Raw genomic sequence first — 57,671 nt, 5'->3', positions numbered from 1 at the left:
ACCTTGGTTACATTTAGACATAGCAGGAACTGCTTGGTTAGGTTCAGCAGTTGATTATTGTCCTAAAGGAGCAACAGGAGAAGGGGCTAGAATTCTTTACGAATTAGCTAAATTAAGATAAAAAAAGGAGTCAAAAGACTCCTTTTTTTCATTAAATGTTAAGCAATTTAATAAAAACATTTAAATCTATTAATTAAAATTATTGAATATAGGTCTTTGTTAAAAAAATACCATTATATCTTAGAGGTTAACCAATTTGAGTTTTAGTAGTATGCTTTAAGAATATATAAGATTGATTTATAATATAAGGAGTATTTAGTAGATTTTACTTTACCTCATAGCAAGAGCAATGAGAAATTTAAGTTATTTAGGATATGTGTCTGTTTTCCTCTAAATTAGAGAAAATTAAAATATTATAGACACTAGTCATTAGATAAAATTTAAAATAGGCGAGGTCTTAAAAATGATAAAAATTTTATTAGTTAGACATGGAGAAACTGAGTGGAATAAAGTTGGAAAGATGCAAGGCTGGGGAGATTCGCCCTTAAGCGAACTTGGTAGAAATCAAGCACAATGGTTAAATGAGAGATTAAAAGATGTAAAAATAGATAAAATATATAGTAGTCCTACAGGAAGAGCTTATGAAACATCACAGATAATAAGAGGTTATAGAGATATAGAAATAATTAAGCATAATGATTTGAGAGAAATTAATGTAGGAAAATGGGAAGGCTTAGATAAATGTATTGTAGAAAGTGATTATAAAGAACAAAACTATAATTTCTGGAATAAGCCTCATAAATATAAGGCAACTCATGGTGGAGAAGATTTTTTTGAGGTTAGAGAAAGAGTTTGTAATTTTATAAATAACATTATAGAAGATAAAAATAATGAAAATAAAACAATACTTTTAGTTTCTCATGCTATAACTATAAAAAGCTTTTTATGTAAACTTGAAGGTTATGAGATTGAAGATTTTTGGAGAGAACCTCTTATTGGACAAACTAGTTTAACAGAAATTGATTTTTCTAATGATGGATATAATATGATTATTAAAGGAGATACATCTCATTATAAATAAACTTATAACGAATCTATAGAAAAATTATTCGAAAGCTTTAGGACGGAGGATATATGCTAGATCGGTGGAAAAAGTTGTTTATAATACTTTTGATATTTCTTGAAATCTTAAGTTCAAATGTATTATTTACTTTAAATAAACCAAAGGAAAGCAATAGAATTAAGAATAAAGAGTTGTATATGAATTTTACACCAAGTAATTTTCAAAATGATATAGATAAGTTAAGTAATTCAAGTTATCAATACCAATATATAAAAAAGCTAAATAAAAATAGTAATAATAGAGGAGTTGTAATGGGAGAAGCCATTAATAATCAAGATTATGCCTTATTACTAACTACTTCTACAAAGGAAATAGAAAATTTAAAAGAGCTTTATATTAATACAGGAGATGTAACCTATGTTGCACAAATAAGTGATATATATTTTATTTTAGCTAATATATGTTGTAATTTTGGCTATTATTCTTTAGGAGAAGAATATTTTAATGCCGCTAGTACTTTGATAAAGAGATTTGGTATAGTCATTAATAGTTACAATGAAATATTAAATTCTCAGTATTATTTATTAAGGAAAAATTATAATAATTCAAAGAATGTTGCCATAGAGGCTGTAAATAAGGCTAAAGTAGATAATGATAAAAATGCATTTGTTTTATCTTTACTTAATCTTACTAATATTCAATTGATTACAGGAGATTTAGATGGAGCAAGTAGAAATTTAAAATTAGCATTTAAAAATATTCAATATTTAGATGATAAGTCTTCAGAAAGTCAATATTATTATTGTCTTGGAGAACTTTATTATAAAAAAAGTGATTATAAACAAGCTATAATCGATTTGAAAAAAACTATGAATTTACTTAAAGGCAAAGGGAACTATAGATTAAGTATGTTAACCTTAAATGACTTAGCTCAATCCTATGAAGCCATTGGAGAATATAAATTATCAACTCAATATTATCATGAATATATAGAGGAAAATTCAAAATATATAGGTACTTGTCGAAATATAAATTCAGCTATATTAAATTACATTCAAGGAACTAATCCAAATTACGTTTTAAATGAGATATTATTATCAAAAGCTAAGGAGTTTCTAATAGCGATATTATCTTTTGCTATTTTAACATCTATCATATTAGTAATACTTGTGAAAAAGTATAAGCAAAAAAGGAAAAAGGTAGCGTGTCTTAACAAGGCTTTATATAAAGATGAATTAACAGGAGCCTATAATAGAGCCTATTTAAATAAAAAAATAGAAAAATATAAAAATGAGGATAATGAAATTATTGTAGCAATGTTAGATATAGATGATTATAAACAAGTTAATGATAAGTATGGTCATTTATTTGGAGATACTGTTTTAAAAGATGTTGTATCAGTAATGAAAAAAAACTTAGATGATAATTTTATAATTGGTAGATATGGGGGAGAAGAGTTTTTGATTATAGCTAAAAATATTAAATTTGAAGAATTTATTGAAAAGTTAGAAGAACTAAGGATTAATATCGGTGAATTAGTTTGGGAAAATGGACACAGAATAACCATTAGTGGTGGAGTTGCTTATTGTAAGAATAGTATAGATATAGAAAGAAAAATTGAAGAAGCAGACAAGTTTCTTTACAAATCAAAAGAGACAGGAAAAAATAAAATAGAATATGAAAAAGGGGAGCTTTAATAGCTCCTCTTTTTTTCTTAGAAATCACATTGTCCTGTAGTTCTTGGGAATGGTATTACGTCTCTTATGTTTGACATACCAGTAATGTACATTATTAATCTTTCAAATCCTAATCCAAAACCAGCATGCTTAGTTTCTCCGTATTTTCTAAGCTCTAAGTACCACCAGTAATCTTCTTCTTTAAGGTTAAGTTCAGCCATTCTAGCTTTAAGAACATCTAATCTTTCTTCTCTTTGGCTTCCACCTATGATTTCTCCTATACCAGGAACTAAGCAGTCTGCAGCAGCAACTGTTTTTCCATCTTCATTTAATCTCATATAGAATGCTTTAATATCCTTTGGATAGTCAGTAACAAATACAGGTTTTTTAAATATTTGTTCAGTTAAATATCTTTCATGTTCAGTTTGAAGATCTATTCCCCATTCAACAGGATATTCGAATTCTTTTCCTGATTTTAATAGTAAATCAACTGCTTCTGTGTAAGAAACTCTTCCAAAGTCAGAAGAAATAATTCCTTGAAGCCTTTCGATTAATCCTTTATCTACAAATTGGTTAAAGAAAGCCATTTCTTCAGGACATTCAGTCATAACATATTCTATAACATACTTAAGCATATCTTCAGCTAAATCCATATCATCTTGAAGGTCAGCAAAAGCTATTTCAGGTTCTATCATCCAGAACTCAGCAGCGTGTCTTGCTGTATTTGAATTTTCAGCTCTGAAAGTAGGTCCAAATGTATAAACATTTCTAAAAGCTAAAGCATAACACTCAGCATTTAATTGACCTGAAACTGTAAGATTTGTTTCTTTTCCAAAGAAATCTTGGTTATAATCAACTGCACCAGTATCAGTTAATGGAGCGTTAAGTGGGTCAAGAGTTGTTACTCTGAACATTTCTCCAGCACCTTCAGCATCAGAACCAGTTAAAATTGGTGTATGAGTATAAACAAATCCTTTTTCTTGGAAGAATTTGTGTATAGCATAAGCTGCAACACTTCTTACTCTAAAAGTTGCTGAGAATGCGTTACTTCTAGGTCTTAAGTGTGCTATTGTTCTTAAGTATTCAAATGTATGTCTTTTCTTTTGTAGTGGGTAATCTGAGTTTGACATACCTTCAACAATAATTTCTTCTGCTTGAATTTCAAATGGCTGTTTTGAATCTGGGGTTAAAATTAATTTACCTACTACAGATATTGATGAACTAATAGGTAATTTTGAAACATCTTTATAGTTTTGTATTTTATCAGCATCAAAAACAACTTGAACGTTCTTAAAGAAAGAACCATCATTAACCTCTATGAACCCAAAAGCATTTGAAGCTCTTAGAGTTCTAATCCAACCTGAAATTTTAACCGATTTGTCTGCATATTCATCAGTGTTTCTATAAAGACTTTTTACTAATATTACATCTTTCATGAAAAATCCTCGCTTTCTTTTTGTAGTTAATTGGAGTAAAGATTCAGGTAAGCTGAATCAAGATCTATTATATATATTAGAGAAGTTTTAGTAATTTTGGGAATAAAAAAAACCCTCATCCACTAATGGGACGAAAGTATATCCGCGGTACCACCCAAATTGCTACAAAGATTATGTAGCCAACTCATAATCAACACTAAATAATGCTGTCCAAAGAATAACGGTTTGGCTCCGTCTAAGCCTACTAAACTAAAAGTTTTTCAGTTAGATACTCAGAGATGTTCTTGGGTTAAGGCATTACTGTGAGACTTTCACCATAACTCACTCGCTAAAAGTAAAATCCAAAACTTACTCTTCTCGTCATAGTATATAAATAATTTAATTAATTTTAATTCTACAATAAGTTATTAACAAAATCAATATGATTAGCATAAAATATATTGATAGAAGATTTATGTAAATAAATAGATTGGCTAGATTTTTAAAATAAATATTAAAAATAAGGGTTTGTGGGAGATAAGGAGTATATGAAAGATAGAGAAGTAATTTTTTTTTATGCTTCATAATAGGTTTAGTTATAGGAATAATAATTGATAAAATTACTATTGGGATTTTTTTAGGATTAATTATAGGATTTTTATTGGATTTTTTAGATATATTTTAATTTATTAAATTAAGTTATTTTATGTCTAGTGTCTAGAATATAAGTGAAAAATAAATAGACATACATTCTTATGTAATTTTAGATAAAGCTTTAATTATATAAGGATTAGGTTTTAACTATAGATGTAATAAATAAAAAGTGAGTAAAGTTCAATCTTTACCCACTTTTTTATATTATGCTTTTCCAGTTTTATAAGATGAAATAAGCATAGTAGGGAACTTTTTCATTTCCATATCTTTTATTATTTTATTATATTCATATTCTACTGTTTTAAATTTAACCTTTGGATTAGTATCATTATGAACATCTAATATTGCATAAGTAGCATGAGGTGTTCCATTTTTAGGTTTACCAACACTTCCATCATTTATTATTATTTTATTTTTTATTTGCTTTCCATAAGGTAAATGAGTATGAGCACATACTAAAATGTCTTCTTCAATATTACCTAATATTTCTGGAATATCTGGATTATCTTCAGTAAGATATTCATTTATTTTTCTTGGACTACCATGAACAAATTTGATTTTCTTTCCACAAACATCTAAAGTTAGGGTACTTGGAAGATTGTCCAAATAATACTTATTTGAAGTTCTTAATTCTTCTACAGTCCAAGGTAGTGAGAAAGCATTAATGTTATCGTTTCTTATGTAATTAAATTCATTAGCTACAACAGCTGCATCGTAATTTCCTTTAAGAGATATTATATTTTTTCTTTTTATTAAAGCTATAACTTCGTTTGGGTGAGGTCCATAACCAACTAAATCTCCAAGACAAATTATATTATCTACACTCTCGCTATCTATATCTTCTAAAACTTTTATTAAGGCATATAAATTTGCATGTATATCTGAAATAATTGCTAGTTTCATTAAATTATCCTCCAAAATTTAAATATATAATATACCATTAATTATTATATATTTTTTTAAAAGAAAAATATATTATTTTAAGATGAATTACATTTTAATTTTTAATATATTTATTTTCTTAAAATTTAACATATTTAACATTTTGGAATATAATATATTTATTCTTTTAAATTTGTTATAATTTTAGCATATAACTAGTGCTTGTAATGCTCTTATATTTTATAGGATAGAGGCCATTAGATACAGGTATTTAGAGAACCTCGATTAAAATTCAGATGGAGTATTAACTCTCTATGAATTAAATCTCATTTTATATAATAATTATTTTGGGAAGTGATAAAATGAATAATGAAAGAATAAACAAGGTTTTAGAATCAATGAAAAAGAGAGGAGTAGAACAAATATTAGTAAGTTCAACTTCTTCTTTATTTTATTTAACAGGACAAGAAATTCATTCGGGAGAAAGAATGGTATGTTTATATCTTAATACTAATGGAAAGCATAAATTTGTTATAAATAAGCTTTTTGTTGTAGAAGAAAATAAGGACATGGACTATGTTTGGTATGATGATATTGAAAATCCAGTAGAAGTATTAGGCAAAGTTATAGATCATAGTAAAGCTTTAGGAGTGGACAAGGATTGGAAAGCTCATTTTCTAATAGGTCTTATAGATAATAACGCTGCAAAATCTTATTTTAATGCATCTCCTATAATAGATGAATTAAGAATGGAGAAGGATGAATTAGAAAAAGAATTAATGAGAGAAGCTTCAAAAATTAATGATGAAGTTATGGCAGAAATAAAAGGACTTATCTCTGAAGAAAAAACAGAAAAAGAAATTGCCAGTATTATTACTGAAAAATATGAAGCAAAGGGAACAGAAGGGTGTTCATTCCCACCTATTGTAGCTTATGGAGGAAATGCTGCTGATCCACATTGTATGCCAGGGAACAATAAACTTAAAGTAGGGGATTGTATAGTTATAGACACAGGATGTAGAAATAAAAATTACTGTTCAGATATGACTAGAACATTTTTCTATAAAGAAGTTTCAGAAAAACATAGAGAAATATATGAAATAGTTTTAGAAGCTAATAAGAGAGCTATAAAAGCTGTTAAACCAGGGATTAAATTTTCAGATGTAGATAAAGCTGCTAGAGATTATATTATATCAAAGGGATACGGTGAGTACTTTACTCATAGAACTGGACATTGTATAGGAATAGAAGTTCATGATTTCGGTAATGTTAGTTCAGTTAACCATGATATATTAAAGCCAGGAATGATATTTTCTATAGAGCCAGGAATTTATCTTAAAGATGATATAGGGGTTAGAATAGAAGATTTAGTTATGGTAACAGAAGATGGTTGTGAAATTCTAAATAAATATAATAAAGAATTAACTATAATAAAATAATTTTAATCACAAGTTAAAAATAAAAAAGTTATCCACAATTGAAAAAATAAAAAGTTATCCACAAAAAAAGAACCCTATTAAATAGAGCTCTCAAAGGAAATAGTTTTATCAATGAAATTAATCTCTGAAAATTTATCAATACAAATTAAGCAATACATTTTGTGATAAATTATGTTTTAATAATAAAACTTTATTGAGAACTTGTAAAATAGTTTTAGATTTCGATAATATAAATTACAGATATTATTTTTATGATAAAAATAGAAATATATTATATAAATTTATGAAATCTATTTCATAAAAGCTTTTAAATTTAAAAAATAATAATATTAATAATGATTTATAAAAAAAAATGTAGAGAAGATAGTAATATTAAGATAAATTTAAAAGTTGGTATTTTAATATAAAAGCAAAAAAAGAACCTATAGAAATTTTATTTATTCTATAGGTTCTTTTATTATAATTTAATTAAGCACCGAACAATACACCTGCAATTGATGCAGTTAAGAAGGTAGCCATTGCACCACCAAGAAGTGCTTTGAAACCTAATTTTGCAATTGTTCCTTTTCTTTCTGGAGCAAGTCCACCGATACCAGCTATTTGTATAGCTATAGAGCTAAGATTTGCAAATCCACAAAGAGCGTAGCTTAAAATTAATATTGTTTTTGGTTGTAGAGTACCTAAAGCAACTTGATTAGCTAAATCTGAGTAAGCTACAAATTCATTTATAGCTATTTTTTGTCCTAAAAGAGTACCAGCAGCTCCTATATCTTGAGCAGGAACTCCTAATAACCATGCAATAGGAGCAAATAATTTACCAAGAATCCAGTCTAAGCTAAGGTAATCCATATGTACAAATCCACCAATAAATCCAAGTAAAGCGTTAATAAGAGCTATTAATGCTATGAAAGCTAAAAGCATAGCTCCAACGTTAAGAGCAAGACCAAGTCCTTCTGAAGCACCATTTGCAGCAGCTTCTATTATACTAGAACTACTTTTTTCAAGTTCTATAGTAGCACCACCAGCAGTTTCAGGTGTTTCTGTTTCAGGTACTAGCATTTTAGCTAAAAGTAATCCTGCTGGAGCAGCCATTATTGATGCAGCCATTAAGTCACCAGCATTAATTCCCATTGAAACGTAACCAGCCATAACACCACCAGCAACTGTAGCCATTCCACCAACCATGATTGCACAAAGTTCTGATCTAGTCATTTTCTTTACATAAGGTTTTACTAGTAAAGGAGCTTCTGTTTGCCCTAAGAATATATTACCAACAGCACTTAAAGTTTCAGCTCCACTTGTTCCTAAAAGTTTACATAATCCTTTAGATACAAGACCAATAACAAATTGCATTATTCCTAAATGATATAAAACACTCATAAGAGATGCAAAGAAAATCATTGTAGGCAATACATTTAATGCAAATACTGAACCTGCAGGTAACGGTCCAGAACCATTAGTTAAAGGTCCGAATAAGAAGTTAGTACCTTCTTGTGTAAAGTTTAACAAGCTAGTTATAACATAATTAAATTTTGAGAAAATGAATTGTCCTATATGTGTTTTTAAGACAAAAAATGCGAAAAATACTTGTAATAATAATCCAGTTCCTACTAATTTCCAATTAATTTTTTTCTTATTTTCAGAGCATAGGTATGCAACCCCTAAAATAGTTATAATTCCTAGTATTCCAGTGAATCTACTCATTATATGTCCCCCTTTACTGATGTCTAATTTTATAAAAAAATAGCTACCCGAGGGCAGCTATGATTTCATCAGAATAAGATTGCTAAATTCTTTCCCCCAAAAGAATAAAACAATTTTTAATTTATTTAATTTAATTGTGGTTAGAATTTAGCATGTATCGTAGCGAATTTTATTAAATTTGTTCTATAACTTTTGTCATTAAAGTTATGAAGCTTTTTCTCACTCTTTCTGAAGTTTCCATAACTTCTTCGTGATTTAATGGTTGATCTAAGATTCCAGCAGCCATATTTGTCATACATGAAATACCAACAACTTGTAAGCCACTATGCTTTGCAATTATAACTTCTGGTACAGTTGACATACCAACAGCATCAGCTCCCATAGTTCTAGCCATTCTTATTTCAGCTGGAGTTTCGTAAGTAGGACCACTAAACATTGCATAAACACCTTCTTGTAAAGACATGTTTAAATCTTTAGCTATTTCTTTAACTTTTGCTCTTAAATCTTTGTCATAAGCATCTGACATATCAGGGAATCTAGTTCCAAACTCAGCTAAATTTTTACCAACTAGAGGATTAGCTCCAGAAAAATTAATATGATCTGAAATTATCATTAGATCTCCAGGAGTGTAGTTAGTGTTTACAGCACCAGCTGCATTTGTAACAATTAGTTTTTCCACTCCAAGAAGTTTCATAACTCTTACAGGGAATGTTACTTCTTGCATAGTGTAGCCTTCATAGTAGTGGAATCTACCTTGCATAGCAACAACAACTCTTCCTTTTAATTTACCTATAACTAATCTTCCGGCATGTCCCTCAACAGTAGATACAGGGAATCCTGGTAATTCATTATAGTTGTAGTATTCAGCATCTTCTATAGTGTCAGCTATAGCACCAAGTCCTGAGCCAAGTATTAGACCTAATTCTGGTTTATATTTTGACTTTTCTAAGATATAATCTGCAGCATTCTTAATTTTTGTTGATAAATCCATCTTAATCACCTCAAAGTTTTAATTTAATGTTAACGATTTCTTTTTTTGAAAAAATCACTATTAGTTTTAATCGAAACTAAATTAATTCAATAGTCATCATTAAAGTAAAACATAAAGTTATTAGCAATATAAATAATTTGTAGAAAAATACATGTAATAACAAAATGTTTCCTAGTTCTATTTTAATTATAATACAATAATAAGAATATTAAAATTAAAAAAATTAATAAAATTTAATAATTAAGTAACTAAACTATTAAATTTGAAAAAAAACACTTAAATAAGATAAGAATTTAAGAATTATTTAAAAACTAGATTTATTTTAGACAAAACTAATAAGCAATAATTAAATACTTTCAACAAACCGTCTATTTAATATAACATAGAAAGTAATAGTTGAAAAATTAATGTTAATTTAGCTTTTCCAATAATTAAAGGAGCTATTTTAAATATAGCTCCTTTAATCCATATATTAATAATTTTATAAGTTTTAGATTATTTTAATAATGCTTCTCCAACTTTAACAACATCTCCTGCTCCTACAGTCATAAACAGGTCACCAGGTTCTAATATTGATTTAGCCACTTCTAGAGCTTCTTCATGGGAATGAACATTTACACAATCTACTCCATTAGCTCTTATGGCATCACCAAGTTCCACAGAATTGACTAGTCCAGTATCTTTTTCTCTTGCAGCATATATATCCATAAGGATTAATTTATCTGCATCACCAAAGCAAGTTGCAAATTCATCGAATAAAGTTTTTGTTCTAGTATAAGTATGTGGTTGGAATACGCAAATAGTTCTTTTGCTGTCCATGTTTTTAGCTGTACTTAAAGTTGCTTTTATTTCAACAGGATGGTGTGCATAGTCATCAATAACTTTTATTCCATCTATTTCACCTTTAAATTCAAATCTTTTGTGAGCACCACCAAAGCTTTCAAGACCTCTTACAATGCTTGCATTATCTAAACTAAAGGCAATTCCTGTAGCAACAGCAGCTAAAGCGTTTGATAGGTTATGCATTCCTGGAACGTTAAGGTCTAATGATAGGATAACATTTCCATTGTATTCAACATCACATTTAGCGCAACCATTAGGTTTAAATGTAATATTAGTAGCTCTTAAAATACCATTTTCAACACCGTAAGAAATAACATTAGCCTTACTTTGAGCCATTATTTTGTTTACTCTTGCGTCATCGGCATTACCAATTAGGAAGCCATCTTCTGGTATTAGTTTAGAAAATTCTAAGAAAGTTTCCTCAATATGATTGATATCTCTATAGAAATCTAAATGATCAGCATCTATGTTTAAGATTATTCCAACATAAGGGTAAAATCTTAAAAAGCTTTGTTTATATTCACATGCTTCAGTTATGAAGTAGTCACTGTTACCAACTCTATAGTTTCCATTTATTATATCTAAATCTCCGCCAACTAAAATTGTAGGATCAAGATTTCCTTCTAAGGCAATGTGACTTATCATTGATGTAGTTGTAGTTTTTCCATGAGTACCTGCTACAGCAACATTTAAATGATGAGATTTCATTAAGTAACCAAGAAAGGCTGCTCTGTCCATAAGATCAGCATTAATTTCTTTAGCTTTTATTATTTCTGGATTATCCATTGGAATTGCAGCAGTATATACAACTATATCAACATTATTTAGGTTTTCTTTCTTATGTCCTATGTATATTTCTGCACCCTTACTTTTTAATCTTTCAGTAAGTTCTGATTCCTTTGAATCTGAACCTGAAACTTTATATCCAGCATTAAGAAGTATAGCGGCTAGTCCACTCATACTAACCCCACCTATACCTATAAAATGTACTTTTTTATTTATATCTCTATCTAAATTAAAAGACAAAATTACCAACTCCTTTTTTTCTTCACATTTTAATTATATACACAAATTCATAAAATCACACACTATTTAATAATTTTTATAAATAAATGCATAAAAGGATATAAAAATTTAAGGGTAGATTGTTAATAGATTGTATTAAAGAGTTAAATTTAAAGTGCTTTGAAATTTTAAATTAAGATGATAAACTAATAATCTAGAATATATTTCCTTTAGGCAAACAAAAACACAAATTTCTGACTATAACAATAATAATATGATTAACATACAATAAATGTTAAAAAATTGAAATAATGAATAAAATTTTTAAATAAATTATTGATATTACTGTAAATATTGAATAAAATATGAATATTAAAAGAAATATTAGAAAAATAATTCGTATAGATTGAAGGTGCTAATATGGAAAAATTAAGTAGAAATAGTAGGGTAGCTATAATAACTAAAATATTAAAAGAAAATCCTAATAAAATTATAGGGTTAAATAGATTTTCAGAATTATTAAATGCAGCAAAATCAACAATAAGTGAAGATATAGTAATAGTTAGAGATAGTTTAGAAAAGATGTCTATGGGAACCATAGAGACAATCTCAGGGGCTGCAGGTGGAATAAAATTTGTTCCTAATATGGGAGAAGAGGAAATCAGTGAATTTGTAAATGAACTTTGTGAACTTATGAGTTCAGAAGAAAGATTAGTAGCGAGCAAGTTTATTTATGTTACAGATTTAATGTTTGACCCAGCTATTATAAGTAAAGCGGGGGTGTTACTTGCATCATTTTTTAAAGATAAAGAAATTGATTATATTGTAACTGTAGAAACAAAAGGTATTCCTTTAGCTTATGAAGTAGCAAAAAATTTAGGAGTTCAAGTAGTAGTTGCAAGAAGAGATAGTAAGGTTACAGAAGGATCTACAATTTCAATAAATTACTTATCAGGTACTTCAGAACGTATTCAGCAGATGTGCTTATCTAAAAAATCATTAAGAGTAGGAAGTAAATGTGTATTTATAGATGATTTCATGAGAGGCGGAGGAACTGCTAAAGGTATTCTTAATCTATTAAAAGAATTTGATTCTGAATTAGTTGGTATTGGGGTATTGGTAGATAATAAAATTTCAAATAATAAAGTTGTAGAAGATTATATTTCAATTGTAGATATAGAAGAATTAAGTGAAGGAGCAGGAATAAAAGTAGTCCCTTCAAAGAATATTCCACAAAAATAATAAAATGATAAAAAAAACCAAAAAATTTTAAATAAAAAAGAGGATTTTTAAAAGAAATATAGAAATATAATAATTGAAAAGCAACTGGAGGTGTGGTCAAATGCAAATAACAGATGTAAGAATCAGAAAGATAGCTTCTGAAGGAAAAATGAAAGCAATAGTATCAGTAACTTTTGATAATGAATTCGTAGTTCATGATATTAAGGTTATTGAAGGACAAAGTGGTTTATTTATAGCTATGCCAAGTAGAAAAACACCAGATGGTGAATTTAAGGATATAGCTCATCCAATAAACACTGAAACAAGAGAAAAAATTCAGACTGCTATTCTGAATGAATACGAAAAAGTAAAAAATACTGAAGAAGTATAAAAGGGTAAAATAAAAGGAAGTTTACTTCCTTTTATTTTTTTTGCTTTTTTTATTTTAAATTTTAAAAATAGTTATAATCATAGAAATAATAACTAATATTATCCTGATATTTAAAAGATATGGAAGTTCTGTTATTAGTAGATAGAAGATAAATTTATAATCATATATATAAATCTTTATTGTTATGGTTTGATGTTGAAAACCATAGGTATTTAAAATATAATTGTAATTGAATAAATAGAAAAAAAGATAACTTTAAATAATTAGCATAGCCTATTTAATAAATTTTTAGCATAATGAGGTGAATTTATGAAAAAATGTGCTATAATATTAGCAGCGGGTCAAGGAACTAGAATAAAATCTAAGCTTCCTAAAGTACTTCATAAAGCTTGTGGTAAAGAGATGGTAAACCATGTTATAGATACCATGAGACTAGCTAATATTGAAGATATAAATGTAATAATAGGAAAGGGAGCAGAGCTTGTTAAAGAAAGTACTGCATCAAGAAAAGTTTCTTATTCACTACAGGAAGAACAACTAGGAACAGGACACGCTGTTAAATGTGCCAAAGAATTTCTTCAAGGTAAATCAGGAGTAGTTGCAATATTCACTGGAGATGCACCTTTAATAAAAGAGGAAACTGTTATCAAATTGATAGATACACATATTAATGAAAATAACTTTGCTACATTATTAACTTCAGTAATTGAAAATCCAACAGGATATGGAAGAATTATAAGAAATAATGATGAAGTTGAAAAGATAGTTGAACATAAAGATTGTTCTGAGGAGGAACTAAATGTTAAAGAAATAAATGCAGGAATGTATTGTTTTGATATTGAAAGTCTCCTAGAAAGTTTAGAAAAGCTATCAAATGATAATGCACAAGGAGAATATTACTTAACTGATGTTATTGGTATTTTAAAATCAGAAAATAAAAAAGTAGGTGCAATGATAACTGATTTCGAAGAAACAATAGGGGTTAACTCAAGAGCAGAATTAGCTGTTGTTGAAGGAATATTAAGAAAAAGAATAAATAGAAAACATTTAGATAATGGTGTTACTATAATTGATCCAAACAGCACATATATCTCTATGGAGGCAGAAATAGGAAGAGACACAATAATCTATCCTAATAACGTAATAGAAGGAAAAACAGTAATAGGTGAAGATTGTGTAATTTATTCTAATTCAAGAATTTCTAACAGTATAATAGCAGATTCAGTAGAAATACAAAGTTCAGTAATACTTGATAGTAAAATTGGAGATAATACAACAATTGGTCCATTTGCTTATGTTAGACCAGAATCTAATATAGGAAGTAAAGTTAGAATAGGTGACTTTGTAGAAATAAAAAAATCTACTATAGGAAATAATACCAAGGTATCACACTTAACTTATATTGGAGATGCTGAGGTTGGAGAAAAATGTAATTTTGGATGTGGAACTGTAGTAGTTAATTATGATGGGAAAGAAAAACATAAAACTATTATAGGTAACAATTCATTTATTGGGTGCAATACTAATTTAGTATCACCAGTTGAGGTAGAAGACAACACTTATATCGCAGCAGGATCTACCATAACACAGAAGGTTCCAGAGGGAAGCCTTGCAATTGCAAGAGCTAGACAAAATAATATTGAGGGTTGGATAAATAGGAAAAAATAAAATTTTTTTATATAACAAATGCCAAATGGGATTATTTTAAGGAGGTCTTCACGACAATGGAAAATCAGTATAAAAATATAAAAATATTCACAGGGAACTCCCATCCTGAATTAGCTCAGGAAATAGCGGAAAAGTTAGGATTACCTTTAGGAAAAGCTAAAGTAGGGACTTTTAGTGATGGAGAAATATCAGTAGATATAAATGAAAGTGTAAGAGGTTGTGACGTATTTATAGTACAATCAACTTGTAGTCCAGTAAATAATAACTTAATGGAATTATTAATAATGATTGATGCTTTCAAAAGAGCATCTGCTGGTAGAATAACTGCAGTTATGCCATACTACGGCTATGCAAGACAAGATAGAAAAGCAAAATCAAGAGATCCAATTACAGCAAAATTAGTAGCTGATTTAATAACAGCAGCAGGTGCAGACAGAGTATTAACAATGGATCTACATGCACCACAAATACAAGGATATTTTGATATTCCAGTTGACCATATGTTAGGTTGTCCTATACTAGCTAGTTATTTTGTTGAAAAAGGACTAGCAGAAAGAGATGATGTAGTTGTCGTTTCTCCAGATTTAGGTTCTGTAACAAGAGCTAGAAAATTTGCAGATAAATTACATGCACCTATAGCTATTATAGATAAAAGAAGACCTAAGGCAAATGTTTCAGAAATTATGAATATAATTGGCGATATAAATGATAAAGTTTGTATATTAATAGATGACATGATAGACACAGCAGGAACAATTTCAAATGCTGCTAATGCTTTAAAAGACTTAGGAGCTAAGAATGTTTATGCTTGTTGTACACACGGTGTTTTATCAGGTCCAGCCTTTGATAGAATAAATGCATCTTCTATAGAAGAACTTGTTATGTTAAATACAGTAAAACTTCCAGAAAGAGATGGATTAGAAAAATTTAAGTCAATATCAGTAGCTCCTTTATTAGCTAATGCTATTGAAAGAATCTACGATGATGAACCATTAAGTAGATTATTTGAAGAATTACAATAAGATTTATTCAGTAATTTAAAGTTTTTTTTAACATCTAAAAAGTATTATGCTTTTTAGATGTTTTTTTTGTAACAAATATGATGAAATTTGTGGTATAATAAAAAAAATATCTTTTTTTGTTAAATAAATATACAGAATAGTTACAAATATATGGAACTAAATACAAAAATTAGATTAGGAGTGTGTGAAACTATGGACGGATTATTAGGAAAAATTTTACTGGTAGATGATGATGAAAATATTTGCCAAGTTCTAAAGATGTATTTAGAAAGTGCAAATTATGATGTAAAGGTAGCTAATGATGGAAAAACAGCACAAGAGGTTTTTTCAAGCTATAAACCCAATATGGTGTTATTAGATGTTATGTTACCAGGAATGGATGGGGTTGAAGTTTTAAAGTGGATTAGAAGAGAAGGGAACACTCCAGTTGTTATGCTTACTGCTAAAGGGGAGGTTTTTGATAAAGTTTTAGCTCTTGAAATAGGTGCAGATGATTATATCGTTAAGCCTTTTGAACCAAAAGAAGTTATGGCTAGAGTTAAGGCTGTTATGAGAAGATATTCAGTTGATAAAACTGAGGAAGATGTATTAACATTCCCTTCATTAGTTATAGATACTAATTCTTATAAAGTCCTTTATAGAGACGAAGAAATAAAAATGCCACCAAAAGAATTTGAGTTATTATACTACCTAGCTAGTAATAAAAATAAAGTTTTCACAAGAGAACAATTACTTTGTGAAGTTTGGGGATATGATTATCCAGGGGATTCAAGAACCGTTGATGTTCATATAAAAAGATTAAGAGAAAAGTTAAATAAAGGTGAAAATTGGCAATTAGAAACTGTTTGGGGAGTTGGATATAAATTTGAGGTTAAATAGTGAAACTAAAAAGTAAAAAGGTAAGAACCAGTTTAGTTTCAAAATTATTAATAAGCGTTATGGCAATTGTGGGTATCATTTTTGCCATAATAGCTTTTATTTTATCTGCAACTGTAAGGAATTATTATACAGGATATAGAAATGAAAAAATAAATCAAGTTAATATGATAATAGGGCAAGCGGTTAATGTTTATGTAAGTGAAGGTAACCAAAGTTTTGATGTAACCAATTCTACAGCAGGACTAGATCAATTAAATACAATCTTACAATTTAGCAAAAACTTCTTAGATGCTAAAATCATTGTACTTAATAGTCAAGATGATGTAATAGCTGTATCAGACCCAAGTGATAATAATCTTAAATTTACTAAAATTACTCAAGTCGGAGGAGAAGCTATAAACAATAAAAGTATAATGAGTTTTGACAAGGGTGGGTATAATTATTATTATAAGCCTATATATTATCAAAATTATCTAAATGGATCTATAATAATAGAGACACCATTAAGTGAAATAGATTCTATGCTTAATAAAATTTACCTTATAATTTGGATATTTGTGATAATAGCTCTTATTATATTAAGTATTGTAATATATACAGTTTGTAAGAAATTTATAATAGACCCAATTGAATCTTTAAATGAAGCATCTCAAAAAATAGCTAAGGGTGATGTTGGGGAAAGAGTTAATATAAATTCTAATGATGAACTAGGAGAACTTGCCACTTCCTTTAATTTTATGGCAGAAGCCATTGAAAAGGTAGAAACTAACAGGAGAGAGTTTATCTCTAATGTATCACATGAATTGAGGTCTCCAATGACTTCAATAAGAGGATTTATAGCTGGTATATTAGATGGAATAATACCTCCAGATAAAGAACATTTCTATTTACAAAAGGTATATGAAGAGACAGAAAGATTAACAAGACTTATTACAGACTTGTTAGATATATCAGCAATGCAGACAGGAAAGTTAAAGTTTAACTTTAGTAAAGTAGATATAAATGAGATAATAAAAACTTCAGCAGTAAATCTAGAGCCAAAAATATTAAATAAAAAATTACATGTAAGTATTACTCTTGAGGGAGATTATTTATATGTAAAAGCAGACAGAGACAAAATAATTCAAGTATGTACAAATTTAATTGATAATTCAGTTAAGTATTGTACTGAAGGTGGAAATATAGAAATAATGACAAAATCTAAGGGAAATAGAGTTGTAGTTGTAATATACAATGATGGAGTACCTTTAGAAGAGGATACATTAAGACATATCTGGGAAAGATTTTATAAGGCAGATAAGTCTAGAACTAACAAGGAAAGTACAGGGCTTGGTCTTTCAATAGTTAGAAATATTATTTTAAGCCATGGAGAAGAAGTTTGGGTAGAAAACTCAGAGGATGGAAAAGGAGTTAAGTTTGCCTTTACTTTAACAAAAATGGATTAACATATTATTTAGGAGGCTTGGATGGGGATAAAGCTTAATAAAGGAACAGAGGATAATAGCGAAAATAAAAAAGGTGCTATAGTAATAAGAAAACGAAAGAATTATAAAAAAATTAAATCATTTGTTAAGTATATAGTAGTAGCTTTTTGTATTGCTATGTTATCACTTTTAATAGCAATTGCTGTTATAGAGAGCCAATGGTTCCAGAATTATCTATCTAAGTGTTTAACAAGTGAGAATAATGTCAATAAAGTAGGATATATGCTAAATCAAGCGACAACTAATGCTGTTAATAATGTAGAACCATCATTAGTTACTATAAGTAATGGTGAAGGAAAAATGAATGTAACAGGTTTTGTTTATAAATCAAATGGATATATAGTAACAGCATATTCAGAAATTAAGGATTTTAAGCACATAGTTGTAAGCATACCTAACTTAAGTGAAGAAAATTTTAATGCAACTCTTGTTGGAAAAGATGAAGTTACCAATATTGCTGTTTTAAAAATAAATGTAAATAATCTAATACCTATAAGTATAGGTAATAGTATTAAACAAGGTGAATTTGTAATGGCAATGGGAAATAATTCAGGTGAAGAGGGATTAGGTGTTGTAACTAATGGAATAGTTAGTACTGTTGATAAGGTTATAACTGTACCTAATGAACAAGGAGAAGATGTAAAGACTGGTGTTATAGTAACTGATGCTGACTTGAATCAAGCTAACATAGGTGGAGTTTTAGTTAACATGAGTGGGCAAGTAATTGGTGTTACAACAGTTCCGTCTACATCATCATCTAATGCTAATGGATTAAATTATGCCATAGGAATAAATTATGCAAGTAAAATAATTGATTCAATAATTAGTCATGGTAGCGTTTCAAGAGTGTTTTTAGGAATTAAAGGAATAAATTTAAAAGGTCAACAAGGTGTGTATGTTGAAGAGGTTGAACCACAAGGAAGTGCTTATAAATCTGGCATAAGACCTACAGATATAATCACCGGAATAAATAATGTTAAAGTTAACAATATAAATGACATATTTAGAGCATTAAATGAAAATATTGTAGGTGATTCAGTACCTTGTACAATACTTAGAGGTGGAAAAGAAGTAACTGTTAGCCTCAAGTTAGATACAAAAAATCAACAATAAAAGTGGAGCTGTATCAAAAGCAGATAAATTTCTAAGTAAGATTTATCTAAAGTTTTTGATACAGCCTTTTTTATAATAATTAATAAAAAAGAAAGATTACACATAAATTATATTTATTGATATAATTTAGATGTATTTTAATGATGGAGGTAATAAAATGTTCTTAATAGTTGGGCTTGGAAATCCGGGAAAGGAATATGAAAGAACTAGACATAATATTGGATTTGAAATAATTGATTATATATCAAATAAGTATAACATTGATATAAATAGGGAAAAATTTAAAGGATTATATGGAACTGGAATCATAGAGGGGCAAAAAGTTATATTATTAAAGCCAACAACTTATATGAATCTTAGTGGAGACAGTATAAGAGAAGTCATGAATTTTTACAACATTACAGAAGATGAAGTATTAGTAATATACGACGATATAAGCCTTAATATAGGAAAACTTAGAATAAGAGAAAAAGGAAGTGCTGGTGGGCACAATGGCATAAAGAGTATTATAAAAAATCTTGGAGGAGATAAGTTTCCAAGAATTAAGGTAGGAGTTGGTGCTCCAGAACATGACTTAGTATCACATGTATTAGGAAAATTTAAAGATGATGAATGGAGACACATGTCCAAGGTTATTCCAGTAGTTAATGATGCTGTGATAGAGGCTATAAAAAATGATGTAAAGGAATCAATGAATAAGTTTAATGGGGTAACTATAGAAATATAGTTTTTTAGTTTGATTGGTGGTGTTAAAGAATGAGATTGAAAGGTTTAATGAGCCCATTAATTGAGAGTAATGAATTTAAAAAAGTAAATGAGTTACTAAATGATAGGATGTTACCTTTAGGAATATATGGTCTTAGTGATTCGGGAAAAAGTTATATTCTTAACGGTATATATGAAAAATCAGATAGGTCAATGGTTATAGTAACAAATAATGATATAGAAGCTAGAAAAATATATGAAGATTTAAGTTTATATAGTTTGGATGTTTATTATTTACCAGCAAAGGAAGTTGTATTCTATAATATAGATGCTATTTCTGGAGATTTAAGATGGGCTAGATTAAAGGTTATAAAGGAAATATTAAATGATAAGAAGAAAATAATTGTTACTTCTGTTGAATCTTTGGTAGCATTATATACTCCTATAGAACTTTATAAAAGCCATAGCTTTACACTTTCTTTACAGGAAGAAGTAGAGCTTAAAACCATTGTGCAAAATTTGGTTGAATGTGGCTATGAAAGAATGGAAGTTGTAGAAGGTAAGGGAGAATTCTCAGTAAGAGGAGGAATTCTTGATGTATATCCACCTCACTATAATAATCCTTATAGAATAGAGTTTTTTGGAGAAGAAATAGAATCAATAAGAAGTTTTAATCCGGAATCACAAAGAAGTATAGAGCAAGTTAAATCTATAGAAGTATTTCCTGCAAAGGAGATAATATTAAATCAAGAACTTATAGATAATACAATAAGTCAATTAAAAGAAGAACTTCATAAGTATGAAGAAAGTGGAATAAAGGACAAAGAGGTTCTGAATAAAATTACAAAAATAGTTAATGATAACTCAGAAAGATTAAAAGAAACTTGGAGTTTTGAAACGATAGATAGCTATGTTAATTTTATTTTTAAAAAGCCTGCAACACTTTTTGATTATCTAGAAAACTTCTTATTTGTAGTAGATGATCCAGAAAGATGCAAAGGAAAAGTAGAGAGTACTATTTATGAATTTCAAGAAAATTTTAAGGCCTTTTTAGAAAGAGGTGACATACTTCCGTCACAAAGTAAGCTTATACTTGATGATAATACTGTATATAACCGTCTTAAATTACAGGATGTAATAACTTTAAATACCTTAGAGAAGAGAGAGAGTTTTATTAAGAGTGCTGAGAAAGTAGTTTTCAATGAAGTAGTCTATAATAGTTATCAGGGAAAATTAGAGTTATTAATAAATGATATTGTAGAAAAGAAAGAAAAGGGTTATAAAACAGTAATACTTGCAGGTACAAGACCTAGGGGGGAGAGATTAGTAGAAACTCTTAGGGAAAACTCAATTGAAAGTACCTATAAAGATATTGTTGATGAAGTACAAGATGGAGAGGTTGTTGTGACATTCGGAAACCTAGGAAAAGGTTTTGAATTTAAGGAATTAAATCTTTCTATTATTTCTGATAAAGAGGTTTTTGGTGAAAGCAAGAGAAAGAAACAAAAAACTTCTAAAAAACAAAAAGGAACAGCAAAGATAAAGAGTTTTGGTGAGCTTAAACCAGGAGATTATGTTGTTCATATTAATAGTGGAATAGGTGTATATAAAGGAATTAAACAAATAAATGTAGGTGGAAATAAAAGAGATTATTTAGATATTGAATATCTAAAGGGTGACAAACTTTATGTACCTGTTGAACAATTAGATTTAGTACAAAAATATATAGGCTCAGAAGGGAAAATGCCAAAGGTTAATAAACTAGGTGGTAATGAGTGGCAAAAAGCTAAAGCTAAGGTTAGAAAGTCAATTAATGAAATTGCACAGGATCTTGTTAAGCTTTATGCAACTAGATCAACTCTTAAAGGACATAAGTTTTCTAAAGATACACAATGGCAAAGACAGTTTGAAGATGAATTTCCTTATGAAGAAACTCCAGATCAAATTACATCATTAGAAGAAATAAAATCAGATATGGAATCAGAAAAAGTTATGGATAGACTCCTTTGTGGAGATGTTGGTTATGGAAAAACAGAAGTTGCCATAAGAGCAGCTTTTAAATCTGTTATGGATGGGAAGCAAGTTGCTTTTTTAGTTCCTACAACAATACTGGCTGAACAACACTATAAGAATTTAGTGAAGAGATTTTCTGGATTCCCAATAAAAATAGATGTAATAAGTAGATTCAAGAATAAAAAGGAACAAACTCAAACCTTAAAGGAACTAAAAGAAGGAAATATAGATATACTTATAGGAACTCATAGATTAGTATCTAAAGATATTGAGTTTAAAGATTTAGGTCTTTTAATTGTGGATGAGGAACAACGTTTTGGTGTTACTCAAAAGGAAAAAATAAAGAATTTAAAGAAAAATGTAGATGTACTAACATTGAGTGCAACTCCTATACCAAGAACACTTCATATGTCACTTACTGGTGTTAGGGATATATCAGTTATAGAAACTCCACCAGAAGAAAGATATCCGATTCAAACATATGTTGTAGAACAAAATGACCAACTTATAAGAGATGCTATACTAAGAGAAATAAATAGGGATGGTCAAGTTTTCTTTGTTTATAATAGAGTTGAAAGTATAGAATCTATGGCAAGTTATATAAAGGAATTGGTTCCAGAATGTAATATAACTATAATCCATGGACAAATGACAGAAAGACAATTAGAGACTCAATTAATGGAGTTTATGAATAAAGAAACTAATGTTTTAGTATGTACATCAATTATAGAAACAGGTATAGATATGCCCAATGTAAATACCTTAATTGTTCATGATGCTGATAAAATGGGATTGTCACAATTGTACCAATTAAGAGGTAGGGTTGGGAGAAGTAATAAGGTTGCTTATGCTTACTTTGTTTATCAGAAAGATAAAATACTAACAGAAGTAGCTGAAAAAAGACTTAAGGCTTTAAAAGATTTTACAGAACTTGGTTCAGGATTTAAAATAGCCATGAGAGATTTAGAAATCAGAGGAGCAGGGAATATGATGGGATCATCTCAACATGGGCATATGTCCAATGTTGGATATGATTTATATTGTAGAATGCTTGAAGATACTATAAAGCTTATAAAAGGTGAAATAGATATGGAGCCAGTTGAAACTGTAGTAGATATAAAAATTGATGCTTTTATACCATCAAATTATATTGAAAATGAAATTCAGAAAATTGAAGTTTATAAAAAGATAGCAGCTATTGAAAATGCTGAAGATTATCAGTATGTAAAAGAAGAACTTGAAGATAGATATTCAACAATTCCTAAAAGCGTATATAATCTTATGGATATAGCCTATATAAAGAGTAGAGCTAAGACTATAAATATAGAAGAGATTAAGGAAAAGGGAAATGAAATAATTTTTGAGTTCCAAAGTAGAGAACGAACAGATAAACAATTATTCGTAGATCTTTTAAAATTTCATAAAGAAAATATATTGATTAGATTAGGTGAAAAGCCTGCTTTTTCATACAGATTTACTGAGGAAAAGAAAGAGGAATTATTGAAGGTTTTCAAGGAAATTCTAAATCAATTAACAAAATAAGAAAAGTAAATTGAAAAATTTTCAAGAAATTGATATACTATTTTTAAATTATGTTAGATCAATAAAGTGAGGTAGAATGATGAAAAATTCAAAAAAAATCATAGGGGGGCTTATTGCAATAATTGTAATAGTAATAATAATCGTTGCAATAGCTATTAACTCTGGAATGATTGAAAAGACGCCAAATGCTGTAAAAAATACTGTAGTTGGTGAAGTCTACGGTCAAAAAATAACTGTAAATCAAGTAGAAGAAAATCCACAAATGAAATATGTTTATCAAACATTATCACAAGAAATTCAAGGTAACTTAATGGAAAACTCTCAAGCTAAGCAATATATAATACAACAAAGAGGAAAAGTTGTTGAAAGCTTAGAAGTTCAAGCTATTGTAGATAAACAAGTTCAAGATCTTAAGTTAATACCAACTCAAGCTGATATGGATAAATTAGTTGCAGCTGAAAAACAAAAATTCTTTGCAGAAATTAAGCAAAGTCAAGGTATAGATGTTGATGAAGCAATGTATCTTCAAATGACAGGAATGACTCAAGCAGAATTTAATAATATGATAACTCAACAAGTTAAAGTTCAAGAGCTTTCTAACTATATAACTAAAGATGTTAAAGTAACAGAAAATGATGCTCAAACATACTACAATGAAAATAAAGATAGTCAATTTACTGAACCAGCAAGTGCTGATGTATATCAAATAGTTGTTAGCACTAAAGAAGAAGCAGAAAAATTAAGAGCTCAATATGAAAGTGAAATTAAAGATAAGAACTTAACTGTTGCTCAACAATTAGCTATATTCCAAAAAATAGCTTCTGCTAACAATATAGATTCAACAAAACAAACTGGTGGAAGATTAACAACAGGTAATTCAGCTGATAATGGTAAAATACCATACAACTATAGCAACTTTAATAAGAACTTTATGACTGCTTTAAATGGTTTAACTAAGAATGGTGAAATATCAGGAGTAATAGATTCTTCTGTAGGAAGCACAGGAGCTTACAATGTAATATTTATTAATAACTACACAGCGCCAAAAGTATTACCATTTGATAAAGTTAAAGATCAAGCGCTTAAAGCTGTTCAAACTCAAGAGAACAATCAAGCTATATCACAAGCCCTTGCTAAATGGGAAAAAGAAGCTAATATGAAGACTTATACAGATAGATTAGGTTATCCTATATTAGACAAAACTTCAACAAGTGAAAGTCAATCAGGAACAACAACTGAGCAGTCAACTACTCAACAAAGTGGAACACAAAGCCAAACAACTGAGCAGTCAACTACTCAACAAAACCAATCAAACGATAAGAATACAACAACTCCTGCTAAATAGGAGTAAAAATAGAGAGGATGTATCAAATTACAGATACATCCTCTTTGCTTTTTATCTAGCTATATAGGTTCATAATTTGTGACCACTCACTTACGTAAAGAAGCTCTAATATTTTTTCTACAATAGTTTCTAAAATTTCCAAACTCACTTTGTTCAAACAATGGAAATTTTTTTACGAAACTATTGTTCAAAAATAAAGAGCTTCTAGTACTAGTTCAATGGTCACAGCATTTTGTACCTATATAGCTATCTCAGCAGATAAAAAAAATACATAGATTTAAATATGTTATTAATGGAGATGAAAAAACAACTAGACAAAAATATAACCAATGTGTATAAAATTTCAAATATTAAAAATACTATTACTGTAGACAAAACAAAAGTTTAACCTTGAGGAGGTAAGATACTAATGAAAGCAACAGGAATAGTTAGACGTATTGATGATTTAGGTAGAGTTGTTATACCAAAAGAAATAAGAAGAACATTAAGAATAAGAGAGGGAGATCCTTTAGAAATATTTACAGATAGAGAAGGTGGAGTAATCTTAAAGAAATATTCACCTATAGGAGAGTTAACTGATTTTTCAAAGGAGTATGCTGATTCATTACAACAAGCAACAAACCATATTGTTTTGATTAGTGATAACGACATGTTTATATCTGTCAGTGGAACTACTAAAAAAGATTTTATGGAAAGAAAAATAAGTGATGAGTTAGAAGACATTATGGAAAATAGAAAAGTAGTTGTTTTAGGAGGAGATAATGGAAAAATAATACCTTTATATTCTGATGAAAATGTAGAAGATAAATATAAAGCACAAGTAATCGCTCCTATTATAGCTGAGGGTGATGCCATAGGAACTGTTATAATGGTATCAAAAGAAAATGAATCCTTTGGAGAAGTAGAAAAAAAATTAGCAGAAACAGCAGCTGCTTTTCTAGGAAAGCAAATGGAACAATAATTAAGTTTTTCAATGAATAATTCTAACTATACATAAAATAAGTAATAATACCTTCAAAATTTAAATAATAATAAAGAGGAATAATTTTTAAGTTTAACTAAATATTTTACTACTTTAAGATTATTATTAATTAGATTTTGGAGGTGCTATATGAAAAAACAATCTCTCATAAAAGGGAGTTTAATTTTAGGTGTTGCTGGTATTTTAGCAAAGTTTCTAGGTTTATTTTTTAGATGGCCAATTGTAATGTTAATAGGAGATCAAGGGCTTGGATATTATCAATTAGCATATCCTCTATATAGCTTTTTTATAGCCATATCAACGGGGATACCTATATCTTTATCAAAAATAATTTCAGAAAATAATGTATCAGGTAAAGAAAAAGAAAATTTTTATATGATGAATGTAGCAATAAAAGTTATGTTTATACTTTCTATATGTACAAGCCTTTTATTGATTTTATTAGGACAGGACATAATAAATTTATTTCATTGGGAAAAGGAAGCTTATTATTCTATGTTAGGAATATCTTTAGCACCAATGTTTATAGCAATAGTAAATCCTATAAGAGGTTTTTTTCAAGGATATCAAAATATGACTCCTTCAGCTATATCTCAATTATTTGAACAAGTTGGTAGAGTTATTGTTGGAGTTGGACTAGCTTATTTATTATTACCTAAGGGCATAGCAGTATCAGCAGGAGGAGCTTCCTTTGGAGCTACAGCAGGGGCAATTTTAGCAGCTTTATATTTATTAGTAAAATATAATAAAGAAAAAAAGCAAATGAATAAAACATATTCAAATTATAAGGTAAGAGGTGGATTAAGAAAGTTATTATTAATGGCTATCCCTATATCAATAGGAGCAGCTGTAGTTAGTATAATGGGAATGATAGATGCAGTATTGGTACCGAAAAAATTATTAGAGGCAGGAATGTCACCTTCAGAAGCTACAATTTTATTTTCACAATTTACAGGAAAAGCTTCTGCATTGGTTCATATACCATTAACTTTATCCATAGCACTGTGTTCATCAATAATACCTATTATAGCTGAAAAATATTTATTAAAAAATAAAAATGAATTAAATCAAAAAATATCTATGGCTATGAAATTAGCTTTAGTTATTGCACTTCCTTGTTGCTTAGGTCTTTTCTTTCTTGCTGAACCAATTATGATAACTATATTTCCTGGAAGAGAAGGGGGAGCAAATATACTTAGATATTTATCTTTAAGCATCCCTTTTATGACTTTAACACAAATAAGCACATCCATCTTGCAGGGGGTGGGTTCCTATGTAAAACCTATAATAAACATGTTTATAGCTGTAATAATAAAAATAGTGTTGACTATGACTTTGGTTCCAATGAAAGAGTTAAATATACAAGGTGCTGTTATTGCTACTATAATAGCTTATGTTGTTGTTAGCATTTTAAATTTAGTATCTATGAAAATTAAATTGAAATATAAAAGTAATTTAAGTGAAGTATTTCTTAAGCCAGCGTTAGCATCAGTAATAATGATTATTTGTACATTAAGTTTATTTTTATTTTTATTAGATAGAATGAATAGTATAATGATGAACTGTGTTTTATCAATAGCTGTAGGTGGAGGTATCTATATAGTAGCAATATTAATTTTAGGTGTATTTAATTATGATTACGTAAAAGGAAAAATAAATAGAAGAGGTTAAATTAAATATTGTAAATAATGAGGTTGCATTAGATTATAAAAAGTTAAATTTTTTTGATTCTAATGCAACTTATTTTATAAGTTGAATTTTAGTGAAAGTTATCTAGAGATGTGTATTGGTTTATATCTAATTTATAGAGTAGTGAAGTATTACAGATATTAGTTATTAGATAAAAAGCAGAGTAAGAAATATTATGAAATAAAACTATTAATAATAAAATAGTTCTGTAGACATCATAGAAATATAAGTTATAATTAATTTAATTAAATATTGTGAATTTATTTTTAAAATAACTTAAAGATTATAGTAGTAATTGTTCTTAGAAAGATTTAAAGTGTGTAATAGTAGGAGGGAAAATTATGCTTAAGATAATAGGATTAGAAATAACTAAAAATTTAGATGAATTAAAAAAAGATATAAATAAATACATAGAAAAATCTGAGAAGACATACTTAATAGATTCACTTTTGGAATTAGTATCAGATGAAAATAAAAGTAAGGTAGAAAAAATTAATACTAATAGTCTAGAAGAATTAATTGATAAAGAAAAAGAAGTAGCGATTATGGTTGTTGGGAATATAATAAATGATTATTTCTTTGGAAGGACTTTAATCAAATTATTAAAAGAGAAAAAAATAAACTATAAATTAATAAGTGGTAGCGGGTTAGTAGATTTGGCTTATTTAAATGTTGATTATGATAAAAGGATTGAAGGCTTACATTTTAATGAATTAAAGAAGATAAGAAAAGATAAAGAGTTTGTTGTACATGGAATAGGAAACAAAGAAATTGCGAAGAGTGTTTCAAAGAGAATTTATGAAATTTATCAAAATGATATAGAAGTAATCTATTTAGGGGAATTAAAAGGCAATCAATATAGTGTTATAAAAAATATTAAAATATTACAATTAGAAAATGAGAAGAATTTAGATATAAGTTCTATGATATATATAAAGCAACAAAAGAGAGGCTTTGATGATTTAGTTAATATAATAAGGATTTTAAGAGCACCAAATGGATGTCCGTGGGATAGAGAGCAAAGCCATGAAAGTATAAAAAGAGAATTGGTTGAAGAGTGCTATGAAGTTTTAGATGCTATAGATAAAAAGGATTTAGAAGCTATGGAAGAGGAAATAGGAGATGTTTTACTACATGTTGTATTCCATGGGCTTATAGCAGAAGAAAATAATGAGTTTGATTTAACAGATATAACTGAAGGAATATGCAATAAAATGATATTTAGACACCCTCATATATTTGGTGATGAGATTGCTAAAACTTCAGAGGCCGTAGTGGAAAATTGGGATGAAATAAAAAAAGTAGAAAAAGGTTATGAAACTATAACTGATGAAATAAATGGAGTAGCTATGGGGTTACCTTCTTTAATAAGAGCAAGAAAAATTCAAAAAAAAGCTGCAAAGGTTGGATTTGATTTTGAAAATGTTGATGAAGCAATAAAATCTTTAGAAGAAGAAATAAAAGAATTTAAAGATGTATATAAGGGTAAAAATGTGACAAGAATAGAAGATGAACTTGGGGATGTAATTTTCTCAACTGTTAATATAGGAAGATTATTAAGCCTAGACTGTGAAGAAATATTAGAAAAATCAATAGAAAAATTTATAAGAAGATTTTCAGCAATAGAAAAAAGAGCAATAGAAAATGGGCAACAATTAAAGGAATTGAATATTGATGAAATGAATGTATTATGGGAAAGAGTAAAATTAGAACAAAAATAGTATCATAGAAATTAAATTTAATTAGAAAAATACTATCATTTGCAAGAAAATTTATAAAAAAAACTTTAAATACTGTAAAATAGCAGTTTAGGACTATACAAATGGCTAAATATATAATATTATAATATATATTATAGTTTTTACTAAATTATAAAATACTTTATAGTAAATTACTAAATTTCAAGGAGGATGTAAAAGTGAATAAAGCAGAATTAATCGCAAGCATGGCTGAAAAAAGTAATTTAACAAAGAAAGATGCTGAAGTGGCATTAAAAGCATTCATGGAGAGCGTTCAAGAAGCATTAGAAGGTGGAGACAAAGTTCAATTAGTTGGATTTGGTACTTTTGAAACTAGAGAAAGAGCAGCTAGAGAAGGAAGAAACCCAAGAACTAAAGAAGTTATTCAAATACCTGCTTCAAAAGCACCAGTATTCAAAGCTGGAAAAGAATTCAAAGAAAGAGTAAACAAATAATTTACTTAGGTAACTTTGTAGCAAAGCCCGAGATAGCTCGGGTTTTTTTATACAAAATTATATTTAGATGAAGTTTTAATTGATAATATATTTGAGAGGAGAAAAATATGAGATTAGATAAATATTTAAAAGTTTCAAGAATTATAAAGAGAAGAACTGTAGCAAAAGAAGCTTGTGAAAGTGGAAGAGTTAGTATAAATGACAAAGTAGCAAAATCATCAACTTCAGTAAAAGAAGGAGATATAATAGAAATAATTTTTGGAAATAAGACATTAAAGGCAAGAATAACTAATGTAGCGGAACATGTTAAAAAAGAAGACGCAAGAAATATGTATGAAATTTTAGAAGGGGAAGAAGACACTGAATAGAATTTAGTCATAACTCTTGGAATATAATAATATACTTTACTATGAATTTTTGGGGGGAAAGTATATGGAAGATAATATAACCAAGAGTGGAAAAAGTGAGTTAAAGTTAGAAGATAGAAAAGTTTTAAATGTAACAGGAGTTCTTGAAGTTATTAATTTTGATGAAGAAAAAATTAATTTAAATACAATTTTAGGAGCTCTACAAATTTTAGGTGAATGTTTAAAAATAAACAAAATAGACGTTAAAGATGGAAATGTGTGTATATCAGGAAAAATAAAGTCATTAAATTATAAAACTCATCCAAAAAAGAAAAGAAAGAAATTAAGTATATTTAAAAAATTTCCAAAGAGAGGTTAATATGATATTACCTTTAAAATTACAATTTTCAATAGTTTTATTTTCTTTTTTTGGGGGAATACTAGCAGGGGTTTTTTTTGATATATATAGATTAATAAGAGGTTTTAAATTACCTAAACTTATCATGATAGTAGAAGATATTTTATTTTGGATACTTTGTTCACTTTCTATATTTACATTTTTACTAGTAGTTAACTATGCATTCTTGAATATTTATGTTTATTCTATATTAATTTTAGGATTTATATTTTATTTAGCTACATTTTCTAAATATTTAGTAAAAGTTGAAAATAATGTAGCTATTTTGATTTCAACAGTATTTAGGATTGTTTTTAAAAATATAAGATACGTAATTAAAAATATATTTATAAAATAAATAGAGAATTTGCTTGAATAACTTCCTTAGAGTGTTTAAAATGAATATATATACCTTAATTATATAAGGGTGGGGAGTAAATGAAGAAGGATGTTTTAGTTAGAAGACTAGGAATAATTCTTGTGCTATCAATTTTTTCAGCAAGTTATTTCAGACAAGAAATAGCAGTTAGACGAGTTGAGGAAGAAAAGAAAAACGTAGAGGAAGAACTTAATAGATTAAACGAAGAAAATTCTAAGTTAACAAATGAAATAAAAAACTCTGAAAGTGATGCATATATAGAGCATGTAGCGAGAGAAAAGCTTGGAATGATAAAAAAGGGTGAGAAAGTAATAATTAATTCTTTTCAGAATTAATTAAATTAAAATGATATTATTATAAGTTTATAATAGTATATATGATTATTTTTAAGGAGGAATCTTTTTAACATGACCTTAGAGGCAGGAAACATATTAGAAGGAAAAGTAACAAACATAACTAACTTCGGTGCTTTTGTAGAAGTGGAAGGAGAAACAGGGCTAGTACACATTTCAGAGGTCGCAGACTCTTTTGTAAAAGACATAAGAGAGCATTTAAAAGAAAATGATGTAGTAAAAGTTAAAGTTTTATCAGTAGATGATAGAGGAAAAATAAGCTTATCAATTAAGCAAGCTATGCCACCTAAAAGAAAATCTGTAAAACCAGCAGAAGTTGACTGGAGCAGTAACAAAAAGAAACAACAATCTTCAGCAAACTTTGAAGACATAATGTCAAAATTCTTAAAGGATAGCGAAGAAAGATTACAAGATGTTAAGAAAAATCAAGAGCAAAGATCAAGAAATAGAAGATCTTTAAGCTAGTGCGATCTATGTAATTAAGTATATTTTAAAATATTATCGGTTAAAAAATGAAGCTAAAAAAATAGCTTCATTTTTTTATAAAAAAAAGTGTTGACACTATAGATATTCTTATGTATAATAAATCTTGTCGTTAAGGCGACAAACTAAATATGCCGAAGTGGCGGAACTGGCAGACGCACAGGACTTAAAATCCTGCGATGCTAACACATCGTACCGGTTCGATTCCGGTCTTCGGCACCAATAACGCGGGGTGGAGCAGTTGGCAGCTCGTTGGGCTCATAACCCAAAGGTCACAGGTTCGAGTCCTGTCCCCGCAACCAATGTGGCGGGATAGCTCAGCTGGCTAGAGCATTCGGTTCATACCCGAAGGGTCGCAGGTTCAAATCCTGTTCCCGCTACCATTAAAAAATAATATTAAGCCGAAGTGGCGGAACTGGCAGACGCACAGGACTTAAAATCCTGCGATGCTAACACATCGTACCGGTTCGATTCCGGTCTTCGGCACCAATAACGCGGGGTGGAGCAGTTGGCAGCTCGTTGGGCTCATAACCCAAAGGTCACAGGTTCGAGTCCTGTCCCCGCAACCAATGTGGCGGGATAGCTCAGCTGGCTAGAGCATTCGGTTCATACCCGAAGGGTCGCAGGTTCAAATCCTGTTCCCGCTACCATTTAAAAAATAATATTAAGCCGAAGTGGCGGAACTGGCAGACGCACAGGACTTAAAATCCTGCGATGCTAACACATCGTACCGGTTCGATTCCGGTCTTCGGCACCAAATAACGCGGGGTGGAGCAGTTGGCAGCTCGTTGGGCTCATAACCCAAAGGTCACAGGTTCGAGTCCTGTCCCCGCAACCAAAAATTTTATAATATGCCGAAGTGGCGGAACTGGCAGACGCACAGGACTTAAAATCCTGCGATGCTAACACATCGTACCGGTTCGATTCCGGTCTTCGGCACCAAAGCAATCCATGTGGATTGCTTTTTTGTTTTAGTAAATAAAATAATTCAAATATTGATATGATAAGACAATAAAATTCTTTTTTATTGTCTTATTTTTTTTATATGAAACTACTTTAGGAATAAAAAGTAATAATATTGTAAAATAGATAAATATGATACAAATATTTGTCTAATGAAAATAGTAATACTTCACCAGTTGTTGACATATATTTACAGAAGCCATTGTTATAATATTTGTATGAAATGAAATTTATTCAAGAGATTAATTAGAGCTTATAAGAAGCTAAAGTTTCATTTTATATGTGTAAAGTAAAAGGTGGTGGGGTTGCTAGAGGACTATGTTAATTTGTTATAGGTTTTACTAGCGGTATAATATGCAATACGGTGTAGATTTGAAAAGTTATGTACGAGTTAAAGAAGAAAGAAAAAATAATATTTCACAAAAAGCAAAGGAAAATTATCTTGGCTTATTGTTTCTTTTAGTTATGGGGTTTCTACTAAGTCGAGTGAATATTCCTGTTAATTTTACTATTATAAAAACTATAGCACCCTTTGGAGTTGCTTATATGTTAGTTTTTAATAAAAGAAATAATAATAAAGAAATAATAATGGCATTGACGGGTGTTATTGCAGGATATATAACCCTAGGGAATTTATCAGAAAATGTAGTTATATATATTGCTTTATCCCTCATGGCTATGGGATTAAATTATATACCTATGAAAATGAAAAGAGTAGAATTAACTTTAATTAAATTTATAGTGTTTTTTACTTTTATAATGGGATATAATTTTCTGATTTTAAACAAAGATATAGTATGGAACTTATCTGTGACATCAATGAATGTAGTTTTTATAATACCAGCATATTTTTTGATGAATTATTCTATGGAGTGTATAAGTGAAATAAATAATAATCATTATTTCACATCTGAAGAAATAATAAGTATAGAATTATTATTATCATTGTTAATAGTAGGAATAGGATCAATTTCAATTTTTAATATATATGTGAGAGGAATATTTTCAGTAGTAGTACTTTTATTATTTTCTTATATAGTAAGAGGAAATAATGGTTCAGTTATAGGAATTATATTAGGTATCCTCCTTGGAGTTACAACAAAAAATTTTGCTTTTGCTGTAGCTGTGTATGGTATAAGTACTTTAGTTGCTTCTATTTTTAAAGAGGGAGGAAAAATTCTAACAATTTTAGCTTTCTCAGTGAGCTATTTAATAATAACTTATTATGGAGGAACTATTACAAAATACACTTTTTATGAATTAGGATTAGGAGCAGTTATCTTTTTATTGTTACCTAAAAAATTTATTAATAAAATAGAAGTTGAATTTGACGAAGAGAAGAAGCAAGAAGATTTTAATGAGTTTCATTTTAAAAAGATGAAAGATGAGTTAGCTCTTAGGCTTGGAAATTTTGCAGATGTATTAACTACTATGAGTGTGACTTTAAATACTATTGTAGAGAATGAGGAATTAGTTAATAAAAATAAGGGTGAAGCATTAATTAATAATTTGGCAGATAGAGTTTGTGCAGACTGTGATTTTAAAAAGGTTTGTTGGAAAAGAGAAATGCATGAGACCTATACAGCTTTTGCAGAATTAATAGAAAATTGTGAAGAAGGAAAGGCTAGATTTCCTATATGTTTAGAAAAAAAATGCTTGAAAAAAGCTACTCTTATTAAAGTATCTAGTGAGTTAGTAAATACTCATATTCTTCAAGAAACTGTGAAAAGAAGGTTAGGAGAAGGGCGTAAATTACTTTCTGACCATTTAAATAATATGTCTGTGACTGTTGAAGAAATCATTGATGATTTTAACAAAGAAGTTGCTTTAGCTATTGATATTGAAAAAATAATAAGGAAAGAATTAATAAAAAACAATATTAAATTCAGAGAATTATTTTGTTATAGAGATAGGTCAGGAAGAGATAATATAAAAATAGCCATGTATAATTGTGGAGGAACTCAATATTGTATTAAAGAATTATTGCCAATTGTTAATAAAGCATTAGGGAAGACTATGGCAATAGGTGAGGAGTGTAATATAAATCCAAATAGTCAATGTTGTGAGATTTTAATAGAGGAGGCTCCAAAATTTCATGTAAGTTCCCATGTGTCTTTAATAGCTAAAGAAGGTGAAAAATATACAGGAGACTCTCATAGTATAATGAAAAATAAAAATGGGCAACATTTAGCATTACTTTGTGACGGTATGGGTTCAGGGTCTAGAGCTGGTGCTGAAAGTAAGTTAACTGTTGAAATGATGGAGAAGTTTAGTGAAGTAGGATTTAATGAAATAATAGCTATTGATACTATAAATTCTATAATGTCTATTAAATTTAGTGAGGAAGAAAAATTTTCAACCTTGGATATGCAAAAAATAAATTTATATACAGGTGATATTAAGTTTATAAAGGTTGGAGCTGTAGAAAGCTTTATTAAAAGAGGAAAGAATGTAGAAGTAATAGAATCAAAAACTTTACCTTTTGGTGTTTTAGATTCTCCAGATACAGATATATTAGATAAAAAGCTAAAGGGTGGAGAATTTATTGTAACCATAAGTGATGGAATATTAGATGTGAATAAAGGTGGAGATTTAAATAATCAATGGTTAGTAGAACTTTTAAGAATTAGTAGAGCTAAAACTGCAAAAGAATTATCTAATGAAATTTTAGCAGTTGCAAAGGAGAAAGCAGGAGGAAGAGCAAAAGATGATATGACTGTTCTTGTATCTAAAATTTATGCTCTTAATTAGTAATAAATCCTTAATGATAGTGTTGTTGTGTTTAATTAATTTTTTTTACAACACTATCTTTTTATATGTCAAAGTATTTTTGACTTTTCTTTATTGGTTACAATAAATTATTAATTTATGTTATAATAGTTATTGAATTTAAACGATGGAGTGTGTTATTTATGCAAGATAAAGTTTTTAAATATATCAAAGAAAACTCCATGATTGATGAAGGTGATAAAGTTTTAGTAGCTTTATCTGGAGGACCTGATTCTATATGTCTTTTGCACATATTAAATTCTTTAAAAACTAAATTAAATATAGAAATTTTAGCAGCACATGTTAATCATTGTCTTAGAGGTGAAAGTGCTAATAAAGATGAAGAATTTGCTAGAAAATTTTGTGAAGATTTAGGAATAGATTTTTATGTTAAGAGAGTAAATATAGATAAGGTTGCTAAGGAGAGAAAAATATCCACTGAAATGGCAGGAAGAGATGAAAGATATGCTTTTTTTAATGAATTAAAAGAAAACCTTAAAGTTAAAAAAATAGCTATAGCTCATAATGCTAACGATCAGGCAGAAACTCTAATAATGAGAATTGCTAGAGGAACGGGAGTAGATGGATTAGTAGGAATAAAACCTATAAGAGATGAAATCTACATAAGACCTATTTTATCTTTAACAAGAAGTGAAATAGAAAAATACTGTTTAGACAATGAACTAAATCCAAGAATAGATGAAAGTAATTTAGAAGAAATTTATTCTCGAAATAAAATTAGGCTTAAGGCAATACCTTTTTTAGAAAAAAATTTCAACAAGGATGCTATTAATGCTATAAATAGATTAGCTTATAGCGCTGCTAAGGATGTCGAGTTTATAAATAATATTGTAGATGAAAAATATCTAGGATTAGTAAGAGAAGAAGATGGAAGTGTATTGATTGAAAAGGAAGCTTTTTCTGAGAAGGAAGCTTTATTAACAAGATTAATAAGGAAAGCTTTAATTCATGCTTGTGGAATATCAAATAATTTTGAGATGAAGCATATATACGATATAATAAATCTTCAAAAGGGAAACACAGGAAAAAAGATAAATTTAACTAATGATGTTATAGTTATTAATGAATATGGAAAAATAAAAATAATAAATAAATATTCTATTGATAAAACTATAAATGAAGAAGTAAAATTTGACTTAAGTCAATTAGACGAAGGTATTAAAACTATTGAAGGTAAGTTTGGTAAAATAACCTTTAATCTTTTGGAAAATAACGGTGTTATTAATCTTAAAAATAATATTAATGAAAGATACTTTAGTATTGATGGCGTTAATGAAATAACTGTAAGAACAAGAAAAAATGGTGACACTATGATACCTTTTGGTATGACAGGTAGAAAAAAGGTTAAAGATATTTTAATAAATAATAAAATTCCCAAAGATAAAAGAGACCTAATTCCATTAATTTTATTTAATGATGAAATAGTATGGATTTCAGGTATAAGAAGTAGTAATCTATACAAAATAAAAAAGGAAAATAAAAAGTTACTTAAGGTAAGTTATGAAGGAAGGGAATCAGTATAGTATGATTGATATTAAAAATGACGTTAAAGAAGTGTTATATTCAGAAGAGGTTATAAGTAAGAGAGTAAAGGAACTTGGAGCAGCAATAAGTAAGGACTATGAAGGAAAAGACCTTTTAGTTGTAGGTGTATTAAAGGGCTCTATAGTATTTACAGCAGACTTAATAAAAGGTATAACTATTCCTTGTGAATTAGATTTTATGGCTGTTTCAAGTTATGGAAAGGCATCAGAAAGTTCAGGTATTGTTAGAATTCTAAAAGATCTAGATAATGATATAGAAGGAAAACACATACTTATTGTTGAGGATATAGTAGACACAGGAACTACTTTAAGTTATTTATTAAAATACTTAAAGGCAAGAAAAGCTGAAAGTATAGAAATAGTAGCATTATTAAATAAAGAAGCTAGAAGAAAGTCAAATGTAACAGTAAAATACAGTGGCTTTGATGTTCCAGATGAATTTATAGTTGGATATGGAATCGACTATGCTGAAAAGTATAGAAATTTACCTTTCATAGGAAGCCTAAAAAGAGAAATATATGAGAAATAATATTTGTTAATATTATTGTAAAATAAAAAATCATATGTTAAAATTTAATATTATTAATCAAGAGAGGGGGGTCCTATATGAAAAAAATGTCTAGTGCAACTACTTGGATTATACTATTTGCAATAATAATATGTGGTTCATATTTCTTTTATTCAAATAATACTACAGGAAATGCTGTATCATATACTACATTTAAACAAATGTGGGCAAATAACGAAATTCAAAGTATGAATGTTAGAGACGGTATTGTGCAAATTAAAGCAAAAGATAATAAACAATATGAAACTTATGTACCAGAAACTACATTCAATGCATTAATGCAAGAAAATAAAAATGAAGGTACTACAATAACATTTAAACCGCCAAGTAATAATTCATCTTGGTTCCAAATAATAATAACTGTATTAATGATGGGTGTTGGTATTTCAGTACTCTTCATGCTAATGCAACAATCACAGGGTGGAAATAAAGGAGCTATGAATTTTGGTCAGAGTAGAGCAAAAATGGCTTCTCCTGATAGAAAAAAAGTTACCTTTAAAGATGTAGCTGGTGCTAAGGAAGAAAAAGAAGAACTTGAAGAAATAGTTGACTTTTTAAGAGAGCCAAAAAGATATATCGACATGGGAGCTAGAATCCCAAAAGGTGTGTTATTGGTAGGGCCACCAGGAACAGGTAAAACATTATTAGCTAAGGCTGTTGCAGGAGAAGCTGGAGTTCCATTCTTCACAATCTCAGGTTCAGACTTTGTTGAAATGTTTGTTGGTGTTGGTGCATCAAGAGTTAGAAGTATGTTCGAACAAGCGAAAAAGAATGCTCCATGTATAGTATTTATTGATGAAATAGATGCTGTTGGTAGACAAAGAGGTGCTGGTGTTGGTGGAGGCCATGATGAAAGAGAGCAAACATTAAACCAACTTCTTGTTGAAATGGATGGTTTTGGTGTTAATGAAGGAATAATCATGATAGCAGCTACTAATAGACCTGATATCCTAGATTCTGCTTTATTAAGACCAGGTAGATTTGATAGACAAATTCTTGTAGCAGCACCTGATGTTGCTGGAAGAGAAGAAGTACTTAAAGTACATGTTAGAAATAAAAAATTAGCAGAAGAAATAGACTTAGCTGTATTAGCAAAGAGAACACCAGGATTTACTGGAGCTGATTTAGAGAACTTAACTAATGAGGCAGCTCTTTTAGCAGTTAGAGGAAATAAAAAAGAAATTGATATGGAAGATATGGAAGAAGCTATAACTAGAGTAATAGCTGGTCCAGAAAAGAAGAGCAAGGTTATTAGTGAACATGACAAGAAGCTTACTGCTTATCATGAAGCAGGGCACGCTGTTGTTATGAGACTTTTACCAAATGCAGATCCAGTACACGAAATAAGTATTATTCCAAGAGGTATGGCTGGTGGATACACTATGAACTTACCAACAGAAGATAGAAGTTACACATCAAAGTCAAAATTAAAAGACGATATGGTTGGACTTCTTGGTGGAAGAATAGCTGAACAACTTGTAATGGGTGATATAAGTACAGGTGCTAAGAATGATATTGATAGAGTAAGTAGTATTGCAAGAGCTATGGTTATGCAATATGGTATGAGTGAAAAAATAGGAACAATATCATTTGGAGAAAATAACGGCGAAGTATTCTTAGGAAGAGAAATAAGTAAAGGTAGAAATGTAAGTGAAGAAATAAGTGCTGAAATTGATAAAGAAGTTAAGTCCTTAGTTTCAGAAGCTTATGAAAGAGCTGAAAGTCTTCTGAAAGCAAATATGAGTAAATTAGACGCTGTTGCACAAGTTTTAATAGAAAAAGAAAAAATTGATGGTGAAGAATTTGAAAATATCTTCGTAGCATCATAAAGTAAAATGAGGTTGTATTAATTTAATACAATCTCATTTCTTTTTTGTAAAATTACGAAGATTTACATAAAAAAGAAATAAAATGTTCGACAATCTATTTTATTAATTTAAATTTATTAGTATAATAAGTTATATAGCAAAAGAGATTTATTTATAAAATATAAATGAATGTTTAGGAGGGATTTATCCATGAAAAGCGATATACAAATAGCTCAGGAAGCAAAAATGGAACCTATAGTGAAGGTTGCAGAAAAAATAGGATTAAAGGATGATGATATTGAGCTTTATGGAAAGTATAAGTGTAAAATATCATTAGATATATATAAAAAAAATAAAGATAAGAAAGATGGAAAGTTAATTTTAGTAACAGCAATTAATCCAACACCAGCAGGAGAAGGAAAATCAACTGTTACAGTAGGGTTAGGTCAAGCTCTTAATAAAATTGGAAAAAATGCTATTATAGCTTTAAGAGAACCATCTTTAGGTCCTGTTTTTGGAATTAAAGGAGGTGCAGCTGGAGGGGGGTATGCACAAGTTGTACCAATGGAAGATATAAACTTACATTTTACAGGTGATATGCATGCTATAACAGCAGCGAATAATTTATTAGCAGCAGCTATTGATAATCATATACATCAAGGAAATACTTTAAGAATAGATTCAAGAAGAATTTTATTTAAAAGAGTTATGGATATGAATGATAGAGCTTTAAGAAATGTTGTTGTTGGAATGGGTGGAAAAATTAATGGTTTCCTAAGAGAAGATGGCTTTATGATAACTGTTGCTTCAGAAATAATGGCTATATTATGTATGGCTAGTAGTCTTTCTGATTTAAAAGAAAGAATGGGAAATATATTAATCGGATATAATCTAGATGGAAATCCTGTTTTAGCTAAGGAGTTAGAAGTAGAAGGCGCTATGGCTATGTTAATGAAGGATGCTATAAAGCCAAATTTAGTTCAAACCTTAGAAAATACTCCAGCAATAATACATGGAGGACCTTTTGCAAATATAGCTCATGGATGTAATTCAATTATGGCAACAAAAATGGCTTTAAAATTAGCTGATATAACAGTTACAGAAGCAGGATTTGGAGCAGATTTAGGAGCTGAAAAGTTTTTAGATATAAAGTGTAGATATGGTGAGTTAAAGCCTGATGCAGTAGTATTAGTAGCAACAATAAGAGCACTTAAACACCATGGTGGAGTTAAGAAGGATGAACTTAATATAGAAAATGTAGATGCACTTAAATTAGGGGTAAAGAATTTAGAAAAGCAAATAGAAAATATCGAAGGATATGGAATACCTGTAGTTGTAGCTATAAATAAATTTATAACAGACTCAAAGGCTGAGGTTGAGTATTTAAAAGAATTTTGTGCTTCTAAGGGTGTAATGGTAAGTGAAACAGAAGTTTGGGAAAAAGGTGGAGAAGGTGGAGTTGACCTTGCAGAAAAACTTGTGAAAGTTATGGAAGAAAGACCTTCAAAATTTAAAGTTCTTTATGATTCAGAAGAGGCAATAAAAGATAAAATCTTAAAAATAGCTCAAAATATATATGGAGCTACTGATGTTGTTTATACCAATGTAGCTTTAAAACAAATAGGTGAGATAGAAAAATTCAATATGGATAAACTTCCAATATGTATAGCAAAAACTCAATATTCACTTTCAGATAATCCTTCATTATTAGGAAGACCAGAGAATTTTTCTATAACAGTAAAAGAAGTTAGGGTTTCTAATGGAGCAGGTTTTATAGTTGTATTAACGGGAGATATAATGACAATGCCAGGATTACCTAAAGTACCAGCAGCAAATAAAATGGATATAAATGAGGATGGTTCTATAGTTGGACTATTTTAATAATATAATAACTTTAAATAATTAAATTTATTTTTCATGTCCTTTAAATATTCTAAAAATTGGGAATAACATTGTTCAGTTGCTTGACAAATGTACATATGTTGTTACAATTATTATTGTATATTTAAAGGACATTGAATTATATAGCAGCTCATTATAGCTGCTTTTAATTATATTAAGGTGGGTGAAACAGATGATTTTGTTGATTGATGCCGGTAATACTAACATAGTACTAGGCGTTCATAAGAATGGGGATTATATAGCAAGTTGGAGAATATCAACTGATCCTAAAAAAACTTCAGATGAATATGCAATACAAGTTATGCAATTATTCCATCAAAGTGATTTAAATCCTAATGAAGTAAATGGAATAATAATATCCTCAGTGGTTCCTAATATAATGCATTCTATTGAGAATATGATTAGGAAATGTTTTAAGCAAGACCCTATAATTGTTGGTCCTGGCATAAAAACTGGTATGAATATAAAATACGATAACCCAAAAGAAGTAGGTGCTGATAGAATAGTTAATTCTGTAGCAGCTTATGAAATTTACAAAAGATCTCTTATAATAATAGATTTTGGAACAGCGACAACTTATTGTGCAATAACTGAAAATGGAGATTATTTAGGCGGAAACATCTGCCCTGGAATAAAGATAGCATCAGAAGCATTATTTGAAAGAGCTGCAAAGCTTCCAAGAGTTGAATTAGAAAAACCTAAGAGTTTAATATGCAGAAATACAGTTACAAGTATGCAAGCTGGAATAATATATGGGTATATTGGCCAAGTTGAATACATAGTTAAAAAGATGAAGGAAGAAATGACTGCTTTAGGTGAGAAAGAACCTCTAGTAATTGCTACAGGTGGTCTATCTAAACTTATATATGATGGCACAAAAGTTATAGATAAAATAGAACCAAGATTAACTTTAGAAGGGCTTAAAATACTTTATGATAAAAATAAGGAGTTATAAATATGAAAATAGGTAATGTAACAACTGATTTGGATGTTTTTTTAGCACCAATGGCTGGGGTTACAGATGTAGCTTTTAGAGGATTATGTCATGAAATGGGCTGTGGAATGGTTTATACAGAAATGGTAAGCGCAAAGGCACTTTATTATGGCAATGAGAAAACAGAAGATCTAATGGTAGTTGCTGAAGAGGAATCACCTGTTGCATCTCAAATGTTTGGTAGTGATCCAGAAATAATGGCTTATGTAACAGAAAAATACTTTAATACAAATGATGACATATGTATTATAGATGTTAATATGGGATGCCCAGCAAATAAAATAGTAAAGAATGGTGATGGATCTGCATTACTTAAGAATCCAAAATTAGCCTATGATGTTATTAATAGCATAAAGAAGGTTGCAACAAAGCCTGTAACAGTAAAAATAAGAAAAGGTTATGATAATAATAACATAAATGCGGTTGAAATGGGAAAGATACTAGAAGCAGCTGGTGCAGATGCAATAACTATTCATGGAAGAACTAAGGAACAAATGTATACTGGAACTGCTGATTGGGATATAATAAGACAATTAAAAGAAGCAGTATCTATTCCTGTAATCGGGAATGGGGATGTCTTTACACCAGAAGATGCATTAAGACTTAAAAATCTTACAAATTGTGATGGGATAATGATTGCAAGAGGAGCTATGGGAAATCCATGGATATTTAGACAGATAGATCAGACTTTAAAGGGAGAAAAAGTAAGTATTCCTACTGCTGAAGAAAAAATTGATATGTGTATAAGACATCATCAATTAGCTGTTAAATATCATGGTGAAAGAAAAGGCGTTAGAGAAATGAGAAAACAAACAGCATGGTATATAAAAGGACTTCCAAATTGTGCAGAGATGAAAAATATCATCAATACTGAGGATAGTTCCGAGAAGGTAATTGAAATATTAAAGGAATATAAAAGCTTTTTAAAAGATAAATAAAAAAAAGAGCTTTTAATGAATAAATGCTAATAATTAATCATAGTATTTGTATAAATCTTTTTTTAATTATTTATTATTAAAAATATAATAACTATTAAAAGGAATATAAAAGTTGCTAGTTGTTGACATATTAATATGAAGACATTATAATTATGACATTTATAAGAAAAATTTAAAACTTAATTATCAATTGGTTGAATTAATCAAAATGATATAAAATATGTTATGATAAATCATATAAAGGGGAGAAAAATATGAGCGAGAAAAAACATGTAATGACTTACGAAGGTCTAAAAAAATTAGAACAAGAGTTAGAATACTTAAAAACAGTTAAGAGAAAAGAAATAACTGAAAAAATAAAAGTAGCTCTAGGATATGGAGATTTAAGTGAAAACTCAGAATACGATGAAGCTAAAAATGAGCAGGCTTTTACAGAAGGTAGAATACTTCAATTAGAAACTATGCTTAAAAATGCAGAAGTTGTTGATGAAAGCGAAATATCAACTGAAAAAGTTTCAGTAGGAGCTATTGTAAAAGTTAAAGATTATGAGTTTGATGAAGAGATAGAGTATTCAATAGTAGGTTCAGCAGAAGCAGACCCAATGAATAATAAAATATCAAATGAATCACCAGTTGGTGAGGCTCTAATCGGTAAAAAAGTAGGAGAAGTAGTAGAGGTTACTATTCCTGGAGGAATGGCTAAATTTGAAATCTTAGGAATTAGAAGATAGTAAGATTTAGATTTAAATAATAAAATAAAAAATAAGGGAGGTGAAACCGTTAAAGAAGTATATTCTAATAGCAGTATATTTTTTTGACGGGTTTAATAATGGCAAATGAGGAAAACAATGTTCACGAATTAGAAGCTGCATATAGCGAACAGGAAACTCTAAGAAGAGAAAAGCTAGCTGATTTACAAGCAAGAGGTAAAGACCCATTTGATGTTTATAAAGTAAACAGAACACATTCATCAGCAGACATAATAAATAACTTTGATGAACTAGAAGGTCAAACAGTAACAGTAGCTGGAAGAATCATGTCAAAGAGAGGCCAAGGAAAAGTTATATTCTCAGATATACATGATAGAGATGGTAAATTACAATTATTCATCAAAATTGATGTAGTTGGAGAAGAAACTTTAAAGGAATACAAAACTTATGACCTTGGAGACTGGGTTGCAGCAACTGGTGAAGTTTTCAGAACTCAAAAGGGAGAAATTTCAGTTAAACCAAGCGAAATAACTTTAATATGTAAATCACTTAAACCACTTCCTGAAAAATGGCATGGTTTAAAGGACCCAGATTTAAGATATAGACAAAGAGAAGTAGATATAATAACAAATCCAGAAGTAAAAACTACTTTCTTAAAGAGAGCTCAAATAATAAAAGGAATAAGAAACTTCTTAGATAATAGAGGATTTATAGAAGTTGAAACTCCAATATTAGGAGCTATTGCTGGTGGAGCCGCTGCAAGACCATTTATGACTCACCACAATACATTAGATATAGATATGTATCTAAGAATAGCAACTGAGTTACACTTAAAAAGATGTATAGTTGCTGGTTTTGAAAAAGTTTATGAAATAGGAAGAAACTTTAGAAACGAAGGTATGTCAGTAAGACATAATCCAGAATTTACAGCTATAGAATTATATGAAGCTTATGCTGACTATAACGATATGATGGAAATTACAGAAAATATGATAGCTGAAGTATGTACATTAGTTAATGGAACAACTAAAGTTAGCTATGAAGGTACTGAAATAGACTTTAAACCACCATGGAGAAGAATCACTATGGTTGATGCTGTTAAAGAATATGCTGGTGTTGACTTTAATGAAATATCATCAAATGAAGAAGCACAAGAAATCGCTAAGAAACATAACTTAGAATTCCCTAAAGACTTACAATATGTTACTAAGGGAGAAGTTCTTAATGCTTTATTCGAAGAATATGGTGAATCAAAATTAATACAACCAACATTCATAATAGATTACCCATTTGAAAATTCACCTCTTACTAAGAAGAAAAGAGGAAATGAAGAATTTACTGAAAGATTTGAAGGATTTGTTTTTGGTAGAGAGCTATGTAACGCTTACTCAGAATTAAACGATCCTATAGTTCAAAGAGAAAGATTTGAACAACAAGCTAAACAAAGAGATCTTGGAGATGATGAAGCATACATGATAGATGAAGAATTCATGAGTGCTTTAGAAACAGGTATGCCTCCAACAGGTGGTTTAGGAATAGGAATAGATAGATTAATAATGTTCTTAACTGATTCATCATCAATCAAGGATGTAATCTTATTCCCAACTATGAAACCACAAAATAACTAATATATCTATAGTTTAGTTATAATAAGATAATAGTCAAAGGTGGGAGTGAGTATAGGCTCAATTCTTACTTTGAGTTTAAGGAGCTATGTTAGATAGCTCCTTTTTATAATGTAATTTATAACTTCAAAAAATATTTTTTAATTTTTTTAAAAAAAGTATTGCATTTTTTTCTATTATTGATATAATAAATAATGTAATAAATATTCCGCAGTAGCTCAAGGGTGGAGCACTCGGCTGTTAACCGATAGGTTGGAGGTTCGAATCCTCTCTGCGGAGCCAAATTTGTATATATCACTGACTATAGTCAGTGCTTTTTTTTTGCTTATAAATTGAGAATTATTTCAGAGAAAGTTTTAATTGAAGTTGAATTTTAGGGTGGTTATTAGGGACATGTATTGTTTATCTTAAGTTTATAAAAGATTGACGTATTGTGGTTATTGGTTATGAGATAAAATAGGTTTTAATTTATCTTATAGCTAGAGGTTGTAATACTCCTTTCTTCTATAAGTAGGAGATAAATAGCCTCACGCTTTTAGATAACATTCACTAAGTATTCAGATGGAGTCAAAGCTTCAACTAAATTAAGTCTACGTTTATATTAAATTAAAAAATAAATAAAATTGTGGATAACTTTTCAGAATGTAAGCTGTGGATAACTTTTTAAAAAGTTATCCACAATCTATTTTAGAAAAAAGTATCCACAGATTTGTAGAACTTTATTAATTAACAACGTAAAATTTTTATTTTACATTATTGCTTTAAACATATATAATTATCTTAAAAACACAGAACATTAATATATCATGTTCTGTGTTTTTTAGCAATTAATTTAATCCTGATTAGTAACAATAAATTTTTATATAAATTGAGACTTAATTCAAATAAAGTTTTGAGTTTAGTTAAGTTTTAGTAGAAATTATCTAGGAATCTATGTCTGTTTATTTTTAGTTCATAGAATATTGAAGTGTTACAGATATTAGTGATTATCGGATAATATTATTGCATAAATTAATCATAGGATAATTTTATACGAAAGAAAAAGGAGAAATATTATGAGTAAATTAAATGTAGAAATATTAAAAGCATCATCTATGAATGATGGAAGAGAAATGACTGTTTATCCAGTTCTTATTTTTGATGAAGAAAAAGCTGTTTTAGTAGATACAGCTTATCCAGGTCAATTTGAAATATTAAAAGCTGAAATAGAGAAGCATGTAAGTATAGAAAAATTAAAAGGTATAGTTATAACTCATCATGATATAGATCACGTAGGAACTGTAAAACAATTTAAAGAACTTTTAGGGGATAATGTAACAATATATTCAACTGATGTAGAAGCTGAATTTATTTCAGGAGAAAAAACTCCACTAAAAATACAAATGTTAGAACCAAACAGAGAAAAACTAGATGAAGGTGCTAGAGGATTCCTTGATTTCTTAAAAGGAGCATTCCCAAATTTATTTATTAAAGTAGATAAAACTTTCAAGGCTGGAGATAGATTACCAATATTTGAAGAAGTAGAAACTTTAGATATGCCAGGACATACTTTAGGTCACATATGTATTTATGTAAGAGACCAAAAAACATTATTAACAAGTGATGCTATAGCTTTAGAAAATGGTAAATTAGAAAGAATTAATGATTTTTATAATTATGATATAGAGCAAGCAAAACAATCATTAGAAAAATTAAGAGATTTAGATATAAATAGAGTTCTTTGCTACCATGGTGGAGAGTATAACGGAACAATCAATGTAGATCAATTACAAAAATAACATAAAATCTTGTAATTAGGTTAATAATATAATTAAGAAATGTATATATAATTATTATGCATTTTAACTGCTTTAAATAGCTATATAGGTAGATTTTTAGTGACCTCTCAACTATATAGTTATTTTAGCAGTTTTTTATTATAACAAAGTTTAATGTGCAATTTTTATATAGTTGTTAAGTGTTTTATGTACCATTAAGTATAATCATAGTAAAAACTATTGACTTATAATATAGTTCTGATAAAATGAGAATATACAAAATATAAAAGTAAATAGGTACAGTGAGAAAGAGGAGTACTATTAAGTCTTATTTTTAGAGAGGTAATGGTTGGTGCAAATTACTATAAGGATAATAGGAATGGAGCTTTTGAGTACATTATTCAAAGTTGAGCTTTTGCTAAGAAGGGTGGAACCGCGGAATAGAATTTCGTCCCTTTAAAGTATGAAGGCTTTTTTTTATTTTCAAAAATAGCAAGAAACCCTAAATAATTAGGACAAATATAAAAATTGGAGGTTTAGATTATGTCAGTAGAAAAGACTATGGAAAAAATAGTTGCTTTATGTAAGAATAGAGGATTTATATTCCCTGGATCAGATATATATGGAGGATTAGCAAACTCTTGGGATTACGGCCCATTAGGTGTTGAATTTAAAAATAACGTAAAAAAAGCTTGGTGGAAAAAATTTGTTCAAGAAAGCAAATATAACGTTGGATTAGATGCTGCTATATTAATGAATAGAGAAGTTTGGGTAGCATCAGGACACGTTGGTGGATTCTCAGACCCATTAATGGACTGTAAAGAATGTAAAGCTAGATTTAGAGCTGATAAATTAGTTGAAGATCATATGACTGCTAATGGAGCAGAAGTTGCAACTGCTGATGGTTGGAGCAATGAAGAACTAATGGACTACATCACAAAAAATAATATCGTATGTCCAAAATGCGGAAAGCTTAACTACACAGAAATAAGAAAATTCAACTTAATGTTTAAAACTTTCCAAGGTATAACTGAAGATAGCAAAAATGAAGTTTACTTAAGACCAGAAACAGCTCAAGGTATATTTGTTAACTTTAAAAATGTTCAAAGAACTTCAAGAAAGAAAGTACCATTTGGTATAGCTCAAATAGGTAAATCATTCAGAAATGAAATAACTCCAGGTAACTTTACTTTCAGAACTAGAGAGTTTGAACAAATGGAATTAGAATTCTTCTGTAAGCCAGGAACAGATTTAGAATGGTTCAAATACTGGAAAGATAATTGTTGGAACTTCCTATTAAATTTAGGAATGAACAAAGAAAATATCAGAATGAGAGACCATGGGGAAGAAGAATTAAGCTTCTACTCAAATGCAACTTCAGATATAGAATATTTATTCCCATTTGGATGGGGTGAGCTTTGGGGAATAGCAGATAGAACTGACTATGACTTAAACAAACATGCTGAACACTCAGGACAAGATTTAAGTTACTTAGACCCAACAACTAACGAAAAATATATCCCATATGTTATAGAACCATCATTAGGAGCAGACAGGGTTGCTTTAGCATTCTTAGTTGAAGCTTATGATGAAGAAGTTTTAGAAAGTAATGGAAAAGAGGATATAAGAACAGTAATGCACTTACATCCAGCTTTAGCACCATATAAAGCAGCTGTATTACCACTTTCTAAGAAGTTATCAGAAAAAGCTGATGAAGTTTATTCAGAGCTTTCAAAACACTTTAACATTGAATATGATGAAACTGGAAGTATAGGTAAGAGATATAGAAGACAAGATGAAATAGGAACACCATTCTGTATAACAGTTGATTTTGAAACTGAAACAGATGGATGTGTAACTATCAGACATAGAGATTCTATGGAACAAGAAAGAGTTAAAATTGAAGATGTTAAAGACATCATAGCTAAGAGCTTAGAATTTTAAGATTTAAAATGATTAATATAAGAGGATGTAAAGAGGATGTATCAAATTCAGATACATCCTCTTTTCCTTTTATCTAGCTATATAGCTTCACCATTTGTGACCACTCACCTACGTAAAGAAACTCTAATATTTTTTCTACAACAGTTTCTAAAATTTCCAAACTCACTTTGTTCAAATAGTGGAAGTTTTTTTATGAATTAAGTTTTAGAGATAAAGAGAAAATTAAAAATAGTAAAGCTTACAACTAATAAGGTGAATGTTAAAAAATGAGAAAAAATTACAACGAAAATGTTGACCAAATAGAAGGCCGAGAATATAATAATCATATAGATATTATCTTTTTGATAATATCTAATTATTAATAAGTGTGGAGGTGATAAATTGACCTTTAATTCGGAAGTTAAAAATAATCCTGAGGAGGAATTCTTAAAAAGTTATGATGAAAGTATATATGATAAACCTTCAGTAACTGTAGATATGGTTTTATTTACTGTTGGTGAGAAGCAAATAGATAATCGAAAAAGAAAAAATTTAGAAAAAGAACTTAGGATTCTTTTAATTAAAAGAAAGAATTATCCTTTTAAAGGATATTGGGCTATACCTGGTGGATTTATAGATATAAATGAAAGCCTTGAGGCAAGTGTATATAAAAAATTGAAGGAAGAAACAAATATAGAGAACGTTTATTTTGAACAATTATATACTTGGGGAGAGCTAAATAGAGACCCAAGAATGAGAGTAATATCAGCTTCATATATGGCTTTAGTAAATAGAAATAACTTAAAAGAAATAAAAGGTGAAAGAACTGAAGATATAGGTTGGTTTACTGTTAAAAAAGAGTTAGTGAGTACTAAGAAATTACTGCCAGATAAATTAGAAAGTATTTATACTTTATCCTTTGTAAATGAAGAAAAAGGTATAGAGTTAAAATACACAATTACAGAAAATAAAAAAATAAGGGATTTTAACGTTGAAGAAAGTTATGAAATAAAAGAAAATAATGAAAATGAAAAAATAGCTTTTGATCATGTTAAAATAATAAACTATGCTTTAGAAAGAATGCAGAACAAAGTTCAATACAGTACTATAGCATTTAGTTTGTTACCAGAGCTTTTTACCCTTACTGAACTTCAACAAGTTTATGAAATGATTTTAGGAAGAGAACTTATAAAATCAAATTTCAGAAGATGGATAAATCCATTAGTTGAAGAAACTGATCAGAGTAAAAGAGAAGGGGCTCATAGACCATCAAAGTTATTTAGATTAAGAAAAGAAGCTATTATAGATGGGATTTTAAATATATAAAATTTTGAGGTGATTTTTATGATTAAATTTTTAGAGCAAATAAATAATGAATTCAAAGACATTGAAGCCCTAGACATGAACTCCTTAGAAAATAGGAAAGAAATCACTAAAGATAATACAGCAATAATAGTTGTTGATATGGTTAAAGGCTTTTATAATGAGGGCCCCCTACAAAATGAAAAAGTTAAAGAAATAATAAATCCAATGATTAAATTTTTTACTAAAGTAAAAGACTATAATAAGATATTTTTTATAGATAGCCATGATGAAAAGTCAGTTGAATTTTCTTCTTATCCAGCACATTGCATTTGTGGAACAAGCGAATCATCTATAATTGATGAATTAGCAGATTTTCTTCAAGATAAAAATTCAGTAGCAATAAGAAAAAATAGTATTAATGGATTCCATAGCGCTGAATTTCAAAAATGGATAAGTAATAATGGAGAAATAAAAAATTTTATTATAGTAGGAGTTTGTACAGATATTTGTGTTAAAACTTTAGCAATATCACTTAAAACTTATTTTAATGAAATTAATCAATATAAAAGAATTATAGTTCCTAAGAATATGGTTGAAACCTATGATGCACCATTTCATAATAGAGAATTTAATAATTTAATATCTTTTTATGAAATGAGAAACAATGGAATAGAAGTAGTTAAAGAAATAATATAAAGTTAAATTTTATCTAAGAAAATTTATTTTAATAAGGTTCTAGGAGGGACATATTTTGAAAAGTATTAATGTAAAAGAAAAAAGAACTTTAGGAATGCTTATGGATTTTTATGAATTAACAATGAGTAATGCCTATTTAAATGAGGGATTAAAAAATAAAATAGTTTATTTTGATATGTTTTTTAGAAAAGTGCCTGAGAATGGTGGCTTTGTAATAATGTCTGGTGTTGAACAAATTATAGAATATATAGAAAGCTTAAGTTTTGATGACGAAGATATATCATATTTAAGAAGTTTAAATATATTTAAAGAAGAATTTTTAAGTTATTTAAGAGACTTTAAATTCTCAGGTTCAATATATGCTGTACCTGAAGGAACTCCAATATTTCCAGGTGAACCTATATTAACTGTTAAAGCACCTATAATAGAAGCTCAATTAATAGAAACAATGATATTATTAACAATAAATCATCAAAGTCTTATAGCAACTAAAGCAAATAGAATTGTAAGAGCTGCAGAGGGAAAAACAGTTCTTGAGTTTGGTGCAAGGAGAGCACAAGGTTATGATGGAGCAGTATATGGTGCAAGAGCAGCATATATAGGAGGAGTTCAAGGAACAGCTACAACTATAGCTGGTCAAAAGTTTGGTATGCCTGTTTCAGGAACTATGGCTCATAGTTGGGTCCAATTATTTGATGATGAATTTGAAGCCTTTAAAACTTATGCTGAAAATTACCCTGATGGATGTGTATTATTAGTAGATACTTATTCAGTAATGAATAGTGGTGTACCAAATGCCATAAGAGTGGCAAAAGAAATTTTAGAACCTATGGGAAAAAGACTTAAGGGAATAAGATTAGATAGTGGAGATATGGCATATTTATCAAGAAAATCTAGAAAACTTTTAGATGAAGCTGGTCTTACAGATTGTCAAATCATTGCATCAAATTCTTTAGATGAATATACCATAGGAAGTTTAATAAGACAAAAAGCAAAAATAGATGCTTTTGGAGTGGGAGAAAGATTAATAACATCAAAGGCTGAACCAGTATTTGGTGGAGTATATAAATTAGTAGCAGTAGAAGAAGATGGTATTATAATACCAAGGATAAAATTATCAGAGAATCCTGAAAAAGTTTCAAATCCAGGATTTAAAAAGTTATATAGACTTTTTGATAAAGAAACAGATAAAGCAATAGCAGATGTAATAACTATGAGTGATGAAGTAATAGATGACACAAAACCATACAAAATATTTGATCCAGTTCATACTTGGAAGAAGAAAACCGTTCAAAACTTTTATGCAGTTGAACTACAAAAAACTATTTTTGAAAATGGTAAATTAGTTTATGAAAAACCTTCTTTAGAGGAAATAAGAGAATATAGTAAAGCGGAAATTGAAAAACTATGGGAAGAAGTTACTAGATTTGAAAATCCACACACTTATTATGTAGATTTATCAAAGAGTTTATGGTTAACTAAGGATAACTTAATATCAAGGTATAAGGATAATGAATAAAAAAATAATTGCAGTATATGGAGGGAGCTTTAACCCTCCAACTATAGCACATGAAAAAATATCAAAGGATATTTTATCTTTAAATAATGTGGATAAATTTATATATTTACCAGTTGGGGATAAATATGAAAAACCTGAACTCATAAGTTCTTTCCATAGACTAAATATGCTTGAAATAATGGTTAATGAAATTAAAAAATCTGGAGTAACTTCAGTAGAAGTAAGTGATCTTGAAGTGAAATCTAAAAATCTTTTATATACAATTGATAGTTTAAGAGCTATAAAAAATAGATATAAGGATAAAGATGTAGCTTTTGTTATGGGAACTGATAATCTAATAGATTTTGAAAATTGGGAAAAACCTATAGAATTATTAGAAGAGTTTTATTTTATAGTAATAGAAAGAAAAAATCAAAGTGTAGAAGAAATATTAGAAAGATTTAAGTTTCTAAAAAAATACACAAATAAATTTATAATTCTTAAAAAAACTTCTTATGAAGCAGTAAATTCTACATTTATAAGAGAAAATATAAACAATATATCTTTAATAAAAGATTATGTTAATAAAGAAGTGTTAGAATATATAAATATTAATAATTTATATGGAGGGACAAAACATGAATAAAAATTTTTTCATTACAGAAGAAAATGCAGAAGAATATGCTATTAAAATCTCAAAATTTATAGAAGAGAAAGTAAAAGAAGCTAATGCAAAGGGTGTTATTTTTGGAATGAGTGGTGGAATAGATTGTTCCTTAGTAGCAGCACTTTGTGCTAAAGCAGGAGTTGAAACTTTATTAGTAATGATGCCATATGGAGATAGTATGGAGAGAACTAAAGATAGTAAGGACGCTTTAGAATTAATAGAGAAATTTGATTTAGATTATACAACAGTTGATATAACAACAACTGTAGACGCTCTAGAAGATTCCCTAAAAAAATCATGCAAAACTTTAAAAGGGGTAGAAATAGAACTAGGTAGTTTAGCACTTAGTAATATTAGACCAAGAGTAAGAATGACAACACTTTATGCTTTAGGGCAAAGTTTAGGGTATATGGTTGTAGGAACAGGAAACTTATCTGAAAGAACTGTGGGATATTCAACAAAGTGGGGAGATAGTGGCCATGACTTCAACCCAATAGGAATGCTTACTAAAACCGAGGTAAGGACATTAGCTAGATACTTAGGAGTTCCAACATCAATAATAGAAAAAGCTCCATCAGCAGGACTTTGGGCTGGTCAAACAGATGAGGACGAAATGGGTGTAACTTATAGAGAAATAGATGACTATATATTAACAGGTGGAAAAAACATATCAAAGGAAGCTTTTGAGAAGATTAAAAGAAAAGAAGAATTAAATAAACACAAATCAGAAATGCCTCCTATTTGGAATTTAAAATAAAGAAGATAGTTTATTAAAGTGATAAAGAGCTTCTTTACGTAGGTGAGTGGTCACAAATGATGAAGCTATATAGCTATATAAAAGGCAGAAGAGGATGTATCTGTAATTTGATACATCCTCTTTTTTATGAAATTTTAATTTTTTATTCTACTCTTTTTCCATTTTCATCTCTTTTTTTAGGACCAGAACCGTTGTCTCTAAATCCATAACCATCTGATACAACTCTATTGATTGCTCTAATTTTTCCTGTAACACATCCTCTACAATGAGCAGGAGTATCACCTATGCATATTTTTCCTGGGTATAATTTATATAAGGCTCTATACTCACCTTCAGTAACATTAGGCATAACAACATTAGCTCCACATTGAAGAGCGATTGTTCTTCCGTTTTTATCTAGGGTTTCCATTGCAGTAGTAGCAGGAATATTTATATCAGGTAATAGTAGTCTTATTAAGGCCATCATTTTTAAAGCAAGATGAAAATCTCCAGTTTTACAATCTTTTAAAGGAGTTTCTTCATTTGGTATAAAAGGCCCTATACCAAGCATATCAGCATCTAATTCCTTAAAATATAATAAGTCATCAGCAAGGGATTCAATAGTTTGACCTGGTAGCCCAACAAGAGCACCACTTCCTACCTCATAACCAGCAGTTCTAAGGTCTCTTAAGCATTGCTTTCTGTTTTCATGACTCATTCCTGGATCTAATTTTTCATAAAGTTCCTTATCGGTAGTTTCTATTCTAAGTAAGAATCTATCAGCACCTGCTTCTTTAAATGCTTTATATTCTTCAAGACTTCTTTCACCTATACTAAGTGTTATAGCAACTCCTAAAGCTTTAATTTTTTTTATTAATGGGACTAATCTTTCCACTGTAAAGTAAGGATCTTCTCCACCTTGTAAAACTAAGGTTCTGTAACCATAACTAACAGCTTTCTCAGCAAAATCTAAGATTTCTTCTTCTGTAAGTCTATATCTTTTAATTATTTTATTATCTCTTCTAAGTCCACAATACATACAATTTCTTTTGCAGATATTAGTAAATTCTATAAGCCCTCTTAAATGAACTTCATTTCCTAGAGTTTTATCTCTTACTTCATCAGCAGCTTTATAAAGTTCCTCATTTATAGAATCATCTTTTAATAGTTCGATTAATTCTTCTCGAGTGAGAAGGTGTTCTTTTTTTAACTTTTCGATAAGTTTATTCATAGATATATCACTATTTCCTAAATATAAAATTATTTTAATAGGTAATAACATATTTAGAGAAATAGTACCTCCCTTCCTAATGTGAAAATATATAATAAGAAGATAAAAAGACTTAATTCAAAAATATTTGAACTTTAGTCTAATTAATTTATAGGCTTGTCAATTTTTTTTCACCTTTAGAATAATTAAAATATTGAATTGATTAGCTATAAATTAAATATAACTAATTATATATAAATTATTGGAATAAATACAAGGTAATATTAGTATCATATAGGACTTTTGTATATTTAATTTCTATAAGGTGTTATAATTAATGAAAAGGTGGTTAGTATTTATTAATAGAATATTTTATTAGATATAATGCCAATTTGAACAATAAAATAGGAGTGATTTGAAGTATACTATCAGATAAATTGAGGTAATAAAATTTTAATAATAGATAAGATTTTTAAACTTTTGGAGGATATTATAAAATGAAAAAAAATTTTGATGAATTTAAAGAGTTTATAAAAGGGAAAAAAGTAGCAGTAGTAGGTATAGGTGTTAGTAACATTCCTCTAATAAATTTTTTAGTAGAACTAAAAGCTAATGTAACAGCTTTCGATATGAAAAGTGAAAATGAATTAGGAGAAGTTGCAGAAGAGTTCAAAAAGAAAAATGTTAAATTAGAACTTGGAGAAAATTATTTAGAGGCTTTAACTAATTTTGAAGTAGTATTTAAAACACCATCAATGAGAATTGATTGTGAAGCACTTCAAAGAGTTGCAAAAGAAGGAGCTTATATAACTTCAGAGATGGAGGAGTTTGTTAGATATTGTAAGGGAAAAGTTTTTGCTGTAACAGGTAGTGATGGAAAAACGACAACAACAACAATAATATCAGAATTATTAAAAGCAGAAGGATATAATACTTGGGTTGGAGGAAATATAGGAACACCTTTATTTGCAAATATTGAAGAAATAAAGGATGATCATAAGGTTGTATTAGAACTATCAAGTTTTCAATTAATGACTATGGACTTACCTGTTGAGGTTGCAGTTGTGACTAATATAACTCCAAATCATTTAGATATGCATAAAGATATGGAAGAGTATGTAGAAGCAAAGAAAAATATATTTAAATATCAAGATGAAAATGGTCTTTTAATAATAAACGATGAAAATGATATAACAAAAGCATTAGATAAAGAAGCTAAAGGAAAAGTTGAAAGATTTAGTTCTAAAAAAGTAAACAATGAAGACGCTTACTATGATAATGGAAGTTTATATGTTCATGGAAAAGAAGTTTGTAAAAAAGATGATATTATCATAAAAGGTATGCATAATGTAGAGAATTTCCTTGCTGCATTTTTAGCTGTTGAAAGTGACGTTAAAATAGAAACAATGAAAAGTGTTGCTGAAAGCTTTGGTGGAGTAGAACATAGATGTGAATTTGTTAGAGAATTACATGGTGTCAAATATTATAATGATTCAATAGCTTCAAGTCCAACTAGAACAGTAGCTGGATTAAGAGCTTTTGATGAACCAGTAATATTATTAGCAGGTGGATACGATAAAAAGATTCCTTTTGCACCTTTAGCAGAAGAAGGATATAAATATATAAAAGCATTAATTTTATTTGGATTAACAAAGAATAAAATAGAAGAGGCTTTCAAAAAAGTTGAAGAGGATAAAAATATAAAAATACCTACTTACGTAGTTAATAGTTTAGAAGAAGCTGTAGAGAAGGCAAAAGAAATATCAAAAGAAGGAGATAAAGTGACTTTATCTCCAGCATGTGCAAGTTTTGATATGTTTAAGAACTTTGCTATAAGGGGACAGGTATTCAAGGATTTAGTAAATAAACTAAATTAGTATGTAATAAGGCTATTTCAAAAGTGAGATTTAACTTTTGAAATAGCCTATTTATATGTATTTTTTATTTTATAATATCATTAGTATCCTTCATTAAGTAACTTTGTGTTTTATTAGGATATATAAAGAATATTTTTTCATCTCCTAAGAAGTATTCATTAGGGGAACCTAGATTAAGGTTAGTTGGTGATATATTTTCTTGCTCTAAATTAATTTTAAATAATTCATTATAACTATTATTATTCTTAAAAATTAGAGTGTTCTTAAGAGCTAATAAGTCG

47 protein-coding genes, 10 tRNA genes and 2 other annotated features (2 of these 59 running past the window's edge) are annotated in these 57,671 nt (G+C 28.8%); of the genes, 50 read left to right on the top strand and 7 right to left on the bottom strand.

Features of this window, described 5'->3' with window-relative positions:
- From ARA19_RS15255 to ARA19_RS15245, 3 genes are all read left to right on the top strand, one after another.
- Window positions 1–121 carry the final stretch of a leucyl aminopeptidase gene (locus ARA19_RS15255; protein WP_055071781.1) on the top strand. It extends 1,352 nt beyond the left edge of the window, so only the last 121 of its 1,473 coding nucleotides appear in the window; its start codon lies beyond the left edge, outside the window; its stop codon occupies window positions 119–121.
- A 342-nt stretch (window positions 122–463) separates the two neighbouring features.
- On the top strand, window positions 464–1,081 hold the full coding sequence (locus tag ARA19_RS15250) for a histidine phosphatase family protein (RefSeq protein ID WP_055071780.1): 618 nt from the start codon (window positions 464–466) through the stop codon (window positions 1,079–1,081).
- Between the two features lie 53 nt (window positions 1,082–1,134).
- A complete protein-coding gene (locus tag ARA19_RS15245) occupies window positions 1,135–2,760 on the top strand; it encodes a tetratricopeptide repeat-containing diguanylate cyclase (RefSeq protein ID WP_084764527.1) in 1,626 nt (541 codons plus the stop codon).
- Window positions 2,761–2,777: 17 nt separating this feature from the next.
- Here the strand turns inward: ARA19_RS15245 and asnS are convergent, their stop codons facing one another.
- Together asnS and ARA19_RS15235 are read right to left on the bottom strand one after the other, a co-directional pair.
- Window positions 2,778–4,175 carry an asparagine--tRNA ligase gene (asnS, locus tag ARA19_RS15240; protein WP_055071778.1) on the bottom strand — a complete coding sequence of 466 codons (1,398 nt, stop codon included), beginning with the start codon at window positions 4,173–4,175 and terminating at the stop codon, window positions 2,778–2,780.
- A 123-nt stretch (window positions 4,176–4,298) separates the two neighbouring features.
- Window positions 4,299–4,548 (bottom strand) — a binding site (T-box leader).
- A 464-nt stretch (window positions 4,549–5,012) separates the two neighbouring features.
- On the bottom strand, window positions 5,013–5,711 hold the full coding sequence (locus ARA19_RS15235) for a metallophosphoesterase family protein (RefSeq protein WP_055071777.1): 699 nt from the start codon (window positions 5,709–5,711) through the stop codon (window positions 5,013–5,015).
- A gap of 341 nt (window positions 5,712–6,052) precedes the next feature.
- On the opposite strand from ARA19_RS15235, the gene ARA19_RS15230 reads away from it, so the two are divergent.
- Complete coding sequence (locus ARA19_RS15230; RefSeq protein WP_055071776.1) at window positions 6,053–7,129, top strand: M24 family metallopeptidase; 1,077 nt, start codon at window positions 6,053–6,055, stop codon at window positions 7,127–7,129.
- 468 nt (window positions 7,130–7,597) lie between these two features.
- On the opposite strand, the gene ARA19_RS15225 is transcribed toward ARA19_RS15230, so the two are convergent.
- From ARA19_RS15225 to murC, 3 genes are all read right to left on the bottom strand, one after another.
- Complete coding sequence (locus ARA19_RS15225) at window positions 7,598–8,833, bottom strand: NupC/NupG family nucleoside CNT transporter (RefSeq protein ID WP_055071775.1); 1,236 nt, start codon at window positions 8,831–8,833, stop codon at window positions 7,598–7,600.
- Window positions 8,834–9,005: 172 nt separating this feature from the next.
- Window positions 9,006–9,824, bottom strand: coding sequence for a purine-nucleoside phosphorylase (locus tag ARA19_RS15220; protein WP_055071774.1), 819 nt, complete (start codon window positions 9,822–9,824; stop codon window positions 9,006–9,008).
- A 495-nt stretch (window positions 9,825–10,319) separates the two neighbouring features.
- Window positions 10,320–11,693 (bottom strand): UDP-N-acetylmuramate--L-alanine ligase, encoded by a 1,374-nt coding sequence (gene murC, locus ARA19_RS15215; RefSeq protein ID WP_055071773.1) that lies wholly within the window; start codon window positions 11,691–11,693, stop codon window positions 10,320–10,322.
- A 399-nt stretch (window positions 11,694–12,092) separates the two neighbouring features.
- On the opposite strand from murC, the gene purR reads away from it, so the two are divergent.
- The 45 genes from purR to nadE all read left to right on the top strand — a co-directional run bounded on the left by purR (window position 12,093) and on the right by nadE (window position 54,324).
- Complete coding sequence (gene purR / locus ARA19_RS15210) at window positions 12,093–12,914, top strand: pur operon repressor (protein WP_055071772.1); 822 nt, start codon at window positions 12,093–12,095, stop codon at window positions 12,912–12,914.
- 100 nt (window positions 12,915–13,014) lie between these two features.
- A complete protein-coding gene (gene spoVG, locus ARA19_RS15205; RefSeq protein WP_055071771.1) occupies window positions 13,015–13,284 on the top strand; it encodes a septation regulator SpoVG in 270 nt (89 codons plus the stop codon).
- Window positions 13,285–13,593: 309 nt separating this feature from the next.
- Window positions 13,594–14,952 carry a bifunctional UDP-N-acetylglucosamine diphosphorylase/glucosamine-1-phosphate N-acetyltransferase GlmU gene (gene glmU / locus ARA19_RS15200; protein WP_055071770.1) on the top strand — a complete coding sequence of 453 codons (1,359 nt, stop codon included), beginning with the start codon at window positions 13,594–13,596 and terminating at the stop codon, window positions 14,950–14,952.
- A gap of 56 nt (window positions 14,953–15,008) precedes the next feature.
- Complete coding sequence (locus ARA19_RS15195) at window positions 15,009–15,974, top strand: ribose-phosphate diphosphokinase (protein WP_055071769.1); 966 nt, start codon at window positions 15,009–15,011, stop codon at window positions 15,972–15,974.
- 192 nt (window positions 15,975–16,166) lie between these two features.
- Window positions 16,167–16,853, top strand: a complete 687-nt coding sequence (locus tag ARA19_RS15190) for a response regulator transcription factor (protein WP_055071768.1) — start codon at window positions 16,167–16,169, stop codon at window positions 16,851–16,853.
- Window positions 16,853–18,298: a sensor histidine kinase gene (locus tag ARA19_RS15185; RefSeq protein ID WP_055071767.1), complete on the top strand. Its 1,446-nt coding sequence runs from the start codon at window positions 16,853–16,855 to the stop codon at window positions 18,296–18,298. Before ARA19_RS15190 ends, ARA19_RS15185 begins: the two co-directional genes overlap by 1 nt.
- Window positions 18,299–18,319: 21 nt before the next feature.
- Entirely contained in the window at window positions 18,320–19,450 is a 1,131-nt protein-coding gene (locus ARA19_RS15180) for a trypsin-like peptidase domain-containing protein (RefSeq protein WP_055071766.1), read from the top strand.
- Between the two features lie 157 nt (window positions 19,451–19,607).
- Complete coding sequence (gene pth, locus ARA19_RS15175) at window positions 19,608–20,177, top strand: aminoacyl-tRNA hydrolase (protein WP_055071765.1); 570 nt, start codon at window positions 19,608–19,610, stop codon at window positions 20,175–20,177.
- A gap of 29 nt (window positions 20,178–20,206) precedes the next feature.
- Window positions 20,207–23,710, top strand: a complete 3,504-nt coding sequence (gene mfd / locus ARA19_RS15170; RefSeq protein WP_055071764.1) for a transcription-repair coupling factor — start codon at window positions 20,207–20,209, stop codon at window positions 23,708–23,710.
- A gap of 79 nt (window positions 23,711–23,789) precedes the next feature.
- Window positions 23,790–25,055: a peptidyl-prolyl cis-trans isomerase gene (locus tag ARA19_RS15165; protein WP_055071763.1), complete on the top strand. Its 1,266-nt coding sequence runs from the start codon at window positions 23,790–23,792 to the stop codon at window positions 25,053–25,055.
- Between the two features lie 409 nt (window positions 25,056–25,464).
- The gene (gene spoVT, locus ARA19_RS15160) at window positions 25,465–26,016 is read left to right on the top strand and encodes a stage V sporulation protein T (RefSeq protein WP_055071762.1); all 552 of its coding nucleotides are present in this window, start codon (window positions 25,465–25,467) and stop codon (window positions 26,014–26,016) included.
- Window positions 26,017–26,166: 150 nt separating this feature from the next.
- Entirely contained in the window at window positions 26,167–27,708 is a 1,542-nt protein-coding gene (locus ARA19_RS15155; protein WP_055071761.1) for a putative polysaccharide biosynthesis protein, read from the top strand.
- A 359-nt stretch (window positions 27,709–28,067) separates the two neighbouring features.
- Entirely contained in the window at window positions 28,068–29,447 is a 1,380-nt protein-coding gene (gene mazG / locus ARA19_RS15150) for a nucleoside triphosphate pyrophosphohydrolase (RefSeq protein WP_055071760.1), read from the top strand.
- A gap of 197 nt (window positions 29,448–29,644) precedes the next feature.
- The gene (locus ARA19_RS15145) at window positions 29,645–29,920 is read left to right on the top strand and encodes an HU family DNA-binding protein (protein WP_055071759.1); all 276 of its coding nucleotides are present in this window, start codon (window positions 29,645–29,647) and stop codon (window positions 29,918–29,920) included.
- A 107-nt stretch (window positions 29,921–30,027) separates the two neighbouring features.
- The gene (locus ARA19_RS15140; RefSeq protein ID WP_055071758.1) at window positions 30,028–30,288 is read left to right on the top strand and encodes an RNA-binding S4 domain-containing protein; all 261 of its coding nucleotides are present in this window, start codon (window positions 30,028–30,030) and stop codon (window positions 30,286–30,288) included.
- 64 nt (window positions 30,289–30,352) lie between these two features.
- Window positions 30,353–30,646, top strand: coding sequence for a sporulation protein YabP (gene yabP, locus ARA19_RS15135; RefSeq protein ID WP_055071757.1), 294 nt, complete (start codon window positions 30,353–30,355; stop codon window positions 30,644–30,646).
- Between the two features lies 1 nt (window position 30,647).
- Window positions 30,648–31,022 (top strand): spore cortex biosynthesis protein YabQ, encoded by a 375-nt coding sequence (gene yabQ, locus ARA19_RS15130; protein WP_055071756.1) that lies wholly within the window; start codon window positions 30,648–30,650, stop codon window positions 31,020–31,022.
- Between the two features lie 80 nt (window positions 31,023–31,102).
- Complete coding sequence (locus ARA19_RS15125) at window positions 31,103–31,378, top strand: septum formation initiator family protein (RefSeq protein WP_055071755.1); 276 nt, start codon at window positions 31,103–31,105, stop codon at window positions 31,376–31,378.
- 72 nt (window positions 31,379–31,450) lie between these two features.
- Window positions 31,451–31,861 carry a S1 domain-containing RNA-binding protein gene (locus ARA19_RS15120; RefSeq protein WP_055071754.1) on the top strand — a complete coding sequence of 137 codons (411 nt, stop codon included), beginning with the start codon at window positions 31,451–31,453 and terminating at the stop codon, window positions 31,859–31,861.
- A gap of 151 nt (window positions 31,862–32,012) precedes the next feature.
- Window positions 32,013–32,101, top strand: a tRNA-Leu gene (locus tag ARA19_RS15115).
- Between the two features lie 4 nt (window positions 32,102–32,105).
- Window positions 32,106–32,181, top strand: a tRNA-Met gene (locus ARA19_RS15110).
- A gap of 4 nt (window positions 32,182–32,185) precedes the next feature.
- Window positions 32,186–32,262, top strand: a tRNA-Met gene (locus tag ARA19_RS15105).
- 17 nt (window positions 32,263–32,279) lie between these two features.
- Window positions 32,280–32,368: transfer RNA gene (locus ARA19_RS15100), tRNA-Leu, on the top strand.
- Between the two features lie 4 nt (window positions 32,369–32,372).
- Window positions 32,373–32,448: transfer RNA gene (locus ARA19_RS15095), tRNA-Met, on the top strand.
- Window positions 32,449–32,452: 4 nt separating this feature from the next.
- A tRNA-Met gene (locus tag ARA19_RS15090) sits at window positions 32,453–32,529 on the top strand.
- An 18-nt stretch (window positions 32,530–32,547) separates the two neighbouring features.
- A tRNA-Leu gene (locus ARA19_RS15085) sits at window positions 32,548–32,636 on the top strand.
- 5 nt (window positions 32,637–32,641) lie between these two features.
- A tRNA-Met gene (locus tag ARA19_RS15080) sits at window positions 32,642–32,717 on the top strand.
- A gap of 15 nt (window positions 32,718–32,732) precedes the next feature.
- Window positions 32,733–32,821, top strand: a tRNA-Leu gene (locus tag ARA19_RS15075).
- A 375-nt stretch (window positions 32,822–33,196) separates the two neighbouring features.
- Complete coding sequence (gene spoIIE, locus ARA19_RS15070; protein WP_055071753.1) at window positions 33,197–35,593, top strand: stage II sporulation protein E; 2,397 nt, start codon at window positions 33,197–33,199, stop codon at window positions 35,591–35,593.
- Between the two features lie 161 nt (window positions 35,594–35,754).
- Window positions 35,755–37,155, top strand: coding sequence for a tRNA lysidine(34) synthetase TilS (gene tilS / locus ARA19_RS15065; protein ID WP_055071752.1), 1,401 nt, complete (start codon window positions 35,755–35,757; stop codon window positions 37,153–37,155).
- Between the two features lies 1 nt (window position 37,156).
- The gene (gene hpt / locus ARA19_RS15060; protein WP_197276605.1) at window positions 37,157–37,705 is read left to right on the top strand and encodes a hypoxanthine phosphoribosyltransferase; all 549 of its coding nucleotides are present in this window, start codon (window positions 37,157–37,159) and stop codon (window positions 37,703–37,705) included.
- A gap of 77 nt (window positions 37,706–37,782) precedes the next feature.
- On the top strand, window positions 37,783–39,573 hold the full coding sequence (gene ftsH / locus ARA19_RS15055) for an ATP-dependent zinc metalloprotease FtsH (RefSeq protein WP_055071751.1): 1,791 nt from the start codon (window positions 37,783–37,785) through the stop codon (window positions 39,571–39,573).
- Between the two features lie 189 nt (window positions 39,574–39,762).
- On the top strand, window positions 39,763–41,433 hold the full coding sequence (locus ARA19_RS15050; RefSeq protein WP_055071750.1) for a formate--tetrahydrofolate ligase: 1,671 nt from the start codon (window positions 39,763–39,765) through the stop codon (window positions 41,431–41,433).
- Between the two features lie 193 nt (window positions 41,434–41,626).
- On the top strand, window positions 41,627–42,409 hold the full coding sequence (locus tag ARA19_RS15045) for a type III pantothenate kinase (protein WP_055071749.1): 783 nt from the start codon (window positions 41,627–41,629) through the stop codon (window positions 42,407–42,409).
- Between the two features lie 2 nt (window positions 42,410–42,411).
- Entirely contained in the window at window positions 42,412–43,386 is a 975-nt protein-coding gene (gene dusB, locus ARA19_RS15040) for a tRNA dihydrouridine synthase DusB (protein ID WP_055071748.1), read from the top strand.
- 254 nt (window positions 43,387–43,640) lie between these two features.
- Entirely contained in the window at window positions 43,641–44,117 is a 477-nt protein-coding gene (gene greA, locus ARA19_RS15035) for a transcription elongation factor GreA (protein ID WP_055071747.1), read from the top strand.
- A 98-nt stretch (window positions 44,118–44,215) separates the two neighbouring features.
- Window positions 44,216–45,724, top strand: a complete 1,509-nt coding sequence (lysS, locus tag ARA19_RS15030; protein WP_055071746.1) for a lysine--tRNA ligase — start codon at window positions 44,216–44,218, stop codon at window positions 45,722–45,724.
- Window positions 45,725–45,928: 204 nt separating this feature from the next.
- Window positions 45,929–46,003 (top strand) — tRNA-Asn (locus ARA19_RS15025).
- A 773-nt stretch (window positions 46,004–46,776) separates the two neighbouring features.
- Window positions 46,777–47,499, top strand: a complete 723-nt coding sequence (locus ARA19_RS15020; RefSeq protein ID WP_055071745.1) for an MBL fold metallo-hydrolase — start codon at window positions 46,777–46,779, stop codon at window positions 47,497–47,499.
- 272 nt (window positions 47,500–47,771) lie between these two features.
- Window positions 47,772–47,937, top strand: a binding site (T-box leader).
- An 84-nt stretch (window positions 47,938–48,021) separates the two neighbouring features.
- Window positions 48,022–49,422 carry a glycine--tRNA ligase gene (locus ARA19_RS15015; RefSeq protein ID WP_055071744.1) on the top strand — a complete coding sequence of 467 codons (1,401 nt, stop codon included), beginning with the start codon at window positions 48,022–48,024 and terminating at the stop codon, window positions 49,420–49,422.
- Between the two features lie 381 nt (window positions 49,423–49,803).
- Complete coding sequence (locus ARA19_RS15010; RefSeq protein ID WP_055071743.1) at window positions 49,804–50,727, top strand: NUDIX domain-containing protein; 924 nt, start codon at window positions 49,804–49,806, stop codon at window positions 50,725–50,727.
- Between the two features lie 18 nt (window positions 50,728–50,745).
- Window positions 50,746–51,402 (top strand): cysteine hydrolase family protein, encoded by a 657-nt coding sequence (locus tag ARA19_RS15005; protein WP_055071742.1) that lies wholly within the window; start codon window positions 50,746–50,748, stop codon window positions 51,400–51,402.
- Window positions 51,403–51,454: 52 nt separating this feature from the next.
- Entirely contained in the window at window positions 51,455–52,921 is a 1,467-nt protein-coding gene (locus ARA19_RS15000; protein WP_479723136.1) for a nicotinate phosphoribosyltransferase, read from the top strand.
- Window positions 52,914–53,546, top strand: coding sequence for a nicotinate (nicotinamide) nucleotide adenylyltransferase (nadD, locus tag ARA19_RS14995; RefSeq protein WP_055071741.1), 633 nt, complete (start codon window positions 52,914–52,916; stop codon window positions 53,544–53,546). The genes ARA19_RS15000 and nadD overlap by 8 nt, the downstream gene beginning before the upstream one ends.
- Entirely contained in the window at window positions 53,539–54,324 is a 786-nt protein-coding gene (nadE, locus tag ARA19_RS14990) for an NAD(+) synthase (RefSeq protein WP_197276604.1), read from the top strand. The genes nadD and nadE overlap by 8 nt, the downstream gene beginning before the upstream one ends.
- Window positions 54,325–54,466: 142 nt before the next feature.
- On the opposite strand, the gene hydE is transcribed toward nadE, so the two are convergent.
- Complete coding sequence (gene hydE / locus ARA19_RS14985) at window positions 54,467–55,534, bottom strand: [FeFe] hydrogenase H-cluster radical SAM maturase HydE (protein ID WP_055072128.1); 1,068 nt, start codon at window positions 55,532–55,534, stop codon at window positions 54,467–54,469.
- Window positions 55,535–56,010: 476 nt separating this feature from the next.
- Here hydE and murD point away from each other — a divergent pair, with 476 nt between their 5' ends.
- A complete protein-coding gene (gene murD, locus ARA19_RS14980) occupies window positions 56,011–57,390 on the top strand; it encodes a UDP-N-acetylmuramoyl-L-alanine--D-glutamate ligase (protein ID WP_055071739.1) in 1,380 nt (459 codons plus the stop codon).
- Between the two features lie 64 nt (window positions 57,391–57,454).
- On the opposite strand, the gene ARA19_RS14975 is transcribed toward murD, so the two are convergent.
- Window positions 57,455–57,671, bottom strand: the end of a protein-coding gene (locus ARA19_RS14975) for a DUF5050 domain-containing protein (RefSeq protein ID WP_055071738.1). The gene runs 824 nt beyond the window's last position; 217 of the gene's 1,041 nt are visible here — the last part of the coding sequence; its start codon lies beyond the right edge, outside the window — the gene reads right to left on this strand; the stop codon is at window positions 57,455–57,457.

It is taken from the genome of Clostridium massiliamazoniense (assembly GCF_001403635.1).
In the GTDB taxonomy this organism is placed as follows: domain Bacteria; phylum Bacillota; class Clostridia; order Clostridiales; family Clostridiaceae; genus Sarcina; species Sarcina massiliamazoniense.
This window is presented reverse-complemented; position numbering and strand designations above follow the sequence as displayed.

Coding starts and splice junctions, on each gene's coding strand:
- spoIIE (WP_055071753.1), top strand. CDS start 33,197: ATGCAATACGGTGTAGATTTGAAAAGTTATGTACGAGTTAAAGAAGAA.
- ARA19_RS15005 (WP_055071742.1), top strand. CDS start 50,746: ATGATTAAATTTTTAGAGCAAATAAATAATGAATTCAAAGACATTGAA.
- hydE (WP_055072128.1), bottom strand. CDS start 55,534: ATGAATAAACTTATCGAAAAGTTAAAAAAAGAACACCTTCTCACTCGA.
- ARA19_RS15195 (WP_055071769.1), top strand. CDS start 15,009: ATGGAAAATCAGTATAAAAATATAAAAATATTCACAGGGAACTCCCAT.
- mfd (WP_055071764.1), top strand. CDS start 20,207: ATGAGATTGAAAGGTTTAATGAGCCCATTAATTGAGAGTAATGAATTT.
- dusB (WP_055071748.1), top strand. CDS start 42,412: ATGAAAATAGGTAATGTAACAACTGATTTGGATGTTTTTTTAGCACCA.
- ARA19_RS15230 (WP_055071776.1), top strand. CDS start 6,053: ATGAATAATGAAAGAATAAACAAGGTTTTAGAATCAATGAAAAAGAGA.
- nadE (WP_197276604.1), top strand. CDS start 53,539: ATGAATAAAAATTTTTTCATTACAGAAGAAAATGCAGAAGAATATGCT.
- purR (WP_055071772.1), top strand. CDS start 12,093: ATGGAAAAATTAAGTAGAAATAGTAGGGTAGCTATAATAACTAAAATA.
- murD (WP_055071739.1), top strand. CDS start 56,011: ATGAAAAAAAATTTTGATGAATTTAAAGAGTTTATAAAAGGGAAAAAA.
- ARA19_RS15050 (WP_055071750.1), top strand. CDS start 39,763: ATGAAAAGCGATATACAAATAGCTCAGGAAGCAAAAATGGAACCTATA.
- ARA19_RS15020 (WP_055071745.1), top strand. CDS start 46,777: ATGAGTAAATTAAATGTAGAAATATTAAAAGCATCATCTATGAATGAT.
- ARA19_RS15225 (WP_055071775.1), bottom strand. CDS start 8,833: ATGAGTAGATTCACTGGAATACTAGGAATTATAACTATTTTAGGGGTT.
- ARA19_RS15245 (WP_084764527.1), top strand. CDS start 1,135: ATGCTAGATCGGTGGAAAAAGTTGTTTATAATACTTTTGATATTTCTT.
- ARA19_RS15220 (WP_055071774.1), bottom strand. CDS start 9,824: ATGGATTTATCAACAAAAATTAAGAATGCTGCAGATTATATCTTAGAA.
- ARA19_RS15165 (WP_055071763.1), top strand. CDS start 23,790: ATGAAAAATTCAAAAAAAATCATAGGGGGGCTTATTGCAATAATTGTA.
- ARA19_RS15155 (WP_055071761.1), top strand. CDS start 26,167: ATGAAAAAACAATCTCTCATAAAAGGGAGTTTAATTTTAGGTGTTGCT.
- hpt (WP_197276605.1), top strand. CDS start 37,157: ATGATTGATATTAAAAATGACGTTAAAGAAGTGTTATATTCAGAAGAG.
- spoVT (WP_055071762.1), top strand. CDS start 25,465: ATGAAAGCAACAGGAATAGTTAGACGTATTGATGATTTAGGTAGAGTT.
- mazG (WP_055071760.1), top strand. CDS start 28,068: ATGCTTAAGATAATAGGATTAGAAATAACTAAAAATTTAGATGAATTA.
- ARA19_RS15045 (WP_055071749.1), top strand. CDS start 41,627: ATGATTTTGTTGATTGATGCCGGTAATACTAACATAGTACTAGGCGTT.
- ARA19_RS15250 (WP_055071780.1), top strand. CDS start 464: ATGATAAAAATTTTATTAGTTAGACATGGAGAAACTGAGTGGAATAAA.
- yabQ (WP_055071756.1), top strand. CDS start 30,648: ATGATATTACCTTTAAAATTACAATTTTCAATAGTTTTATTTTCTTTT.
- greA (WP_055071747.1), top strand. CDS start 43,641: ATGAGCGAGAAAAAACATGTAATGACTTACGAAGGTCTAAAAAAATTA.
- glmU (WP_055071770.1), top strand. CDS start 13,594: ATGAAAAAATGTGCTATAATATTAGCAGCGGGTCAAGGAACTAGAATA.
- lysS (WP_055071746.1), top strand. CDS start 44,216: ATGGCAAATGAGGAAAACAATGTTCACGAATTAGAAGCTGCATATAGC.
- ARA19_RS15235 (WP_055071777.1), bottom strand. CDS start 5,711: ATGAAACTAGCAATTATTTCAGATATACATGCAAATTTATATGCCTTA.
- spoVG (WP_055071771.1), top strand. CDS start 13,015: ATGCAAATAACAGATGTAAGAATCAGAAAGATAGCTTCTGAAGGAAAA.
- ARA19_RS15190 (WP_055071768.1), top strand. CDS start 16,167: ATGGACGGATTATTAGGAAAAATTTTACTGGTAGATGATGATGAAAAT.
- ARA19_RS15015 (WP_055071744.1), top strand. CDS start 48,022: ATGTCAGTAGAAAAGACTATGGAAAAAATAGTTGCTTTATGTAAGAAT.
- ARA19_RS15180 (WP_055071766.1), top strand. CDS start 18,320: ATGGGGATAAAGCTTAATAAAGGAACAGAGGATAATAGCGAAAATAAA.
- pth (WP_055071765.1), top strand. CDS start 19,608: ATGTTCTTAATAGTTGGGCTTGGAAATCCGGGAAAGGAATATGAAAGA.
- yabP (WP_055071757.1), top strand. CDS start 30,353: ATGGAAGATAATATAACCAAGAGTGGAAAAAGTGAGTTAAAGTTAGAA.
- nadD (WP_055071741.1), top strand. CDS start 52,914: ATGAATAAAAAAATAATTGCAGTATATGGAGGGAGCTTTAACCCTCCA.
- asnS (WP_055071778.1), bottom strand. CDS start 4,175: ATGAAAGATGTAATATTAGTAAAAAGTCTTTATAGAAACACTGATGAA.
- ARA19_RS15120 (WP_055071754.1), top strand. CDS start 31,451: ATGACCTTAGAGGCAGGAAACATATTAGAAGGAAAAGTAACAAACATA.
- ARA19_RS15140 (WP_055071758.1), top strand. CDS start 30,028: ATGAGATTAGATAAATATTTAAAAGTTTCAAGAATTATAAAGAGAAGA.
- tilS (WP_055071752.1), top strand. CDS start 35,755: ATGCAAGATAAAGTTTTTAAATATATCAAAGAAAACTCCATGATTGAT.
- ARA19_RS15125 (WP_055071755.1), top strand. CDS start 31,103: ATGAAGAAGGATGTTTTAGTTAGAAGACTAGGAATAATTCTTGTGCTA.
- ftsH (WP_055071751.1), top strand. CDS start 37,783: ATGAAAAAAATGTCTAGTGCAACTACTTGGATTATACTATTTGCAATA.